The organism is Acidobacteriota bacterium (assembly GCA_039030395.1).
Taxonomy (GTDB): Bacteria; Acidobacteriota; Thermoanaerobaculia; order Multivoradales; family JBCCEF01; genus JBCCEF01.
This window is the reverse complement of the sequence record JBCCEF010000001.1, coordinates 115343-173013: the sequence shown is the minus strand read 5'-3', so window position 1 is coordinate 173013 and position 57671 is coordinate 115343. Positions and strand designations below refer to the sequence as shown.

At 67.7% G+C, this 57671-nt stretch carries 35 protein-coding genes (2 of these 35 running past the window's edge); 18 read left to right on the top strand and 17 right to left on the bottom strand.

The window, feature by feature from the left end; translation table 11 throughout:
• From AAF481_00615 to AAF481_00595, 5 genes are all read right to left on the bottom strand, one after another.
• Window positions 1-1343, bottom strand: partial view of a carboxypeptidase-like regulatory domain-containing protein gene (locus AAF481_00615; GenBank protein MEM7479647.1) — the 5' portion only. The gene continues 838 nt to the left of window position 1, outside the view; the window shows 1343 of its 2181 coding nt (coding positions 1-1343); it begins with the start codon at window positions 1341-1343; the stop codon falls past the left edge of the window.
• Window positions 1344-1452: 109 nt separating this feature from the next.
• Complete coding sequence (locus tag AAF481_00610; protein MEM7479646.1) at window positions 1453-1758, bottom strand: hypothetical protein; 306 nt, start codon at window positions 1756-1758, stop codon at window positions 1453-1455.
• A gap of 91 nt (window positions 1759-1849) precedes the next feature.
• The gene (locus AAF481_00605; protein ID MEM7479645.1) at window positions 1850-5026 is read right to left on the bottom strand and encodes a multidrug efflux RND transporter permease subunit; all 3177 of its coding nucleotides are present in this window, start codon (window positions 5024-5026) and stop codon (window positions 1850-1852) included.
• Window positions 5027-6271 carry an efflux RND transporter periplasmic adaptor subunit gene (locus AAF481_00600; GenBank protein ID MEM7479644.1) on the bottom strand — a complete coding sequence of 415 codons (1245 nt, stop codon included), beginning with the start codon at window positions 6269-6271 and terminating at the stop codon, window positions 5027-5029. It abuts the gene before it with no gap.
• Window positions 6271-7800: an efflux transporter outer membrane subunit gene (locus tag AAF481_00595; GenBank protein ID MEM7479643.1), complete on the bottom strand. Its 1530-nt coding sequence runs from the start codon at window positions 7798-7800 to the stop codon at window positions 6271-6273. The genes AAF481_00600 and AAF481_00595 overlap by 1 nt, the downstream gene beginning before the upstream one ends.
• 239 nt (window positions 7801-8039) lie before the next feature.
• Between AAF481_00595 and pheS the strand changes: the two genes are divergently transcribed.
• From pheS to mscL, 7 genes are all read left to right on the top strand, one after another.
• A complete protein-coding gene (pheS, locus tag AAF481_00590; GenBank protein ID MEM7479642.1) occupies window positions 8040-9044 on the top strand; it encodes a phenylalanine--tRNA ligase subunit alpha in 1005 nt (334 codons plus the stop codon).
• A 34-nt stretch (window positions 9045-9078) separates the two neighbouring features.
• Window positions 9079-11463: a phenylalanine--tRNA ligase subunit beta gene (gene pheT, locus AAF481_00585; protein ID MEM7479641.1), complete on the top strand. Its 2385-nt coding sequence runs from the start codon at window positions 9079-9081 to the stop codon at window positions 11461-11463.
• Between the two features lie 242 nt (window positions 11464-11705).
• On the top strand, window positions 11706-13808 hold the full coding sequence (locus AAF481_00580; GenBank protein ID MEM7479640.1) for a M3 family metallopeptidase: 2103 nt from the start codon (window positions 11706-11708) through the stop codon (window positions 13806-13808).
• Window positions 13809-14030: 222 nt separating this feature from the next.
• Window positions 14031-15521, top strand: a complete 1491-nt coding sequence (locus AAF481_00575; GenBank protein ID MEM7479639.1) for a hypothetical protein — start codon at window positions 14031-14033, stop codon at window positions 15519-15521.
• Between the two features lie 264 nt (window positions 15522-15785).
• Window positions 15786-18413, top strand: coding sequence for a M14 family metallopeptidase (locus AAF481_00570; protein MEM7479638.1), 2628 nt, complete (start codon window positions 15786-15788; stop codon window positions 18411-18413).
• Window positions 18414-18546: 133 nt separating this feature from the next.
• On the top strand, window positions 18547-19518 hold the full coding sequence (locus AAF481_00565; protein MEM7479637.1) for a DUF4388 domain-containing protein: 972 nt from the start codon (window positions 18547-18549) through the stop codon (window positions 19516-19518).
• Between the two features lie 234 nt (window positions 19519-19752).
• Window positions 19753-20184: a large conductance mechanosensitive channel protein MscL gene (gene mscL / locus AAF481_00560; protein ID MEM7479636.1), complete on the top strand. Its 432-nt coding sequence runs from the start codon at window positions 19753-19755 to the stop codon at window positions 20182-20184.
• 209 nt (window positions 20185-20393) lie between these two features.
• Here mscL and AAF481_00555 read toward each other — a convergent pair whose 3' ends face one another.
• The 4 genes from AAF481_00555 to AAF481_00540 all read right to left on the bottom strand — a co-directional run bounded on the left by AAF481_00555 (window position 20394) and on the right by AAF481_00540 (window position 23633).
• Window positions 20394-21584, bottom strand: a complete 1191-nt coding sequence (locus AAF481_00555) for a S53 family peptidase (GenBank protein ID MEM7479635.1) — start codon at window positions 21582-21584, stop codon at window positions 20394-20396.
• The gene (locus AAF481_00550) at window positions 21574-22305 is read right to left on the bottom strand and encodes a DUF5715 family protein (GenBank protein ID MEM7479634.1); all 732 of its coding nucleotides are present in this window, start codon (window positions 22303-22305) and stop codon (window positions 21574-21576) included. The genes AAF481_00555 and AAF481_00550 overlap by 11 nt, the downstream gene beginning before the upstream one ends.
• A gap of 120 nt (window positions 22306-22425) precedes the next feature.
• On the bottom strand, window positions 22426-22773 hold the full coding sequence (locus AAF481_00545; protein MEM7479633.1) for a hypothetical protein: 348 nt from the start codon (window positions 22771-22773) through the stop codon (window positions 22426-22428).
• Window positions 22770-23633 (bottom strand): alpha/beta hydrolase, encoded by an 864-nt coding sequence (locus tag AAF481_00540; GenBank protein ID MEM7479632.1) that lies wholly within the window; start codon window positions 23631-23633, stop codon window positions 22770-22772. The genes AAF481_00545 and AAF481_00540 overlap by 4 nt, the downstream gene beginning before the upstream one ends.
• Before the next feature lie 169 nt (window positions 23634-23802).
• Here AAF481_00540 and AAF481_00535 point away from each other — a divergent pair, with 169 nt between their 5' ends.
• The 5 genes from AAF481_00535 (at window position 23803) to AAF481_00515 (ending at window position 28497) form a co-directional block, all read left to right on the top strand.
• Window positions 23803-24282: a hypothetical protein gene (locus AAF481_00535; protein MEM7479631.1), complete on the top strand. Its 480-nt coding sequence runs from the start codon at window positions 23803-23805 to the stop codon at window positions 24280-24282.
• Between the two features lie 17 nt (window positions 24283-24299).
• A complete protein-coding gene (locus tag AAF481_00530) occupies window positions 24300-25223 on the top strand; it encodes a DMT family transporter (protein MEM7479630.1) in 924 nt (307 codons plus the stop codon).
• Window positions 25224-25328: 105 nt separating this feature from the next.
• Window positions 25329-26363 (top strand): FtsH protease activity modulator HflK, encoded by a 1035-nt coding sequence (gene hflK / locus AAF481_00525; protein ID MEM7479629.1) that lies wholly within the window; start codon window positions 25329-25331, stop codon window positions 26361-26363.
• A complete protein-coding gene (gene hflC, locus AAF481_00520) occupies window positions 26363-27301 on the top strand; it encodes a protease modulator HflC (GenBank protein ID MEM7479628.1) in 939 nt (312 codons plus the stop codon). Before hflK ends, hflC begins: the two co-directional genes overlap by 1 nt.
• On the top strand, window positions 27298-28497 hold the full coding sequence (locus AAF481_00515; GenBank protein ID MEM7479627.1) for a NupC/NupG family nucleoside CNT transporter: 1200 nt from the start codon (window positions 27298-27300) through the stop codon (window positions 28495-28497). The genes hflC and AAF481_00515 overlap by 4 nt, the downstream gene beginning before the upstream one ends.
• Window positions 28498-28500: 3 nt before the next feature.
• Here AAF481_00515 and AAF481_00510 read toward each other — a convergent pair whose 3' ends face one another.
• Window positions 28501-29649: a Fic family protein gene (locus tag AAF481_00510; GenBank protein ID MEM7479626.1), complete on the bottom strand. Its 1149-nt coding sequence runs from the start codon at window positions 29647-29649 to the stop codon at window positions 28501-28503.
• Between the two features lie 124 nt (window positions 29650-29773).
• Here AAF481_00510 and AAF481_00505 point away from each other — a divergent pair, with 124 nt between their 5' ends.
• On the top strand, window positions 29774-30277 hold the full coding sequence (locus tag AAF481_00505) for a hypothetical protein (protein ID MEM7479625.1): 504 nt from the start codon (window positions 29774-29776) through the stop codon (window positions 30275-30277).
• 7 nt (window positions 30278-30284) lie between these two features.
• On the opposite strand, the gene AAF481_00500 is transcribed toward AAF481_00505, so the two are convergent.
• The gene (locus AAF481_00500) at window positions 30285-30782 is read right to left on the bottom strand and encodes a DinB family protein (protein ID MEM7479624.1); all 498 of its coding nucleotides are present in this window, start codon (window positions 30780-30782) and stop codon (window positions 30285-30287) included.
• A gap of 88 nt (window positions 30783-30870) precedes the next feature.
• On the opposite strand from AAF481_00500, the gene AAF481_00495 reads away from it, so the two are divergent.
• The 4 genes from AAF481_00495 to AAF481_00480 are packed head-to-tail and all read left to right on the top strand — an operon-like array spanning window position 30871 to window position 35878.
• On the top strand, window positions 30871-31917 hold the full coding sequence (locus tag AAF481_00495; protein ID MEM7479623.1) for a UbiA family prenyltransferase: 1047 nt from the start codon (window positions 30871-30873) through the stop codon (window positions 31915-31917).
• Window positions 31918-31944: 27 nt separating this feature from the next.
• Window positions 31945-33699: an asparagine synthase (glutamine-hydrolyzing) gene (asnB, locus tag AAF481_00490; protein MEM7479622.1), complete on the top strand. Its 1755-nt coding sequence runs from the start codon at window positions 31945-31947 to the stop codon at window positions 33697-33699.
• Window positions 33696-35039, top strand: coding sequence for a hypothetical protein (locus AAF481_00485; protein MEM7479621.1), 1344 nt, complete (start codon window positions 33696-33698; stop codon window positions 35037-35039). Before asnB ends, AAF481_00485 begins: the two co-directional genes overlap by 4 nt.
• Window positions 35036-35878, top strand: a complete 843-nt coding sequence (locus tag AAF481_00480; protein MEM7479620.1) for an ABC transporter permease — start codon at window positions 35036-35038, stop codon at window positions 35876-35878. The genes AAF481_00485 and AAF481_00480 overlap by 4 nt, the downstream gene beginning before the upstream one ends.
• On the opposite strand, the gene AAF481_00475 is transcribed toward AAF481_00480, so the two are convergent.
• From AAF481_00475 to AAF481_00450, 6 genes are read right to left on the bottom strand one after another with little or no spacing between them, the layout of a single operon-like run.
• Window positions 35875-37233, bottom strand: coding sequence for a glycosyltransferase (locus tag AAF481_00475; protein MEM7479619.1), 1359 nt, complete (start codon window positions 37231-37233; stop codon window positions 35875-35877). The genes AAF481_00480 and AAF481_00475 overlap by 4 nt on opposite strands.
• Window positions 37230-39719: an O-antigen ligase family protein gene (locus AAF481_00470; protein MEM7479618.1), complete on the bottom strand. Its 2490-nt coding sequence runs from the start codon at window positions 39717-39719 to the stop codon at window positions 37230-37232. The genes AAF481_00475 and AAF481_00470 overlap by 4 nt, the downstream gene beginning before the upstream one ends.
• Window positions 39659-40735, bottom strand: coding sequence for a glycosyltransferase family 2 protein (locus tag AAF481_00465; GenBank protein ID MEM7479617.1), 1077 nt, complete (start codon window positions 40733-40735; stop codon window positions 39659-39661). Before AAF481_00465 ends, AAF481_00470 begins: the two co-directional genes overlap by 61 nt.
• Window positions 40732-41886: a glycosyltransferase family 4 protein gene (locus AAF481_00460; GenBank protein ID MEM7479616.1), complete on the bottom strand. Its 1155-nt coding sequence runs from the start codon at window positions 41884-41886 to the stop codon at window positions 40732-40734. Before AAF481_00460 ends, AAF481_00465 begins: the two co-directional genes overlap by 4 nt.
• A gap of 2 nt (window positions 41887-41888) precedes the next feature.
• Window positions 41889-42983: a glycosyltransferase gene (locus AAF481_00455; GenBank protein MEM7479615.1), complete on the bottom strand. Its 1095-nt coding sequence runs from the start codon at window positions 42981-42983 to the stop codon at window positions 41889-41891.
• Window positions 42980-44125: a glycosyltransferase gene (locus tag AAF481_00450; protein ID MEM7479614.1), complete on the bottom strand. Its 1146-nt coding sequence runs from the start codon at window positions 44123-44125 to the stop codon at window positions 42980-42982. The genes AAF481_00455 and AAF481_00450 overlap by 4 nt, the downstream gene beginning before the upstream one ends.
• 196 nt (window positions 44126-44321) lie before the next feature.
• On the opposite strand from AAF481_00450, the gene AAF481_00445 reads away from it, so the two are divergent.
• Window positions 44322-57671, top strand: the 5' portion of a protein-coding gene (locus AAF481_00445; protein ID MEM7479613.1) for a beta-propeller fold lactonase family protein. Its footprint extends 1857 nt past the window's final position; the window shows 13350 of its 15207 coding nt (coding positions 1-13350); its start codon is at window positions 44322-44324; its stop codon lies beyond the right edge, outside the window.

Below are 57671 nucleotides of genomic sequence, written 5' to 3'. Positions count from 1 at the left end.
TGGAAGTCGAATTCGGTGTCCTCTTCGAAGGACGTGTAGCCAAGAATCTCCCAGTGCGGCTTGCGGAGAGGCTCGTCGTCAACGAGAACGACTTTCGCCTGCGAAGGCGGCCGATGGATGGTGATCTCGTATCGGCCCTGGGCGTCCGTGGTGACGGACTTTCTGTACTTGGGATCGCTTCCGTAGAGCTGAAAGTCGATCTTCGCCCGGGCGGGTTCTTCTCCTCGGTACACCACGCCGTGGATCCGAAATTCCCTGATGCGGATCTCGATCTCCCGGTCCCGCCAATCTTCCAGGTTCACCTGTTGGGTGACGCGCGAAGGCGGGATCTCCACGACGACCGCGAGGTTCCGGGCAGGCACGTGCTCGAAGGCTGAGGATAGCTCCTGCGCAAGGGGACGCGCGGTGACAAGATCGCGCTCCGGATGGGTGAGGAGCTGGATCGCGGCGCCCTCGGGGAGCGTGAACTCCGGAGGCATGAGCAGAGAGACTTTGAGTCCGGGCAGCGGGCGAAGGACACCGCGATAGGTTTCGACTTTGCCGGCGCGCAGGGCGAGATCCTGCACCGGCAGGCCGGCGGAGGACGACGTGACAGCGATGGACGCGAGACGTTCCGGGCGGTCGAAGAAGACCCCGTAGACACGTTCCGCGGTGGCGATCCATACGTCCGGGGATTGATCCTTGCCCTGCTCGTTCTTCAACCGCAGCTCGACATCGTCTTCCGTCCACTCCTGGATCGCCCGGGGACGATCCAGGATGACCAGCACCGAGGTGTCGCCCGAGGGCGTCGGCGGAGCGATCTCCACGACGCCTTGGGCGGGTACCGCGACCGGCCGCGCCAACCAGCGGTACTCGTCGCGCACGGTATCGAACACCCCTGCCAAGACCGGGCCTGCCGGCATCAGAACGCCCTCATGGGCATCCGAGGTGACCCGACGAGACATCTCCGGAAGCGGGAATCCGAGGCTCTGGTGGCTGTCGAGGTGGAGGAGCCGGAGTTCCTCCGTTGGCCCCAGCGTTTCTCCCTTCGCCAGGCGAACCGTTCCAGCGCGAACCACGCGGCGGTAAACCATGCTGCCTCGGCCCTTGAAGGGAGGCGCCGAGTAGCGCATCACCCCGTGGGCGGGGCTGATCCAACCGTTGCCCTCGATCCAAAACCGATAGGCTCCGGGAGTCGGAACGATCCAAGCGCCCGCCGGCATGGCCTCCTCGACGTGTGCCTCGGCGTCTTCCATGCGAACCAAATGAACCGTCAGACCGGCGGGATCTAGAACTTGCGGTTCTCCTTCGAATCCGGTGGCGGAAGCCAGTCCGAAGAAGGCGAGCGCCGCCTTGCCGTTCACTTCGCCTTGCTCCGGCAAAAGAGCTGGCTCTTGAGCAAGCGCTACGGGGCAAAAGGTGAGTGCCAACCAAAGAATGGACTGGAGGGACCTGGCCATTTCTAGGGCTAAATCAGAACAGTCCCGCCTGCAAGGTGTGGATACAGCACTGATCCCTTTGGTAGTTGTTGAAGCATTGATCTCCAGGCCAGTACATGATGCAGCCGATGGACCCCTCAACGCAGCGATCCCAGAAGAAATCACACCGGGCGAAGCAGTAGTAGTTCGAATCGTCCAGGCAGCCGATCCGGTGGGTTGACGTGTCTGCTTTCGACGAGTTCGGAACTTCGGGGAGGTCCGAACCATCCGCTGCCAAAGCGGCGGGGCCGACGAATACGATCATCAGTAGAGCGAAGACTAGGGCGATTCTGAGAGTCATCGGCGGCCTCCTTTGAGTTTCAAAGTTCGGAGATTCTACATTGAGCTCGGCGAGTCCTCAATACCAGGTTCCTCCGTCCGTCAGATTCGACTCAGGTCGCCGGCAGGGTGTCTTCGAGCGGCTCGTCGGGCGCTGCGGGTGCGTCCGGTCCGTCCGGCTCTTGCCGCCCGCCCTTGACTCGCTCGCGCATCCCTTGAATCAAGGCGTAGAAGGGCGGCACGAGGAGGGTGCCGACGACGGCGGCGGCGAGCATGCCGCCGAGGAGCGCCGTGCCCATGGACTGGCGGGCGGCGGCGCCGGCGCCGGTGGCCAGCACCAGCGGCAGGATGCCCAGCAGGAACGAAAAGGCGGTCATCAATACCGCCCGGAATCGCAGGTCGGCGGCCGTCTCGGCCGCTTCGAGAATGCCGTCGCCGGATTCTCGGCGCACCTTGGCGAACTCGACGATCAGGATGGCGTTCTTGGCCGCCAGGGCGATCAGCATCAGCAAGCCGACTTGAACGTAGATGTCGATCGGGTGACCGAGGATCCATTCGAGCACCAGGGCGCCGACGATCGCCACCGGCACCGCCAGCATCACCGCCACCGGCACCGTCCAGCTCTCGTACTGGGCGACCAGGAAGAGATAGACGAAGAGCAACCCGAGGAAGAACATGATCGGCCCCTGGGCGCCGGCTTCGATCTCCTGCAGCGAGGTGCCGGACCATTCGATGCGGAAGCCCTGCGGCAGCACCTCGTCGGCGACCTTCGCCATCTCCTCCATGGCGTCACCGGAGGAGATTCCCGGCGCGGCGCTGCCGCTGATCTGCACCGACTGGGAGAGGTTGAAGCGCGACAGGGTCTCCGGACCGACGGTGTCCGAGATCGCCACCAGGGTGCGCAGCGGCACCATCTGGCCGTCGCGGCTGCGCACGAAAAAGCGTTCGATATCCGACGGCTCGTCGCGGAAGGGGGCGTCGGCCTGGATCATCACCCGGTAGGTGCGGCCAAACTTGTTGAAGTCGTTGACGTAAAGGGAGCCGAGCTGGGCCTGGAGGGTGGTGAAGATCTCCGACAGCGGCACCCCTAGGGTCTGGGCTTCCTTGCGGTCTACGGTCAGGCCGACCTGCGGCATGCTGGCGCTGAAGTTGCCGAACACCTGGGTGAGTTTGGGGTTCTGATTGGCGGCACCCAGCAGGGCGCCGAGGGCTTGGGCGAGCTCAGCCGGGCTGGCGCCGGGGCGGGCGAGGAGCTGGAGCTCGAAGCCGCCGGTGTTGCCGAGGCCGATGATCGGCGGCGGCGAAAAGGCCAGGAGATTCGCACCCGGTACGCTTCCGAAGCTGCCCCAGGCGCGGCCCACCAGCGCTTCGACGGATTCCCCCGGCCCGGTGCGCTCTTCCCACGGGTAGAGGCCGGCGATGACCAGCGCCTTGTTGGCGCCGCTGCCGCCGATGAAAGAGAACCCGCCGATCGAGATCACCTCTTCGACCCCCGGAAACTCGGCGAGCATGTCCTCGACCTGTGTGGCCACCACGTCGGTGCGGCTGACGGTGGCGCCGTCCGGGAGCTGCACGTCGATGAAGAACACCCCCAGGTCCTCCTGCGGCAGGAAGGCGGTGGGCAGGGTGACAAAGAGCAGGCCGGCCACTCCGAGGAGCAACGCCACGGTCAGACCCACCACCGCCAGGCGGCGCACCACGAAGGCGACGGCCTTGCGGTAGCCGCCGGTGGCGCGGCCGAATGCGCGGTTGAACCAGCCGAGGGGCCCGCGCTGGGCGGGTTCGCGGTCTGGCCGCACCAGGAGGGCCGCCAGGGCCGGGCTCAGGGTGAGGGCATTGACGCTCGAGATCAGCACCGACACCGCCAGGGTAACGGCGAACTGCTGGTAGAGGCGGCCGGTGGTGCCCGGGAAGAAGGCCACCGGCACGAACACCGCCAACAGCACCAGGGTGGTGGCGATGATCGGGCCGGTCACCTCCGCCATGGCGACCCGCGTCGCCTCCTTCGGCGGCAGCCCGTCGTTGACGTGCCGCTGGACGTTCTCGATCACCACGATGGCGTCGTCCACCACCAGGCCGATGGCGAGCACCAGGCCGAGGAGCGTCAGGGTGTTGATCGAGTAGCCAAAGACGGCCAGGAAGGCGAAAGTACCCACCAGGGACACCGGGATCGCCACCGCCGGTACCAGCGTCGCCCGCCAGTCCTGCAGGAAGACGAAGGTGACGAAGACCACCAGCAGCAGCGCAATCCCCAAGGTCTTGACCAGCTCTTCGAGGGACGACTCGATGAAGCGGGTGGTGTCGAAAACGATCTTGTAGTCGAGATCCGCCGGGAAGGAGGCGGACAGGCGCTCGAGTTCCGCCTCCACGCCCTTGGCTACGTCCAGGGCGTTGGCGCCGGGGAGCTGAAAGATGGCAAAGTTGGTGGAAGGCGAGCCGTTCAGGCGGTTGAAGCCGCTATAGGACTGGGCTCCCAGCTCCACCCGAGCGACGTCTTCGAGCAGCACCAGCGAACCGTCGGTACGGCTCTTGACGACGATCTGCTCGAATTCCTTGGCTTCCACCAGCCGGCCCCGGGCGCGCACCGTGTACTGGAGCGGCTGGCCGTCTTCGCCGGGCGGTTCGCCCACCCGGCCGGTGGCCGCCTGCACATTTTGGTCGCGGATCGCCGTCGCCACGTCGCTGGCGGTCACCCCGAGGGTGGTCATGCGGTCCGGATTGAGCCATACCCGCATGCCGTAGTCGCGCGGCCCGAAGAGGGAGGCGTTGCCGACGCCGGGCACCCGGGAGAGGTTGTCGAGGACGTTGATCGAGACGTAGTTCGACAGGAACAGGCTGTCGTAGCGCCCGTTGGGAGAATAGAACGAGACCACCAGCAGCATGGCGCTCGACTGCTTCTGCACGGTGACGCCGCGGCGGGTCACATCCTCCGGCAGAAGCGGCGTGGCGAGGGCCACGCGGTTCTGCACGTTGACCGCCGCCAGGTCCGGGTCGGTGCCCACGGCGAAGGTGATGTTGAGGTTGTAGGCGCCATCGCCGGAGCTGGAGGACGACATGTACAGCATGTCCTCGACGCCGTTGACCTGCGCTTCGATGGGGGTGGCGACGGTGGCCTCGATGACCTCGGCGCTGGCCCCCGGATAGACCGCCGTCACCAGCACCTGCGGCGGCACCACCTCCGGGTACTGGGCGATCGGTAGGGCCTGGAGCGCAATCACTCCCGCCACCACGATAACGATGGAGACCACCAGGGCGAAACGCGGGCGGTCGATGAAAAAGCGACTGATCATCTACTCGCTCTCGGTGCTCTCGGGGGTGGAATCGTCCGCCGGGGCAACATCGCCAGCTGCCTCCGCCGGTCCGGGGCTGCCTCCGCCGGCCGGGGCCGAGTACGGCTGGGCGGTGACGGGCATCCCCGGCTGAACCTTCTGCGCTCCCTGCACGATCACCCGTTCACCGGCCGCGGCACCCGAGAGTAGCTCCCACTCATCACCCACCCGGTCGCCCAGGGTCACCGGCCGGGCGGCGACGGTGCTGTCGTCCTCGACCACCAGCAGCGAAGGGCCGTCCTGCGCCTGCTGCACGGCGGTTTGGGGAATGAACAGGGCCGGCCGGGAATCCTGCCGTTCGGCGATCACCGTCACGAACTGCCCCGGCACCAGCAGGCCGCTGGGATTCGGAAACACCGCCCGCACGATGAGGGTGCCGGTGGCGGGGTTCACCTGGTTGTCGACGAAGTCGATAGCGCCCGGCTGTTCGAACACCGTGCCGTTGGCCAGCTTCAGGCGCGGCACGTAGATCGGGTCACCGGTACCGGCGGCCAAGGCCTCCTGGCGCAGCGACAGTACCTCGCGCTCGGTGACCGCGAACAGCACGTGGATGGGATCGAGCTGAACGATGGTCGCCAGTGGACCGGAGTCTGGCCCCACCACGTTGCCTTCGGTGACCAGGGCGCGGCCGATGGTGCCGGAAATCGGGGCGGTGATGCGGGTGTAGCCAAGGTCGATGCCGGCCGTTTCGAGGTCCGCCCGGGCCGAGGCGAGGGTGGCTTCGGCGGCCAGCTCGTCGGCCTTCGCCTGATCGCGCTCGGCACCGGCCACGGCGTCCTCGGAGACGGTGTCCAGGCGCTCTCGGTATTGCTGCGCGTTGGCGAGAGCGGCCTCCGCGTCGGCCACCGCCGCCTGCGCTCGGGAAACGGCGGCGGCGTAGGGAGCGCGTTCGATGGTGAACAGCAGCTCGCCGCGCCGCACGGTGTCGCCCTCGACGAAGGAGCGCCGCTCGAGGGCGCCCTCCACCCGCGCTTCGATCTCCACCTGCTCGACGGCGGCGGTGCGGCCGACCACTTCCTCGACCTCCTGGATGGCGCCCTCGCGCACCGGCGTCACCAGCACCAACGGTGGCGGTGGTGCAACACCCGGCGGGCCTCCGCCGTCAGCCGATCCGCCGCCACAGGCGGCGAGGCCGGCCGCCGCCCAGGCGAGGAGCAGCAGGGCGGCGAAGGGTTCGAGTCGGGATCTTGGAATCGTCGGATTCATCAGCGGTTTCCTTCGTCCGAGGTAGCGTCCGGCAGGGCCTCCGGGTTGGAGGAACGCGGCAAGGGCGTCCAGCCGCCTCCCAAGGACTTGTAGAGGGCGACGAGGTTCTGGGTGACGCGGCCTTCTGATTCGGCGCGCTGGTCTTCGAGGGCCAGGAGCGAGCGTTGGGCGTCGAGCACCTGTTGGAAGTCGCGCAGGCCGGAACGGTACAGCTCTTCGGCCAGCGCCGTCGTTTTCTCGGTGGCCGCCACGGCGGCGCGCAGGGACTCGAGCCGCAGGCGCTCCTGGGCGAAGGACACCAGGGCGTTTTCGCTCTCTTCCAGGGCGAGCAGTACCGTTGACCGGTACAGGCTCAGGGCCTCTTCCTGGGTGGCCGTTTGGGCGGCGATGCCGGCGCGGACGGCACGGCGGTCAAAGAGCCGCCAAGAGAACGACGGCCCGAAGGTGCTGAACGGGCTGCCGCTGTCGAACAGGCCGTCGAGGTCGAGCGCCTCGACGCCGATCGAACCGGAGAGGGCGAAGCGCGGGTAGAGTTCCGCCGTGGCCACCCCGATGCGCGCCGTCTCGGCGGCCACCCGGCGCTCCGCCGCCAGCACGTCCGGCCGCCGCCGCAGCGCCTCCGCCGGAATACCGATGGCGATCTCCGCCGGCGGCAGCGGGATGGCTCCGGCGCGCTCTTCGGCCGCCGCCGCTTCGAAGCTCCCGGGAACCGCTCCGGTGAGCACCGCTAGACGGTTCTTCGCGCCCGCCAGGCCGGTGCGCAGCGGCGGAATCTGAGAGCGGGTGGTGGCGAGGTTCGAGCGCGCTTGCTCGACGTCGAGACGACCGGCCAGGCCGGCGTCGAAGCGCTCCGAGGCGAGATCGAAGGTCCCTTGCTGGGCGGCGAGGTTGTCTTCCGCCAAGGCCAGCCTGGCCTCGAAGGTGCGTAGATCGACATAGGTGGTGGCGACCTCTGCCACCAGCGATACGCGCACCGCTCCCAGATCCGCGGCGGCGCCTTCGAGATCGGCGACGGCGGCCTCGACGGACCGGCGCACGCGGCCGAACAGATCGAGTTCCCAGCTCGCGTCGAGGGCGGCGCGGTAGATCTCTACCCGGTTGCCGGTGCCGGCCTGGCCGGGAGCGGAGGTCTGAGCGCTCGACTCGGCGGAGATCACGCTGCCGCTGGCGTCGACCGTCGGCAGGCGATCCGTCTCGGTGCTCCGCAACAGCGCCCGGACGCGGTCGAGACGGGCGCGGGCGGCGGCCAGGTCGGGACTGTCGGCGAGGGCGCGTTCGATCAGGTCGCTGAGCACCGGGTCGTCGAGGGCCTGCCACCAGGTCACCAGCACCCCATCGGCCACCGGCCCGGCGGCCAGCGGCCCGTCCGCGGGAACGCTCCAGCGCGGCGCTTGCGGCGTCTCCGGTGGAGCATAGTCCGGGCCGACGGTGACACAACCGCTGGCGAGCGCCGCCACGAGCAGAGCGGCGGCAAGAGGTCCAAGGGCGCGGCCGGGCGCGAGCGGTAGGTGCTGGGCAGGTGACGACATCGAGACTTCCCCTCGAAATCCAGCTCGCCAATTCCATCGCGAGCGGAAGAACATGTAGCAGGCGCGAATATACCGTCCCCGGGAGACAGATGGGGTTTTTGCCAAGGCAATCCGCCGCCGAAGATCGCGACGAGGAGTCGAGGCTGTCAGCGGCGCTATACTGCGCCCTCGGCCGGCGCCCGTGTACTGTACGCACGGGCCGCCATTTCGTTCGAGGTCGCCCGAAAAAGGACCACCCCATGCAACTTTCCGAGATCGACTCGCACTTCGAAGCGGACCTTCAGGCGGTGGATTCGGCCGAAGCGCTGGAAGCTCTACGCATTCGGTATCTGGGCCGCGGCGGTGCGCTGGCGGCGGCGCGCGATCAGGTGGACTTCCGCAGCTTGGCGCCGGAGGAGCGAAAGGAGGTCGGGCAGACCTTCAACCGGGTCAAGACCCGCATCGAGGAAGCGATCGCCGGGTTGAAGGAGACCCTCGGCGCCGGCGCCGCCACGAAGGACTTGCCGGCTTTCGACGTCACCCTACCGCCGGTGGCGCGTCCGCCGGGCACCATCCATCCGCTGATCGCCACCCAGATCCAGGTGGAGGACATCTTCCACTCGATGGGCTTTCGAGTCTTCCAGGGCGACGAGGCGGTGTCCGAGTACGACAACTTCGACGCCGTCAACATCCCCGGCGACCATCCGGCGCGGGAGATGCAGGACACCTTCTGGCTCGAGAACGGCGACGTTCTGCGCACCCACACCTCGTCAATGCAGAACCGCGCCATGCGCGAGCTCGGGGTGCCCTTGAGGGCGATCTTTCCGGGCCGTTGCTACCGCGCCGAGGCAACGGACGCCACCCACGAAAACACCTTCTTCCAGCTCGAAGGCATGTACATCGATCGGGAGGTGTCCGTCGCCAACTTGATTGCGGTGATGAAACACCTGTTGATGGCGGTGTTTCAGTCGGAGATCGATGTGCGCCTGCGGCCGGGTTACTTCCCCTTTGTCGAACCGGGCTTCGAGCTGGACTTCAGGAGTTCGGTGGTGGGCGACAACCTGCGCTGGATCGAGTTGATGCCCTGCGGCATGATCCATCCGGCGGTGTTGCGCGAAGGCGGCGTGGATCCGGAGGAGTATTCCGGCTTCGCCTTTGGGTTGGGCCTTTCGCGCCTCGCCATGCTCAAGTTCGGCATTCCCGACGTCCGCCTGTTCAACAAGGGCGACCTGCGTTTCAACGAGCAGTTCGTCGCCACCTTCTGATTCCCCCGAACAACACCCTGTCGAGGATACTCCGTTGAAACTCTCATTGGATTGGTTGTCGGAATTCGTCGATCTCGCGGACCTGGAGCCGTCCACCGTCGCCGAGGAGCTCAGTCTGCGCACCGCCGAGGTGGAGGGCGTGGAAGCGGTGGAACGTGCCGTCGCGGGAGTGGTGGCGGCGGAGGTGTTGACCTGTGAGGCGGTGGTCGGGGAGCCGCATCTCGCGCGGGTGAAGGTGAACTTGGGTGAGCGTGAAGCGGAGACCGTGTGCGGCGCGCCGAACGTGCGGCCGGGGCTGCGGGTGGCCTTCGCCGGCCCGGGCTGCAGGTTGGCGGACGGCAGCGAGGTGGCGCCATCGACCCTGCACGGCATCGCCAGCGAGGGCGTGCTCTGCTCGGCCGGTGAGCTGGGCCTCGGCACCGCCCACGAAAAGCTCCTCGAGCTGTCCGCCGAGGTAGCCGTGGGGGAAGGTCTCGAAGCCCATTGCCCGGCGCGCGATCTGTTGGTCGAGATCGACAACAAAAGCCTCACCCATCGGCCGGACCTATGGGGTCACTACGGTTTCGCGCGCGAGCTCAGCGCCATCTTCGAGCGTCCGCTGCAGACCTACCCGGTGGCGGATCTTGCCGACTATGCGGACCTGCCGGCGGTGCCCGTCGAAGTGGAGGATCACGCCGAGTGCGCGGTGTACACCGCCTTTGCCTTCGATGTGGCCTCCAATCCGCCGTCACCGCTCAAGGTGCAGCGCCGGCTGTCGGCCCTCGGCACGGCGAGCAAGAACCTGCTGGTCGACCTGTCGAACTACATCCAGTTCGAGCTCGGCCAGCCGACCCACGCCTTCGACGCCGCCCACGTCGCGGCGGGAATTCGGGTGGCGCGCTCCGCAAAGGTCTATCCCTTCCGCACTCTCGACGGCAAGGACTGGCCCCTCGCGCCGGAAGACCTGTTGATCTGGAGCGGCGACCGGCCGGTGGCGATCGCCGGCATCATGGGCGGTGCCGGCAGCGAGATCCAGGACGACACCTCGCGGGTGCTCCTGGAGAGTGCCAACTTCGACGCCACCCGGGTACGGCGCACCGCCTCCCGGCTAGGCCTCAGGACCGACGCTAGCCTGCGCTTCGAGAAGAAACTGCCGCCGTTGACTGCCCGCATCGCTGCCGAGCGCTTCTTCCGGCTGGCCCAGGAAGGCGGCGCGGAGCCGGTGGCGAAGTCCCGCCACGTCATCGCCGGGGATTTGCGGGATCAGCCGCGGCCGCTGTCCATTGCCGGCGGCTACCTCACCCGCCGCGCCGGCACCGAGATCACCGACCGGCGCGCCGCGGCGATTCTCCAGGGCATCGGCTTCGGCTGTGAGATCCGGCCCGAAGGCGGCCTCGACATCGAGATTCCGGCCTTCCGGGGGGAGACGGACATCGCCCTTCCCGAAGACATCTCCGAGGAAGTGATGCGCCTCTACGGCTACGACCACATTCCACCGCAGCTCCCCATCGCGCCCCTCGAGCCGGTGGACTTGAACGAGAGGGTGCGCGGGCACCACCGCCAGCGGCGGGTGCTGACCCAGGTGCACGGATTCTTCGAGTGCCACAGCTACGCCTGGTTCGATGACGCCTGGATCGAGCGCCTCGGCTATCGGCCGGAGCGCCCGCTGGTGCTGCGCAACCCACCGAGCGAGGGCAAGGCGCGGATGCGCGATGCCCTGCTCCCCAACCTGTTCGAGTTCGTCTCCAGGAATCGCCGTATGCGCGAGGACTTCCGGATCTTTGAGCTGGGCAGGGTGTTCCGTCTCGACGAAGCGGGCCGAAGCGCCGAGAAGAACCGCCTCGCCGGGGTGAGCGTGGTGCAAAGCGGTGCGGTGAAGGTCGACGAACACCTGCGCTCGCTGCGCGCGGCGGTGGACGATCTCGCTCGGTTGGCCGGGTTGCCGGCGTTCACCTACCGGGTAGAAGACCAAGACCTCGATTCCTGGGCCGTCGCCGGCTACTGCCTGAGCGTCCATCTGGGAGAAGAGGAAGTCGGCCGCCTCGGGGTCCTCGCACCGGCGATCCGCAAGGTGGTCCTCGACGGTGGCCACGCAGTCTGGTTCCAGCTCGATCCGGACCGCCTGGCCGGGCGAGTGTTCCCGCCACGCAGCTACCGTGAGTCGCCGGTACATCCAGGCTCCTGGCAGGACTTCACGGTGATCTGGCCGCGCCGCCGGGGCTACGGCGCGCTGGCCGCCGAACTCGACCGCTTCGCGCACCCGCTGATCGAAGGCCGAGACTTCCGCGGCGTCTACGAACCGCCGGGAGGCGACACCGCCAACTACACCTTCCGCTACTCCCTGCGCGCCGAGGACCGCACCCTGACGGCCGAGGACCTGGCGGACTTTCGAGAAGCCATCGTGCCGTTCCTGGAGTCGATCGGCGGGTTGGTCCAGTAACGGCCCGTGCAGTGGCTCCGGCGACTCGCTGCGGCCTGTGGTAGAAGAACTTTTGCCGACGGACTGCGTTTCACTACCTGGCGATGGCAGAGGCGGAGGTGGCGCCCAGCCGATCCGCCCTGGCCTGAACGAATCACGCTACGGGGATGACGATCATGCGACTGAACAAATCAATGGCCGCCCTTGCTCTCCTGCTCTTGTGGACCGCCGGTTGCTCGGGGCTACGGCAGGCGGACCTGGGGATGGAGGACGGTGTGGACGGAAATGCGAACGAGACGGTGGCGGCGAAGAATCCGCTGCTCCAGGAGTGGAGCGGACCCTACGGCGGCGTGCCGGCCTTCGATCGGGTGGAGATCGCGGACTTCGAGCCGGCCATCGAGGTGGCGATGGCCGAAAACCTGGCGGAGATCGACGCCATTGCGTCGAGTCCTGAGCCTCCGACCTTCGAGAACACCATCGTCGCCCTCGAACAAACCGGCGACAGCCTCGGTCGGGTGGGCACCTACTTCGGAGTCTGGCGTTCGAACCTGTCGTCGCCGGAGTTCCGCCAGGTCGCTAGCCGGCTGGCGCCGAAGTTCTCCGAGCACCGCACCAAGATCATCCAAAACGAAGCCCTCTTCCAGCGCGTCGAGGCGGTGTACGAGGGCGAGGCGATGGCCGAACTGCGGCCGGATCAGCAGCGCGTGGTGGAGTTGACCTACAACCGCTTCGCGCGCAACGGCGCGACCCTCGAAGGTGCCGCCAAGGAGCGCTTCGCGGAAATCCAACTGGAGCTGTCGAAACTGCACACGGCCTTCGCCGACCACGTCCTGGGAGATGAAGAGAAATACGTCCTCTACCTCGATGAAAGCCAGCTTGGCGGATTGTCAGAGTCCTTCGTAGCGGCGGCCGCGGCGGCGGCGAGGGAGCGCGGCGAGGAAGGGCGCTACGCCATTCTGAACACTCGTTCGTCGATGGATCCGTTCCTCACCTATTCCACCGAGAGGGATCTGCGGGAGAAGGTCTGGCGCACCTACTACAGCCGCGGCGACAACGGTGACGAGAACGACAACAACCGGCTGATCGCCGACATCCTGCGCCTGCGGGACGAGCGGGTGGAACTCCTGGGCTACGACAACTACGCCCAGTGGCGCCTCGAAGACCGCATGGCGAAAACGCCGGAGCGGGCGATGGAGCTTCTTGAAGCGGTGTGGCCGGCGGCCTTGGCGCGGGTCGAAGAAGAGGTCGCCGCGATGCAGCAGATCGCCGACCGCGAGGGCGCCGGCATCACCATCGAGCCGTGGGACTACCGCTTCTACGCCGAAAAGGTGCGCCAGGAGCGCTACGACCTGGATTCCGACGAGGTCAAGCAGTACTTGCAGCTCGACAAGCTGCGCGACGCCATGTTCTTCGTCGCCGGTGAACTCTTCGGCTTCGACTTTACGCCCGTACCGGAGAACGCTGGCCCCGAAGGGCAAGTGCCGGTGTTCCATCCGGACGTCAAGGTGTGGGTGGTCAGCGACCGCGATTCCGGCGAACTGATCGGCCTCTGGTACCTCGATCCCTTTGCCCGCCAGGGCAAGCGCTCCGGCGCCTGGGCCTCGAGCTACCGCGGCCACGAGACCTTCAACGGCGAGAAGACGGTGCTCTCCTCCAACAACTCGAACTTCATCCAGGGCGCTCCGGGGGAGCCGGTGCTGCTGTCCTGGTCCGACGCCGAGACCTACTTCCACGAGTTCGGACACGCTCTCCACTCATTGTCCTCGACGGTGGCCTATCCCACCTTGAACAGCGGCGTGCGGGACTACACGGAATTCCAGTCCCAGCTCTTGGAACGCTGGCTGTTGACGGACCCGGTGATCGAGAACTACCTGGTCCACTACCAGACCGGAGAGCCGATCCCCGACCAGTTGGTGGCCAAGGTCAAGAAGGCGGCGACCTTCAACCAGGGCTTCCAGACCACCGAGTACCTGGCCTCGGCGCTGGTCGATTTGGCGTACCACACGACGGATCCCGCGGGGATCGACGCGGACGCCTTCGAGCGCGCCACCCTGGAGCGCTTGAACATGCCGGCGGAGATCGTCATGCGGCACCGCTCGCCGCACTTCGGGCACATCTTCTCCGGCGAGGGCTACTCCGCCGGCTACTACGGCTACATGTGGGCTGACGTCCTCACCTCCGACGCGGCGGAGGCCTTCAAGGAGGCGCCCGGCGGCTTCTACGATGCCGGAGTGGCGGAGAAGCTCGTCGAATACCTGTTCGCCGTCCGCAATGCCATCGATCCGGCGGACGCCTACCGCCAATTCCGCGGCCGGGATGCCCGCATCGAGGCGCTGATGCGCGATCGGGGTTTTCCGGTGCGTTAGTTCGAAGGGGGCTGGGCGCCCGCGCGGGACCGCCCTCTAGCCTCCAAGAAGTGTCTCTTTGTCCTTTGTTGCTCTGGGTGGAAGTTCGCCTCGTTTTGGCGCTTCGCGGTGCTCACCCGTGCGCCGACGAGCCATCCGAATCGCTCGCTCCTGCGAAAGAACTGCTGTAAGGTGCGCCTTGCGCCCGCCGCAGTTCTTGCTGGCATGCAAAGATTCCGAATGATGGCTACCCACTGTCTCGCTCTCTGGACATCACCGAGTCGCCTCGTGCGGTCGAGCGTCTTGGTGTTGGCTGTCGTCTGGGTAGCGGGCTGTTCCCCGTGGGCGGCTCCGGAGCCGGATCTTTCGGCCATCTACGGCCGGGCGGCGCGCCATGCCTCGCCGCTGCGCAATCCGGTGGTGGTCATCCCCGGCCTCACCGGATCGCGCCTCGAAGACCGGGTGACGGGCCGGCCGGTGTGGGGCACCATCGGCGGCGATTGGGCGAGCGGTGACGACCCTGAGGGGATGCGCCTCTCCGCCCTGCCAATGGCCGAGGGGGTGCCCTTCGCGGAACTGCGCGACGAGGTGGAGGCGGTAGGCGTGCTCGACCGGGTAGAGATCAAGTTCCTCGGCCTACCGCTCGAATTCAAGGCTTACCACCACATTCTCGAAGCACTTGGGGTCGGAGGGTACCGGGACATCGACGGCGCCCTGGACGTGCTGGACTACGGCGAAGGACACTTCACCTGCTTCCAGTTCCCCTACGACTGGCGCCGCAGCAACGTCGAGACGGCGCGCCGGTTCGAGGAGTTCCTGGCTGAGACCCGGCTCCAGGTGCAGGCGGAGATCGAGGCGCGCTACGGCATTGCCGATGCGGAGGTCAAGTTCGACCTGGTGGCTCACTCGATGGGCGCCGTCATGGCCCGCTACTTTCTGCGCTACGGCGGCGCGCCGCTGCCGGAGGACGGCAGCCTTCCGCCGCTGACCTGGGCCGGTGCCGAGTGGGTGGAGCGGGCGGTGATGGTGGCGCCGCCCAACGCCGGTGCCGTGGGAGCCCTGGAACAGCTATTGAACGGGCGCAAGTTCGCGCCTCTCATCCCGCGCTACCGAGCGGCCGTGCTGGGCACCTACCCTTCCGGCTACGAACTCTTGCCGCGCAGCCGCTTCGGATCGGTGAGGGTGGACGGTGAGGCGGTGGCGGATCTGTTCGACGTCGAGCTTTGGCAACGCGAGGGTTGGGGCCTGGCGGACCCGCGCGAGGCGGACGTGCTCGAGGCCATCCTGCCGCAGGTGCCGGAGCCGGAGGTTCGCCGGCGCATCGCCCTCGATCACCTGCGCCGCTCTCTGGACTCGGCCCGGGCGTTCACCGAAGCCCTCGATCGCCCGGCGCGGCCGCCGGCGGGGGTGGAGTTGCTGCTGATCGCCGGCGACGCCGAAGCCACCGCCCGTACCGTCGAAGTGACGCGACCCAGCGAACTCAAAACCGTCGCCTACGGCCCGGGCGACGGCAAGGTGCTGCGGTCGAGTGCCCTGATGGACGAGCGCGAGGCCGGCCCCTGGAGTCCGCGCTTGATTTCCCCGATCCACTGGGAAGACACCCTTTTCCTGTTCGAGAGCCACCTGCGGATCACCAAAGACGCGGCCTTCACGGACAATCTTCTCTACTGGCTGCTCGAAGAACCGCGGCCCGGCGACCCCATGCGCCTGCCGCGGGACGATTCCCGGCACTGATCCGGAGTGCGATCAGGCCCAGGCAGGAGGCCGCTGAACGCGCCCTTACTGTGATGCGCCCCCTGCGACCGAGCCCAAAGGGCGAGGCGGCGCCGTAGGTGCCGAGGATGAGGTGAGGCCGAAAACATTGGTGTTTTCGGGTGAGGGGGTGCCCAGCCCCCTGAGGAATGAGCTAGCAGGGCTGCTGAAAGAATAGGCCTGCGGCCTATTTTCAGCTGCCCTGCTAGCATCGCCGCCGACGATTTTCACTTCAGGGGATTCACCATGTCTCGATTCGCCAGGCCGGTCGCGGCCTTTTGCCTCACCGGCTTTGCCGCCTTCTGCGGCCACCTGCCGTCCTTTGCCACGCCCGCGAAGGCCGTGGCGCCGCAGGTTGTCTCCCTGGCCCACTACCTGCCGGCCGGAGTGGAGTACGACCCGGAGATTCCGCCGCCGGCCGAGATTCTCGGCTGGGAGGTCGGCACCTGGCACGTGACGCCCGAGGCCCTGGTTCGATATATGGAGGTGCTCGCGTCGCGTTCGGACCGGGTGCGCATCGACCTCCAGGGGCGCACTCACGAGGGGCGGCCGCAGGTGCTGGTCACCCTCACCTCGGCGGCGAACCAGGACCGGCTGGAAGAGATCCGCACCGCCCGGTTGGCCGCCGACGGACCGCCTGAAGGGGCGCCGGCGGTGGTGTGGTTGGGCTACAGCATCCACGGCAACGAGGCCAGCGGCTCCAACGCTTCGCTCCTGACCGCCTACCACCTGGCGGCGGCCCGCGGGCCGGAGATTGAAGCCCTGCTCGACGAGGTGGTGGTGTTGATCGATCCCTGCCTCAACCCCGACGGCCTCGGCCGCTTCGCCACCTGGGCCAACATGCACCGCGGCCGGCAACCGGTGGGGCGGGGCATCCACCGCGAGCACAACGAGGTTTGGCCCGGCGGCCGCACCAACCACTATTGGTTCGATTTGAACCGCGACTGGCTGCTCCTCCAGCACCCGGAGTCGGTCCACCGGGTGAAGACCCTGTGGCGCTGGCGACCGGACCTGTCCGGCGATTACCACGAGATGGGTTCGGACCAGACCTACTTCTTCCAGCCCGGTGTGCCCAGTCGCCAGAACCCGTTGACCCCGGATCGCAACCTGCAGTTGACCCGCGAGATCGCGGCCTTTCACGCCGAGGCTCTAGATGCGGAGGGCCGGCTGTATTTCTCCGAGGAGACGTTTGACGATTTCTATCCCGGCAAGGGCTCGACCTATCCGGATCTGGTAGGCGGCCTCGGCGTGTTGTTCGAACAGGCGAGCGTGCGCGGCCATCGCCGGGACACTGAGAACGGCACGCTGACCTTTCCCTTCGCCGTCCACAATCAGTTTTTGACTTCCCTGTCGATGATCGATGCGGGGCGGGCCAAGCGCGAGGCGCTGCACGAGTACCGGCGGGAGTTTGATCGCGGCAGCCGGGCGGCGGCCAGCCGCGACGCCCTCGGCGGCTATGTCTTCGGCGATGGCGGCGATCCGGCCCGGGCGTGGCACCTGGTGGAGATCCTGGAGGGGCACGGCATCGAGGTCTATCGGCTGGCGCGAGGGATCGAGGTGGGGGGCGACCGCTTCGCACCCGAAAGCGCTTTCCTGGTGCCGGTGGAGCAGGACCGCTACCGGCTGATCAAGGCGCTGTTTGAGAAACGCACCGCCTTCGAGGACTCCACCTTCTACGACATCTCCGCCTGGACCTTGCCGCTCGCTTTCGGGCTGCCGGAGGCGGGCCTCGGGCGTCGGGTGTGGGCGAAGAACTTGCTCGGGGAGGCGGTGACTTCGAGCGCCCTGAAAGCGGCGTCGAAAGCACCGGTGGCGGCGTCCAGCCCCTATGCCTACCTGATCGATTGGTCCGGCTACTACGCGCCGGCGGCGGTCTACGCCCTGCAGCGCGGCGGCTACCGGCCACGGGTGGCGAAGCGCCCGTTCGAGGCGGAGACCCCCGATGGCCGCCGCGCCTTCGCCGCCGGCACGGTGGTGGTGCCGACGGCCGGCGCCAGTCCGGCCCTCACCGAACACATGCGCCGATTCGCCCGGGAGGGCGGAGTCGCCATCCACCCGGTGGCGTCCGGGTTGACCCCGAACGGCATCGATCTCGGCAGTCCGCAGTCGCGCCCCTTGAAAACCCCGAAGCCGCTGCTGCTGGTGGGTCCCGGCGTTTCGGGCTATGCCGCGGGGGAGATTTGGCACCTCCTGGACCACCGGATGGGGATCGAACTTCCGCTGGTGGAGGTGGAGCGGCTGCGCAACCTGGATCTCGACCGCTTCACCCATCTGCTGATGGTTGACGGCGAATACGGAAGGATCGACGAGGACACCCTGGCGGCGATCCTGCGCTGGGTGCGCCGCGGCGGGGTGGTGGTGGCGTCCGGCCGCGCCGCCGCCTGGGCCGGCGACTCCCTCCTCACCCTGGAGACCGAAGGACTGAGCGGTGAGACCGGCGGCGGGGACGAGGACTCCCGCTGGCGGGCCTACGCCGAGTTTGACCAGGAGCGCCAGGCGGAGCGCATCTCCGGAGCGATCTTCGAGACGGAGCTGGATCTCACCCACCCGTTGGTCTTCGGCTACCGCGCCAGCCGCCTGCCGGTGTTTCGCAGCGGCACGGCGGTGCTCGAAGCGGGAAGCGACCCCTACGCCGCGCCGGTGCGCTACACCTCGGATCCGCTACTTGCCGGCTATGCCTCCGAGGAGCGCCAGCGCCAGCTCGCCGGGACCCCGGCGCTGGTCGCTCAGCGGGTGGGGCGCGGCACCGTCGTCCGCCTGGCCGGCCGAGCGAACTTCCGGGGCTTCTGGTTCGGTACCAACAAGCTGTACCTGAACGCCCTGTTCTTCGCTCCGCTGTTGGACGCCACCGAGCCGCCGGAGCGCTGGCGGTAGGGTCGCCGGCGCCGGTTCGATATCCCTTGAGCACTTTCTTTTTGGCCGCTATCATCTGCCGTAAAAATCTTCAATTATGTTGAATTTTTGATTCTTAATCTTGCTGAAAAGCACTCTTCCCGGGACGGATGACATGAGCCTCTCAGGTCGACTCGAAGACATCACTCTGCCTCATTTTCTCCAGGTCATCGCTTCTCACCGCCTGTCCGGAAAGCTCTCCGTCCGCCTAGCGGAGGGCTTCGGACTGCTGGTGCTGCGCCACGGGCAGGTGATCTACGGAGCGACTCACTCGGCGCGGGAGGCCTTCGGGTCCATCCTGCTGATGCGCCGATTGATCGATCGCTCCACCCTGGAGGAAGCGTTGGTCCGTCAGAGTCAGTCACCGGAAGAGATCCGCTTGGGCACCGTTTTGGTCGAGATGGCAGCGATTGACGAAGAGACCGTCCGATCGGTGCTGCGGGAACAGATCGAGAAGGTGCTGGAGGAGATGTTCGGGTGGCGGCGCGGGGTGTTCAAGTTCGAGTCGATGGACATTCCGGCGCGCGGTGAGGTGGCGGTGGATGTGGTCGACTTTCTGGTGCGCGAGGGGTTGCCCACGGACGAACTGGTCGACCAGGCCTTGGCGCGAATCGATGAGATGAAGGATCAGGCGCATCGCGCGACCTTGGGCAAGATCTTGGAGGATACCCCTCCGCCGGAGGTGACCGGCGAGCTGGTTTCGCGGCTGTTGGTGGCGGGTCGCGAACTGTGCGACAGCGTTCTTTTGCTCGAGCGGGCCGGTCGGGAGCTGCGAGGCGTCGGGCATTCTGGCCTGCCCAACGGCGATCTTTGGGTGCGCGATTTGCGGATCTCCCTCGATGAACTTTCGGTCTTCGCCCGGGTGGTGGCGGACGGCCGCCCGGAACGGGGTGAAGTGGGCCTTCCGCGGGACCTCGCCGGGCCGCTCGGCGAAGAGCGGCTGGACGCTCTGGTCGTGCCGCTCATGCTGCGCAGCCGTCCGGCGCTGGTCTTTTTGGGCTATGGACTCGCTACCACCGACGATGCCGAGACGTTGTCCGAGGCCCTCTCCGCCGCCTTGGATTCGACGGCCCACGCCGGTTCCTGATGCGCCTTCCTGCTCCGTCGGGATCGTCGCCGGAGGCTGGTAGTCTGCAGGCGCTCTACGACCACTAGCCGGCGGTGATGGAGGTGCCGCTTTCAACGCCGGAGACCCACACCGTCGACGGGGCGGTGCGGGTCGAAGTGGACGATCTGGATACCGTCCTCGCGCTGGCTCTGGTCTTGAACTTCTAGCAGGGTTTGCCGTCAACAACCCCCGCGCAGCGGGAAGGAGATTGGAATGTCATTGATGAGTGAGTTCAAGGAGTTTGCGGTGAAGGGAAACGCCATCGACATGGCCGTCGGCATCATCATCGGCGGTGCCTTTGGCAAGATCGTCAGCTCGCTGGTGAACGACGTCATCATGCCGCCCATCGGCAAGATGCTCGGCGGCGTGGATTTCAGCAGTCTGTTCATCAACCTGGGGGACGAGAACTACGAATCTCTGGCGGCCGCCACCGAAGCCGGCGCGCCGACCATCAATTACGGCATGTTTCTGCAAACGATCTTCGATTTCGCGATCATCGCCTTCGTGATTTTCATGATGGTGCGGGCGATGAACAAGGCTCGCCGCCAGGAAGAAGAGGCACCGGAAGAGCCGCCGAAGCCGTCCGAAGAGGTAGTGCTGCTGCGGGAGATCCGCGACAACCTGGCTGGAGATTCTGCCGAGTAGCCGCTTCGCGGATTCTCTCGGCAGTCTTCCGGCTTTCTTTCTCAGGGGGGCTGGGCGCCCCCCTCGCGCCGCGAAATTCTTCTCGGCGTTCACCCCCGTCCCCGGCAGGCGAAGGTTCATTCCGCCCGCCGCCTCGTCCTGCAGGCTCCGGCGCGATTTGGTACAAGGGTTCGATGCTCGGTCAGTGCACTGGCGGGTACAACTGACTTTCAGGGGTGTTGCTGGAGATCTTCGCGCAGGGCCTCGAGCAGGCGTTCGCCATGCGGACTGCCCCAGCCGGTGACCGGATCCCAGCCATCGCTGGCTTGAAACTCGCCGTTGGTGCCGGCGATGACGTCCCGGAAAAGGGTGGGGTCCGCCGCCGCCAGGCGATAGATGCGCGGGTTCAAGTGCCCGAGGCGGGTGCCGAGGGCCTGATTGAGGCGGGTGATCAGGGCTGCCCAAAGCGGAGTGGCGGCGCTGGTACCGGCGGAGCCTAGGGTCTCGCCGCCGGCGAAGAAGGTCGAACCGAAACGCTGGTCGGCGAGGCCGGCGACATCCGGTACGCCGCGCCCCCGCGGGCCGAGGGCGTCGCCGATCACGCCCTGCTGCCAGGTCGGCCGGTCGAAGGCGCGCGATGCGCCGCCGCCGCTGGCATAGGAGTGGCCCGCCAGGCGAATGTTCCAGCTCGATTCGCTGGAACCGTCGAGGGTCGTTCCGCCGCAGGCCAAGGCGTAGGGGCTACTGGCGGGAAACTGGACCCAGTCGGCGCCGGGGAAGCGGCCTTCGCCGGCCTTCGGCGTGTCGCCCTCGGCCGGATCTCCGGACCCCGTGTCACCGGAAGAAGCGCACAGGGTGATGCCGCGACTGCGGGCCAGATCGAACAGTTCGCGGGCACCCACCATGATCTCTTGGAGCTCGGCGGAGTCCGCCAGCTTCCGCGGCTCCGGCCAACCCCAGGAGATGGACAGCACCGACGGTCGGTTCACGCTGTCGTGGACTGCCGTCAGCAGGGTGTAATAGAGGCCCGCCGGCTGGCGCGCCGGCGCGAAGTACACCACTACCCGGGCGCCCGGTGCGAAGGCCGCGGCGAGCTGCACGTCCATGGTCGTTTCGAGGGTGGCAAGGGCGTCGAGCTGGGTTGGCACCTGCTCGGCGCGTAAGGCTTTCGCGAGGGCCGCGAGGTCGGCCATCGAGGACGGGCGGTTTGCGCCCCGGCCGTCCGGGCTGGGGACACCGACGTCGATCAGCTCGGGCATCGGCCGGTCGATCGAGCGAAACATCGCTTCGATGTCCGACCGGTGATAGCCGCCGGCCATGGCGATGATGCCGAGGGTTTCGCCGCTGCCGTCGAAGTCCTTCGGGAAGGCGTACCTCCGGCTCAGTTCGGCGACGGAAAGGTGCTGGGATTCAGTCTTCAACGGGCAGGGCTAGGGTTTGGCCCGGATAGATCCGGTTGGAGGACAGGCCGTTGACCTGCCGCAAGGCGTCGATCTCTACCCGGTGGCGGCGGGCGATGCTCCACAGGGTGTCGCCGGACGCCACCCGGATCTCGCCGCCCCGGCCGGATTTCAGCCGCTCGACGTATCGCCTGTAGGGCTTGGGAAAGACGGCCAGGTGATAGTGCGGCGGGAACCGCTCACGGCTGGCCTCCAGAACTCGCGAGCCCTCCAGCGAGAGCAGGGTCTTTTCGAGCCAGTTGCGGCAGGAACTGCGGCGGCTGCGGCGCAGATCGAGGGCCATTCCCGTCGGGTGGACGCTGTGGATCGACGAGTTCCAGGGGGTGTGGCTGCGCGGTCGGGTGAGGCTGGTGACCACCAGCTTCTCGCCGCAGGCGGAACGGTATTGGCGCGACAGGCGCTCGATGAAGAGCCGTACCTCCGGTCGCGCGAAGGGGAAGGACACGCCGTCTAGCGAGTAATGGGCGTTGCCCGGTACCGGCACCAACCAGCCACGGTCGACGAAGCGGGCGACGTGGGCCGGATTCTTCAGAAAGGTGAAGTCGTGCTGGCGCGCCTGGAGGTTCTGTCGGTTGAGGGAATTGCGCGACGGCTTGAGGCTTTGGGCCTGGGTGAGAAGCGGCAGCAGGCTCGCCGCAAGCAGCAGCAGGAGGGTGAGGATCGAGCGTCGGGAGCGTTGCATCGGAGTCGTACCTTCTCAGGCTCGGTCAGGGGGATGAGCAAGCCGGCCGCGGAAGGACGACTCTCAAGGTTCGGAGCTGTGGGCAAAGAGTATAGCCGACGCGGCTTTTCGTGCCCAAGGTCATCGCTGGCAGCAGATGGTGGTCATCGGCAGGGTGGCCGGATCGTAGCCCTCCCGATGATCCGCCGCCGTCGCTTCGAGGGTTTCCAACTCCCACAAGCGATCGAGGCGAAAGGTGCGCCAGCCGAGAGGCTGGCCGGAGGAGCTGTGGCCTTCCGTCTGGTAGATCAGCGCCAGCTCGGCTCCGGCGTGACTGACGCCGTGGGCCCACGGTTCGCCCACTCGATAGCCGCCCTTGTAGTGAAATCGTAGGGTCTTGCGCTGCCGAATCGCCGCGCACAGGGTGGCGTTGAGGGCGTTGCTGCCATTCTCCGTGCCGCTGCCGGCGCTGTCGAACCTGCCGGTCACGAAGGCTCGAGGGCCGGCAGTTGCTGGTCCCGGAAGCGCTGGAGCTGGCGCAGGTAGTCACGGCCGCCGCGCACGGCGACGTCCCGGTGCCCGGCCTTCGGCACTAGGTAGAGCTGTTTCGGCGCCCGGGCTCGCTCGTAGAGTTCCAGACCCACCTGCGAGGGGATCACCCGGTCCCGCAAACCGTGGATGAACAGCTTGGGCAGATCGAGGGAGGCCACTTTGTCGGCGCTCCGGAACTGGTTGCGGGCCACCCAGGCGGGCAGTTTCGGAAAGCGCAGGCGGGCCATCGAGCGAATGTCCGTGAAGGTGGACTGCACCACCAGGCCGGCCGCCGGCCGCGCCTGGGCGCAGTCGATGGCGACGGCGCCGCCGAGGGAGTTCCCGAACAGCAGAATGCGCTCCGCCGGCTGGCCGAGGTCGCTGGTCAGGTAGTCCCAGGCGGCCCGAACGTCCAGGAACAGGCCCTTCTCGCTCGGCGTGCCGGCGCTCAGGCCGTAGCCGCGATAGTCGAAGAGAAAGATGTTCAGGCGCAGCGGTCGCAGCCGCTCCAGGAGCGGGATCTGGTCGCCGATGGTGCTGCTGTTGCCGTGGCAGAAGAGCACCGTGCCGCGGGCCTTGGGGTGTGCGACCCACCAGCCGTGTAGACGTCTCTGGTCGGCCGTCTCGAACCAGTGATCTTCGGCCCGCCGGCCGAATGGGGCTGGCCGGGACAGGTCTTCCGGGAAAGGCCGGGGCGCGAATACCTGGCTCGCTTGAAACCGGTGGCGCAGCACGCCGAGCAAGCCGATGCCGGCGCCGAGGGCGAGGGACGGAACGACGAGCCGTTCCGAGGTCTTGCGAGGAGGAGTTTGATTCATATCGCTTTTGTTTTGATGCACGGTGCGTTCCGACGAGCGCCGTCGGCCGCACCGAGAACCCACCTTCTACGGGTTATACGGAAGGAGGAGGCAAAATGACTTATCGCATCTTTCAAATCCTTTCATGTTTCGCCGGATGGGCTCACCGCCACTGCTACCATCGCGCCCCATGACACCCTCCCGCTCACGCTATCTCCTCGCCGGCGCCGCCTACGCGATCATCGGCTCCTCGGTCATGGCCTTGACCGCTTTTTCTCCCGGCCTGGCGGCACCAGAGCGCCGCGCCGATCTGATGCACTTGCTCGTCGCTCTGCCGTTCTTTCTGCTCTTTGCCGCCGCTATCGTCTGGGGGCACCGGGCGGTCGCGGCGCTGGTTCGGCTGTTCGGCGCCGCGGCGGAGCGTGCGGAACGCATTGGATTCCACGTGCGGGAGAAGCTCGTCATGGTGCTCGCCGTGACTTCCCTCGGGCGGATTTTCGTGTTCATCTCGAACGGCCTGGGCTACCGGCCCCGCTGGCTCGACGGCTCCCTTCGCTTGGCCGAAACGGAGCCCGCCGGCCGCATGCTGCTGGCAGCGGCCCTGATGGCCCTGCTGGTCGCCGCCCTGGTTTGGGCGGCTTGGGTGCCCTTCCTGGCCCGGCGCCGCTAATCCGAACCGCTTTTGCCATGAGCACTGCCCGCGGCGCTCCATTCGGGACTTCTGGGAGGACGTTTTTCTCGTCCGGTGCTGGGCTCATGGTGGCCAGCGCCTTTTGGTTCAGCGTGATGAGCGCCCTGGTGAAGCTGGCCGGTGAGCGCTTGCCGAGCCAGGAGATCGTGCTGGCCCGGGCCGTCGTGTCGCTGGTGCTTTCCTGGGGCCTGCTGCGTCGGGCGGGAGTGTCGCCGTGGGGCCGAGAGCCGCGCTGGCTGCTGCTGCGGGGCTTTTTCGGCTTCGTGGGTCTCACCTGCGTCTATTTCGCGGTCACCCGCTTGCCGCTGGCCGAAGCCACCGTTATCCAGTACCTCCACCCGGTGCTCACGGCGCTGCTGGCAGCGCTTTTCCTGAGCGAGATGGTGGCCGCCTCGCTGGTCCTTTCCCTCGCCCTGAGTCTGGTCGGTGTTCTGCTGGTGGCGCGGCCGGCGGCGATCTTCGGCGGCGCGGCGGCGGAACTCGATCCGCTGGGCCTGGCCGCGGCCTTCGGCGGTGCCCTGTTCAGCGCCATTGCCTACGTGCTGGTGCGTCGCTTGAGTTCCAGCGAGCACACCCTCGTTATCATCTTCTACTTCCCGCTGGTGACGGTGCCTCTGGCCCTGCCGTGGGTGCTGACGCACGGGCTTTGGCCGCGCGGTTGGGAATGGCTGGTGCTGTTGGGCGTGGGCATCGCCACGCAGCTCGCCCAGGTCTACCTCACCCGCGGCATCCAGTTGCTGCCGGCCGGCCGGGCCACCTCGCTGTCGTACCTGCAGGTGGCCTTCGCCGGCATCTGGGGCCTGGCGCTGTTTGGCGAAGTGCCGGACCTGTGGTTCGCCGCCGGCGCACTGCTGGTGCTCGCCGGCGCCCTGGTGTCGGCTCGGGCGGAAGCGAAGGAGCGGCGCGCCGCCGCCGGTTGAGGGACGGTTTTCGGGTCCCTTGGCCGGTCGGCTCACCGCTCGCCGGGTCGACCGCTCGTCAGCATCTTGCCTCAATCCGAGGTCTCCGGTACGCTGCGGGCGCTCATGACTCAATTCAATGGTGGTTCCGGCAGCGGCCCCGGGGATTCGGTTCTCGATTTCCCGGCTCTCGAACAGCGCCTGAAACGGATGCGCAACAACCTTCCCGGGCGCGCGATTCTCCTCGCCATCTTGATTTTGGCGATCCTGTTGACTTCGGTGTACACCGTCGACCCGGAAGAGGTCGGCGTTGTGATGCGCTTCGGCCAGTATGTGCGCACCGCGGAGCCGGGCCTCAACTTCAAGGCGCCGCTGCCGCTGGAGCGGGTGATCAAAGTGCCGATCGAGCGGCAGCTCAAGGCCGAGTTCGGCTACCGCACGGAGCGTGCCGGCGTTCGTAGCCAGTACTCCGCCAGCACCTCTCTGAAGGCCGAATCCTTGATGCTCACCGGTGACCTCAACATCGCCGACGTCGAGTGGGTGGTGCAGTACCGCATTGTCGACCCGGCGAAGTACCTCTTCCGGGTGCGCAATGTCGAGGCTACCTTCCGAGCGATGAGCGAGGCGGTGATGCGCGAGGTGGTGGGGGACCGCACCGTCAACGAGGTGATCACCTTCGGTCGCGAGGAACTCGCCGGCCTGGTGGAGGCGAAGCTCCAGGAACTCTGTGAACAGTACGAGACCGGCCTCAAGGTGGAGCAGGTGGTGCTGCAGAACGTCAAGCCGCCGGAGCCGGTGCAGCCCTCCTTCAACGAGGTCAACCAGGCCGAACAAGAGAAAGAAGAAAAGATCAATACCGCCGAGAGCGAGTACAACCGCGAAGTGCCGCGGGCGCGCGGCGAAGCGCAGCAGACCATCGAGCAGGCGGAGGGTTACGCCATCAATCGGGTCAACCGCGCGGAGGGCGACGCCAATCGCTTCGAGGCGCTCTACGGCGAGTACCGCAAGGCGCCGGATGTGACCCGTACCCGCCTCTACCTGGAGACCCTCGGGGAGGTGCTGCCGAAGGCCGGCCGCACGGTGGTGGTGGACGAGGAGATCGAGGGGTTGCTGCCGCTCTTGAGTCTCAACCAAACCACCGTGCCGGGAGGGCAGGGCTGATGGGTCGTCCGATTCTGATTGTCGTCGCCATCGTGCTGCTCGTCGGCATCGCCAACAGCGTCTTCATCATCAACGAAGCGGAACAGGCGATCATCACCCAGCTCGGCAAGCCGGTGGGGGACCCCATCGTCACCCCGGGCCTCAAGATCAAGCTCCCCTTCTTCCAAAAGGTCAACCGCTTCGACAAGCGGTTTCTCGAATGGGACGGCGAGGTCAACCAGCTTCCCACCCGCGACAAGCGCTTGATCCTGGTGGACACCTATGCCCGCTGGCGGATCACCGACCCGCTGCTCTATTTTCAGCGGCTGGGCAGTGAGCGCCGGGCGCAAACCCGTCTGGACGACATCTTGGACGGCGAAACCCGCAACGCCATCGCCAACCACAATCTGGTGGAGGTGGTGCGTACCAGCAACCGGGAGGCGGTGCAGGATGAGTCGGCGCCGGTGCTGGACGCCGTGCTCGACCGCATCGAGGCCGGTCGGGATCAGATTCGCCAGGAGATCCTGGCCGCCGCCCAGGGCCGCACCGGCGACCTTGGCATCGAGATCCTGGACGTGCGCTTGAAGCGCATCAACTACATCGAAGACGTGCGCCTCAAGGTCTACGACCGGATGATCTCCGAACGCAAGCGGATCGCCGCTCTCTATCTCTCCGAGGGCGACGGCGAGGCTTCGCGCATCCGCGGCGAAAAAGAGCGCGAACTGAAAACCATCCAGTCCGAGGCCTACCGCCAGGCCCAGGAAATCCGCGGCCGGGCCGACGCCTCGGCGACGGAGATCTACGCCCGGGCCTACAACCAGTCGCGCGAGGCGCGGGAGTTTTACGAGTTCCTGCAGTCGATGGAGACCTTCGTCGGCACCGTCGATGACGACACCTCGCTGCTGCTGTCAACGGACGGCGATTTTTACCGCTACCTCAAGGGAGCGGGCTCCCCGTGATCGCCATCCTCGGCATTCTGGTGATGCTCGGCATCGCCTGGTCGATTTCCGTCAACCGACGGGCGGTGCGCTGGCGGATCGTACTGGTCGGTACGGCGGTGCAGTTCGTCTTCGCGGTGCTGATTCTGAAAACCTGGGCCGGCAAGCGGCTGTTCGAGCTGGCGACGGAATATGTCACCGCCTTCCTCGATTTTTCGGACGCTGGCTCACGGTTCATCTTTGGCGATGGCTTCCAGGAGCACTTCTTCGCCTTCAAAGTGCTGCCCACGATCATCTTTTTTTCGAGCGTCATCACGGTGCTCTACCACCTGGGCATCATCCAGAAGGTGGTGCAACTCTTTGCCCGGGTGATGATGAAGCTGCTGGGCACCTCCGGCGCCGAGACGTTGTCGGTCTCCGCCAACATCTTCGTCGGCCAAACGGAAGCGCCGCTCCTCATTCGCCCCTACGTCGGGTCGATGACCAAGTCCGAGCTGATGGCGGTCATGACCGGTGGATTCGCCACCATCGCCGGTGGCGTTCTCGCCGCCTATGTCGGCATGGGAGTCTCCGCCGGGCACCTGATCGCCGCCAGCGTGATGTCCGCCCCGGCGGCCCTGGTGATGGCGAAGATCATCTTCCCGGAGACTGAAGAGAGCCTTACCGCCGGCGACGTCAAGGTCGAAGTGGAACGCCCCTGGGCCAACGTCATCGACGCCGCCGCCGAAGGCGCCGGCTCGGGCCTCAAGCTGGCCCTCAACATCGGCGCCATGCTGTTGGCCTTCCTGGCCTTGATCGCCATGGTCAACGCCATCATCGGCCGCGTCGGCGCCCTTTTCGGCTATCCGGACCTCAGCCTGGAGTTGATCCTCGGCGTGGTGCTCCGGCCCCTCGCCTTCGTCATGGGCGTGCCCTGGGAAGAGACCGTTGAGGTGGGCTCCCTGATCGGCGTCAAGACCGTCGCCAACGAATTCATCGCCTTCGTCCAACTCCAGGACATGATGGGCGAGAACGCCCTCTCCGAACGCTCGCAGATCATCGCCACCTACGCGCTGTGTGGCTTTTCCAACTTCTCTTCCATCGCCATCCAGATCGGCGGCATCGGCGGCATCGCTCCGGAGCGCAAGCAGGACCTCGCCCGCATCGGTCTACGGGCGATGGTGGCCGGCTCCCTCGCCTGCTTCCAGACGGCGACCATTGCGGGATTGCTGCTGTAGGGCCTAGCCCTCCGGGTAGTGCTGGAAGTCGTTCCGATCCTGCGTCAGCAATCGCAGCAACTTGCCGTGGAGAAAGAGCTTCTCTCGGCCCGCCTTCTGCTCCCTGAGCACCCCTATCTCCGCTAGTTCCTTCAGGTACCTCGAGGCGGCTTGACGCTCGACGATGCCGGCCTCGACGATATTCGTGATCCGGCAGTAGGGCTGCTCGAAGAGAACGTCGATCAACTCGCGGCTGTAGATCTTGGGCTGGTTTAGGCGGACATAGTGCGCCGTTTCGTCGGCGAGGTCGCGGATGGCGGCGATTTTGGTGTTCGTCCAGGAGGCCGTCTCTTCCACCCCTCGCAAGATGAAAAGGATCCACTCTTGCCATGCGCGGTCGCGGGTCACGGCGAGCAGTAAACGGTTGTAATCCTCTCGATGAGCGATGATGTAGCGGCTCAGATAGAGCACCGGCATCGGTAGCAGGCCTGCTTCCACCAGGAAGAGGCTGTTGAGAATCCGGCCGGTGCGGCCGTTGCCATCGGTAAAGGGATGAATGGCTTCGAATTGGTAATGTGCGGCGGCCATTCGAACGAGGGGATCGAGGTGAGTCGCCTCATGAAGAAAGCGTTCCCAATCCGCTAGCATCCGGCGGAGGCGAGCTTCGCCTGTCGGTGGGGTGTAGATGACCTCGCCCGTTGCTGAATTGGCGAGAGCAGTTCCCGGCACCTTTCGAACGGTCATTTCGACGTCCTTGATGCGGCTGCAGACGGCTTCGGCCGTCCTGGTCGTCAAGGGTCGGTCTTTTAGCGTCTCGAACCCTTCCAAGAGGGCATGCCGATAGCGCAATGCTTCCTTCGTTGCGGGATCTGCGGTGCCCTCGGACCGCAGATGTTCAAACAGGCGGTCTGCCGTGGTGACGATGTGTTCGATCTTGGAACTCGCCTGAGCTTCCAACAGTGGCAGCGTGTTAGCGAGCATCGACGGATTGGGAATAAGCTCCGCCACTTGTTTGAGCTGAGCGAGCGCCGCACGCGCCGGAATACAGGCCTTGAGCACTGCCTGATTCTCAAGCCCCATTCGCGGTCGAAGGGGCGGAAGGTCGTCGAACGGCTGGTCAGGATGCCAGACCGTTGGCGACAACGTGTCGTCGTTTTCAGTCTTCCGAGACATGTTTGCAGAATATGTCGCAATGGACGACACGTCAAGAAAATGTGTCGCAGAAATAAAATTTCGGCGACATGTCCTGGGCGCTCGATGGCAGCAGCACTAGGCCTGACCTGCCAGAATGGACTCCATGGGCGAGGTCCTGCGCAGCATCTTGATCGGCACGTTCGGCCTCAGCGTGGCCTTCGTGGCGGCCTGTGTGTTGACCGCGACTCGGCGGTTCGGGGTGATCCCGGAGCAGTCCCGGCGGCGCCGGGTGCAACGCGGGTTCCGGTTCGCCGTTCTGGTGCAGGGGGTGCATTTCTTGGAGGAACTGGCGACCGGTTTTCACCTTCGCTTCCCCGAGTTCCTCGGCCTGGCGCCGTGGCCCACCGGATTCTTCGTGGTTTTCAACCTGGCGTGGATCGGGATCTGGCTGGTGGCGTCCGTGGCGTTGCCGTCCGGCGCCCGCTGGGTGTTCGTTCCCCTCTGGTTCTTCATCCTCGGGATGGTGATCAACCTGATCGCCCATCCGCTCCTTGCGGTGCGCGCCGGAGGCTATTTCCCCGGCCTCTTCACGGCGCTGCCGGTGGGGATCGTCGGCGTGACGCTGCTGGCGCTGGTGGTCCGCAGTACGCGGGTCGGCACGCCGTAGTGGCGGCTCACTCTTCCGCCAGCAAACGCTCGATCTGGCGCCGGTGCCGCAGGATGTGGACGATGGCGTGTTCGAGCATCTGCTCCGGATGGTAGGTCGGTCCCCAGCGTGAGGAAAACTCGAGCGCTTCGATCTCTTCGTCGGTCATTTGCCAGCGGCCTTCGAGGGTCTTTGTCAGGTAGGAGTGGACCGTCTGCATCTGCTCAGTGATGGCGGTTCTCGGGAAGAGGGGAACGTCGACTCGTCCTCCCTCGACTCCGAAGGCCAATCGCAGGTGGTTCGAATGGCCGTAGCCGGCCTGTACGACGTGCTGTGCCACCCGCTGGATCGATGCGAACTGGTTGTCGCTAGCGACTCGCGGCGCCACGTATTCCTCGTCCGTCAACGCCAGGATCCGTTGAGCGAAGTCGTTTGAGGCGCGCTCGAATTCGTCGCACAGGGCACCGAAGGTGCCGGTGCGAAATTCTCCTCTGCGTTGAGAGGTGTAGCCGGAGGGTTGGTTCATGGCGTCCGTCCTGTAACTTTCAGTGAGTTGTCCTTCCGAGTATTTCAGGCAGGGCATCGAATCGTCCACGGGATAGGATCCGGGCATCTTGATCCATGTCGAGAAGACCAATCCGTTGCCGGCTGTCGGAGGAGAGAGGAGAGCGCTGGGGGCATCCTCCTGGTCGGCCGCGCTGCGGCTGGGCGACTGGTGGCCGCATTTGGTGCCGGTGGTGGTGGCCTGCCTCTACGGCAGCCTGGTACTGGGGGCCGAGCCCGCGGCGATGGCGCGAAAGCTGCCCGGATTTCTCGTCGCCTTGGTCGCTCTGGCGACCTTCGGCTACACCCTGAACGACCTGTGCGATGCGGCTCAGGATCGGCGGGCGGGGAAGCCCGATGCCCTGGCGGGGGCCGGCGGTGCGAAGATCCGGTTGGGCCTGGTGGTCGTTTCTCTGGCGGTGGGCCTGGTCGCCTGGGCGACCGTAGAGGCGCCGGCCCTCGCGACGGGTTTCCTCGCGCTCCATCTGCTGTTGTTGATGGTCTACAGCGTTCCTCCCCTGCGCTGGAAGGAGCGCGGTCTTCTCGGGGTGTTGGCCGACGCCCTGTACGGTCATCTTCTGCCGGTGGCGATCACGCTGCTGGTCTTCGCGCCGGCACCGGACGATCGATGGCTGGGGGGTGCGGTGATCGTGTGGGCGTTGGCGAAGGGCCTGCGCAATATCCTGTTGCACCAGATCGAGGATCGAAAAGGCGACCGCCGAGCCGGCATTGCGACCTTCGGTTCGTCCCAGCCGCCGCTGCGCGTGCTGTCCCTGGTCAATCGGCTTTTTCTGCCCGTCGAGATCGTCACGCTGGTCCTGCTGCTGGTCGCCCTCGCGCCGGCCTGGTGGGGGCTGGTGGCCTTCACCGCCTTCACCCTCTTGAAGTTCTCCGCCTGGAAACTGTGGTTCCTGCCGCGCCGCTACCGCCGCCTCAAGTTCGTCTGGTGCTTGAACGACTTCTACGAGGAGTGGCTGGGTCCGGTGTTGATCCTGGTTCTGGCCGCGCGGGATCCGCTCTGGGTGCTGTTGCTGCCGCTGCATCTTCTGCTGTTCCCTCGCCTCTTCGGCCAGATGTCCCGCGACCTGCCGGCGATCTGGCGCAATCTGCGAGATTGATGGTTTCGCTGCGGGAGGGATGACTTCGTGTGCGGCATTGTCGGGGAGGTCTCCGCGCGGGGACCGATCGACCGCCAGGCCTTCGACCGGCGGCGCGATCTGTTGCACCATCGCGGTCCGGACGATGCCGACACCTGGATGTCGCCGGACGCCGCCGTCGCCCTCGGCAACCGCCGGCTGTCGCTGTGCGATCCGTCGGACGCCGGCCGGCAGCCGATGGCCAACGAGGACGGCTCCGTCCAGGTCACCTTCAACGGTGAGATCTACAACTTTCGTGCTCTCCGGCGGCAGCTCGAGGGCAGGGGACACCGGTTCCGTTCGCGGTGCGACACGGAGATTCTGGCCCACGGTTGGGAGGAGTGGGGAGAGGGGCTTCTGGAACGCCTCGAAGGGATGTACGCCTTCGCGCTGTGGGATCGCCGGCGCAATGGCTTGCTGCTGGCGCGGGACCGCTTTGGGATCAAGCCGCTCTACTACTTTCGAGGCGAAGGGCGGTTCGCCTTCGCCTCGGAGCCGCGCGCGCTGGTGGCGCACCCGGAGATCCCGCGGCAGGTCGATCTATCCGCCCTGTGCGATTTCCTCGTCTACCGCTTCGTGCCGAGCCCGAAGTGCATCTTCCGGGGCTTGGCAAAGCTGCCGCCGGCGCACGCCTTGTTCTGCGAGCTGGAGAGTGGAGAAGTGCGCACCTGGCGGCACTGGCGGCCGAGCCGTGAGGAAAACGGTGTCGAGGATGTCGGCGCCCGCTTCGAGGAGCTGTTTGCCGATGCGGTGGTCTCCCACACTGCCGCCGACGCGCCGCTCGGGTCCCTACTGAGCGGCGGCATGGACTCGAGCGCCCTCGCGGCGATGACGGCCCGGCGGAACGGCGAATATCCGACCTTTTCCATCGGTTTTTCCCACTGGCAGGACAGCGAGCACTCCGATGCGGCGGCGGTGGCCGCGGCCTTCGGGTTGCCGAATCATCGCTGGCTTCTCGGGTTGGAGAGCCTGGCCCTGGTCGAGCGCCTGGCGGAGGTCTTCGACGAGCCGGTGGCGGACATTTCGACCCTCCCCACCTTGGCGGTGGCCGCCCTCGCCGCCAACCGGGTCAAGGGCGTGCTCTCCGGGGAGGGGGCCGATGAGCTGTTCGGCGGCTATGCCTGGCACCATCGCCTGGCCGCGGCGGCCGCTCCCGTGGCGGATCTGGTGTCCTTCTATGGCGAGGCGATGGCGATGGGTTCCTTTGCGGAGGGCGAACTGGAGCGGTTGATCCACCCGGATCGTCGCGATGCCCTTCCGGCGGACCCGCTCTGGTTTTATCGCTCTTGCCTGGAGGAGGTGGATGAGGCCACGACTCTCGATCGGTCGCTCGCAGGGCTGCAATGGTTGGATTTGCGCTCCTTCATGGGAGAGCTGGTGCTGACCAAGGTCGACCGGGCGACGATGGCCGCTTCCCTCGAAGCCCGGGTGCCGTTCCTAGACCATCGGTTGTTTGACTTCGTCTACGCCTTGCCGCGGCAGACGGTGTACCGCGCCGGGAGACAAAAACCTTTGCTGGCGGAGTTTCTCGCCGGCAAGATTCCGCGGCGGATCTTGGAGCGGCCGAAGCAGGGCTTCGTCGGCCCGGATCACTACTACCGCCTCGACCGGCGGCGGCTCGCCGCCCTCGGCGACGCGCGTCTGGTGCGCGACGGCGTGTTTTCCGCCGCCGGCCTGCGGACGATGGTGGAGACCGGTGGCCCGTGGCGCCGCTGGAAGCTGCTGGTCCTCGAACTCTGGTACCGCCGGTGGATGGCCTCATGAGAGCCCGTGAGCGCTTTGTCTTCGCGGTGTGCGGCGAGGCCACGTACCTCGAACAAATGGAGCGGGCCGTCGCTCACTTGCAGCGCTTCGCCGACCGCGAGGTGGTGGTGGTGACCGATGCCGGCCGCAATCAGCGGCCGGTCGTGGCCGGCGAGGGAGTGGCCGAGGTGATCGACGTCGCCACTCCCGAAGCGCTCGACCACCGTCAGGCCAGCATCTGGCTCAAGACGTCGCTGCCGCGACACCTTGATGCGTCCTATCGCTACTGCTACCTGGATGCGGATGTGCTGGCCGTCAAGAAGGGGGTGGAGCAGGTCTTCCTCTATGACTTCGGGCCGGCGGTGTTCGCCTCGGACCACTGCCGGCTGGACGACTTCAGTCCCTGCGCCGTCGACTGCGGCTGCTGGAATGCCGACAAGGAGCGCCGGGCGCGCCAGCTCGACGGGCTGATCCAGTCCTTCGAAAGGGTCGATCCAGAGGTTTGGCCGCTGCGCCGGCGGGTCGAAGAGGCGCTGGAGCGGCACGACGACCGCTACCGGCAGCCGCCGCCGGAGATCGGCTGGCGGCGCGATCAACTGCGCGCCTACCTCGATCGTCTGGGGGACCGTCCCGTCGCCCTGGCCTGGGGCATGCTCACCCGGGTGCTGCGCCGCATCGGGGCGCGCCAAACCTGGGAGCTGTGGCGCCACCGCGATCCGGATCGGGTGATCGATGCCCATCTGGGACCGGTGACCGAGCGCATTCGCCGCGACCTCGATGTCCATTGGCACGAGGAGGAACGCCACTGGCTGGACCGGCAGGGCCGGGTGGTGCTGCGGGATGTGCCCTGGCACGTCGAGCGAACGAGTCCCTTTCGCTACGATGCCGAACGTGATCTGTGGCTCGACGCCGCCGGCGAGGCGGTGTTTCACCGCCGCTGCGACCATCTCCGCCAGGCGATCGGCGAGCGCTTCCGGGTGGACATCCCGGACGGAGATTGGCGCCACTGGAACGGCGGCGTGATTCTCTTCGGACCCGAGGCGGCACCCTTTTTCGAACGTTGGCACCGCATGACCCTCGACATCTTCGACGACCCCCACTGGCTCGACCGCGATCAGGGCACCCTGGTGGCGGCGGTTTGGTCTCTGGGACTCGAGGAGCAGAGCACCCTGCCCATGGAGTTCAATTTCCTGGCCGACTACCAGCGGCCGGATCTGGAGTTCTCGCCGCGGGAAGGATTCTCCCTGGGCGGCGAGGAGCGGTGGATCGAGCCCTTCCTGGTGCACGTTTACCACCACTGGGGGGACGATGATTGGCTCGTCTGGCGCTGGCTCGATGAACGGCTGGAGGGTCCGCCGTGAAGGGGGTCGAAATCGTCTACGACGGGGAATCGAGCCACCGTCAGCGCTGGCGCCGCATGTGGCGTGATCTCAAGAGCGCGCCGCCCCTTGCCCGGCAGTGGGTGCGGCGCGGTTTCGCCGCCGACCATCGCCCGTCCCTCCTCGGCTGGCTGCTGCTCTTCCTGCCGCCCCTCGGCTTGGTGCTGTGGGCCACCCTGGCGCAGCGTGGCGAGCTGATCCGGCCGGGCGAGCTGGGCATGTCCTTCCCGGTGTTCGTGTTGGTGGGGGTGGTGCTGTGGCAGACCTTCGTCGAGGCGATGAATCTGCAGATCGAAACCCTAGCGACGGAGCTGCCGACCCTGGCGAAGCTCGACCTGCCGCCGGAGGCCTTCATCCTGGCGGCCCTCGGGCGGGTGGGAATCCACCTGGCGGCGAAGCTGGCGCTGGTGGCCCTGGCGATGGCGATCCTGGGTGCGCGGCCGGGCTGGGGGGTACTGTTGGCGCCGCTGGCGATCCTCGCTCTGGTTGCCCTGGGCACCGCCTTCGGCTTGCTGCTGGCGCCCTTTGCGGCGCTCTACCGCGACGTGTCCCGTGCGCTCCAGGCCTCGATCACCGCGTGGTTCTTCTTGACGCCGATCTTCTATTCGGTGCCCGAAGCGGGTTTGCTGCGCGCTCTGGTACGCGCCAACCCGGTGAGTCCGCTGCTGGTGACGGCGCGGGAGTTGATCGTTCAGGGCACTTCAGCGGCGGAGGGCTGGTGGTTGATCCTGGCCCTCCTTCTGGTGGTGGTGTTGCTGCCGCTGGCGTGGTTTGTCTATCGCCTCGCCCTGCCGATCGTCATCGAGCGTACCGGCGCCTAGCCCTCCCTCCGTAGCAGGTGGCGAATCCGTTGATGTAGGGCGGGTTCGCAAACCTTCACATCGAAGCGTTGGCGGACGGTGGCGGCGGCTTCAGTGGCGAGGCGTTCGCGTTCTTCGGGCGAGGCGGCGAGGCGGGTGACGGCGTCGGCGAGGGCCGACGGGTCGCCGGCCGGCACCAGCAGGCCGTCGCGGCCATCGGTGACCAGCTCGGCGATCGACCCGCTGTCGGCGGCCACCACCGGCAGACCGCTCGACATCGCCTCCATCAGGCTGGTGGGAACGCCGTCCTTGTCGCCGCCGGCGGTCGCCTCGTAGGGGGCGACGAACACCTGCGCCCGGTGGAGTTCGGAGACGACTTCCCGGGTGGGGAGTGGGCCGAGGAAGCGGAGCGCCCCGCCCAGGGCGAGATCCTCTCCGAGGCGCTCCAGCTCCCGGAGGTGGCCCGGGTGGTTTCGGTCGCTGCCGCCGGCCTGGCGCAGCTCGACGGCCACTCCACGCCGCCGCAACTCGGCGACGGCGGTGAGCAAGGTGGTGAGGCCCTTCTTGGGCTCCAGACGACAGACCGAGAGCAGGCGCAGAGGGCCGTCTGCCTTGTCGTCTCGATCCACTACCGGGAAGCGTCCGGTGTCGATGGCGTTGGGCTTGATCAGCAGGTGATCTTCGTCGAGGTTCGGAGCCAGGGTGTGGACTTCCCGCGCGATGCGGTGCGAGGTCGCCACCACCAGCGCCGCTTCGGTGAGCTGCAGGCGCTGGATTTTCAGCGGGTAGTCCCGTAGCTGGTGATCGGCATAGCAGCTCACGCCGCGGGGCAAGCGCAGCAGCCGCGAGGCCACGAAGCAGGCGAGGCTGCCTTCGTAGAAGAAGTAGCTGTGTAGGTAGTTCGCGCCCAGGGCCTCGGCGAGGCGGGCGAAGATGAAACCTCGTCCGACGTCGCGGTGAGCCTCCAGCTCTCCCTCGGACAGGCCCGTTTCGCGGTGGAGGTCGCGCAGCACCGCGGTCACCCCCTGAGGCTGCCGACGCCGGAAGTAGGCGATTTCCCGGCGGGCCGTGGCGGCGGCCGAGGCGAGCCAGATCTTGTGCACGTCGAGGGCGGTGAAGGCCGGGTCGAGTTCCCACTTCTCGCCGCCGCCGGAGTAGGCCATCCGCAGATCGAAGCCGGCGCGGCTCAGTTGGGTCAGCTCTTGATAGACGAAGGTCTGGGAGTACACCGGGAAGTTCCAGCCGGCGATGGCGAGGATCCTGGGCTGCCGGCCGGACGCTTCCCGCCGCAGCTTGCGAAGAGTTGCGCGATGGCGCAGCTCGTGGAGGGCGGACCTGGCGTAGCCCTTCAGGCGATGGGTGCCGGGGAGGGTCATTCCCGCGCCAGCAGGGTTTTTTCCAGCTCGATCAATCGGTCTCGTTCCGAGGGTGGGGCGAGACGCCGGGCGCGCTCGAGTACCTCCCGCCCTTCGGCCCCGCGACCGAGGACGGCCGCCACCAGGGCCCAATCGCGTAGCGCGCGCCAGCGCGGCGGCCGGGCGTTGGCGACGGCACTGACCGTTTCTTTGACCCGTTCGGGGTGGAGGTCGAGGGCGCGCCGCACCGCCGTCCAGGCGTCCTCCGTTTGGCCGAGATCGAGCTGGGCGCGGGCGAGCAGGAGGTGGCCGTCGGGACTGTCGGGGCTCAGTGCGACGGCCTTTTCGAGCCGATTCCGGGCCTGCCCGGGCCGCCCTTCTTCGAGTTCGAGATTGGCCCATAGGCGGAGCAGTCGAGCGTCCGTCGGCGCGAGCTCGGCGGCCTGGGCGAAATGTCTCTCGGCAGCGGCCACGTGCCGCTGGTGGGACGCTCGATCGCCGGCCCGAGACGCCGACCGCGCCTGGAGGTAGGCCCGCTCGCGGGGATAGTTTGCTTCGTAGGGGTTCTTCCGGGCGGCCGCCGCGAGTTCGGCATCGATTCCTCGCCGGATCAGGGCATCGCCGCCGGAGTCTTGGATGCGCGCTCGGAAGGCGGCCAGGCGGCAGGAATCGCAGCTCTCGAAGCGCTCCACCGCCGCGCCGTACTCCGCCGCGGCGATGCCGAGTTGCCGGTCGGTGAAGGCCGCATCGCCGCGACGCATGTGGGCGAAGGCATCGAGTTTGGGAAGGGCAGCGGCGAGGCTTGCGGCGAAGAGCACCAGGCCGGCCAGCAGACCGATCGTCGAGCCGCTGGCGGCCCTCGACTGGGAGGTCGTCAGCCCGGGCCGCGAGCCGGTCCACACCACGCCGACGAGAAACGCCGGGCCAGCGACCGTCAACAGGGCGATCCACGGGCCGATGCGGAGTCCACCGGCCACCTGCGGGGGCGTCCAAAGACCGAACATCATGATCGCCAGGGCTCCGGCGACCCAAATGAGGGAGAGCCCCTTCTCCGGATCGTCTTGCGCGGGCGACGGAACGGTTCGCGGTACGAACAGTGCGAGCAGCAGCCAGAGCAGGATTTCGGCCCCGGTGCTGCGCGGAGCGACCAGGCCGTGGGCAAAGGCCGCCAGCAGAGAGCCGATCATGGCGGCAGTTGACGGCGGAAGCGATGCGGCCCGGACGAGCAGCAAGACGAGGGCCGCCGTCAGCCCACCGAGGCCGATCCCCAAGGCGACCCGTTCCGCAGCGGCTATCCATCCGAGGATTCCGCCGGCGACAACGCCACCGGCAAGGGATCCGACCGCTGTGAGCAGGGGCCGCCGGATGAGACGGGCGAAGGCAATCCCCAGCAGGGAGAGCCAGGCCAGCACCCCGAGGATACCGGTCTCGACCGCGAGTTGCAGAAGGGTCTGGTGGGCGCGGTCGTAGGTGGCGTCCGGCCGGCCCGCCGTCGCCGGCAGTTCCGCCGGTAGCTCGGGACTGACGACCCAGGGGAAGGTGTCCGGTCCATGGCCGAAGAGCTGTCGCCGCGCCGGCGCCTGCTGGTAGATCTCCAACGTCGTGGCCCAGATGAGCTGACGCTCGGTGACGGTCTTCCAACCGCGTTCTTGCAAACCGAACAGCGCACCGAGCCCTAGAGCCGCCAGGGCGACGGCCGCGGCGATCCACCAGCGGCGCTGCACCTTCGTCCGATAGAGCGCCAGGGCGGTGGTCACCATTCCGAGGCCGGCGGCGAGTTGTGGGCCGCGGCTGCCGGTCCACCACAGGGCGAGGAGCTGGAGCGCGAGCAGTGCACCGAGGGCCACGGCGCGGGCCCCTCGGTGCCGCAGGAGCTCCGCCAGGGTCCAGGGCGCGCCGAGGGCGAGAACAGCACCGAAGAAGATCGGATTGCCCTGGGTGCCGGTCACCCGATCGGGCCAGCCTTCGGCCAGGCGGATGGGATCGAAACCGAAATGCTGGCAGACCCCGTAGGCGGCCGCCACGGAAACGGCGAACACCAGGCCGCGGGCCAGGCGACGGCGGGCCCGGGGTCGATCGGCGAGCGGCCGGCAGGCGAGCAGGATCACCACCAGAGCGGTCACCGTCAGGCCGCCGTGCAGCCGCGGCGGCACGCCCCAGAAACTCCGCGCTGGGAGAATCGAGGTGGCCATCGCCAGCGCCGTCGTGGCCAGAAAGGCGAGGGCGGCGAGGGTGAGAGGGTCTTGGTACAGGTCCCGCCTGCGTTGGCGCGCCGTGGCGGTCAGGGGGATCATCAACAAACCCGCCAGCAGCCAGGAGAAGACGAACCGATTGCCCTCGAAGGCCTCGGAGCTGTAGGGATTGGAGAGCAGAACGGCGATCAAGATCACCAGCGAGGCGATCGCCTCCAGCCATCGGGACGGGTTCAGCGAGCGGAGGTTCGAGATCAGAGCCTCCCGGTTCCTGGTGGCGCCGCGCCGGCGGGCCGCACCGGCGGTCGCCTCCAACCTTTCCAGAAACCCAGTCCCCAGGCCAGATGGATGATGGCGAAGACCGCCGGCAGCCGCAGGCTGGGGCCGAGGCCGTGGCGTAGAGCGGCGAGGGCGGTGGTGGCGAGGGCGGCGAGAAGCCAAAGGCCGACGGGCAGGGCCGCGGCGAGGACCAGGCCGGTGCGGCCGGTCGCCAGGCCGATGCCCGAGAATACGGCCGATCCGGCGAGGGCCGAGACGAAGGCCGGCGGAGCGAGTTGGCGAAGCTTGATGGACCGCGGGTGCTTACGGAGCATCTGGGTCTTCCAGTAGCCGTAGCTGAAGTACTGGCGCCAGAGGGAGGGAGCGTCCGGGCGGGTGAGGTAGCGGCAGACCACCGCCGGATCGACCACGATTCGCCCGCCGGCTCGCCGGATGCGGTGGTTCATCTCGTAGTCCTGATTGCGCAGCAGCGTTTCGTCGAAGCCGCCCACCCGCTCGAACAGCCGGCGCGGGAAGGCTCCGAGGTACACCGTATCCACCTCACGGCGGCGTTCGGCGAATCGAAAGGGCGCCGTACCCACCCCGAAGCGGCTGCCCATGGCGAGGGCCACGGAGCGGCCGAAGGGCGTGGTGCCCACCGGCCGCAGTGGGCCGCCGACGTTCTCGGCGCCGGTTTCCCGCAGCACCGCAAGGCAGGTGCGAAGGTAGCCCGGATCGAGCAGGGTGTGGGCGTCGACCCGCACGACGGTTTCGCCGCGGGCCGCCGCGATGGCGAGGTTCAAGGCGCTGGAGACCAGCCCTTTGGGATTGTCGAGCACCCGAAAGCGCGCATCCGCCTCGGCCCGCGCCTGGAGGAAGGCTCGGCTGCCGTCCGTCGAGCCGCCGTCGACCAGCAGGACCTCCATCGATCCCGCGAAATCTTGGCCGGCGATGTGATCGAGGCACTTCGCGATGGAGGCGCCCTCGTTCAGTACCGGCACGACGACGCTCACGGCGGGATGGTTGACGTCGGGGACGCCGGCCGGCGGGGCGCTCGCCTTCGCGGTCCTCACAGCAGGGACCGGTAGACGTCGAGGGTGGCGGCGGCGATGCCGTCCCAGGCCCACCGGCGGTCGGCGAACCGCCGGCCGGCGCGGCCGAGGTCGCGGCAACGATCCCGGTCGGCCAGCAGGGCGGCGAGGCAGTCGCCGAAAGCCGCGCCGTCGCCGGGCGGCACCAGCTCGCCGGTTTCTCCCGCCAGAACCTGTTCCGGGAAGGCTCCCGCGGCGGTGGCGAGCACCGGCCGGGCGAAGGTGTAGGCCATGGCCGGGATCATACTTTGGGAAGCCTGGCGATACGGCAGCACCACCAGGTCCGCCGCTTCGAACCAGAGCTGCGCCTCGGCCAGGTCGAGGAAGGTGAAGCGTCGGTGCACGGCCTCCTCCAGACCGTGCCGGGCGAGGCGAGCTTCGATCTCGTCCGTCGGGTGGCGCGGTGCCCCGCAGATGGCGAGGCGGGCGGTGGGCAAGGCGACGCGGCAGGCGGCGAAGGCGTCGATGAGGAGGTCGAGTCCCTTGTAGGGCTTCTGCAGCCCGAAGAAGAGGGCCAACGGGACGTCGGTGGGGACTTCGAGTTCTCGTCGGGCTTCTTCCTGTCCCTTCGCCGCCTCGGCCCAGGGTCCGTGGTGGCCGAGGGGGATGACCTCGACGGCCGTCGGGAGGTCCGGGTCGGCCCGAAGCAGCGCTTCGGCGGTGAACCGGCTGGGGGCGATCAGGCGATCGGCCGAGCGCCACAGAGCGCCCCAGCCCCGGCGGCCGGCCGCTTCGCCGAGATGCGGAGCGGCGTTGTGGGCGGTGATCACCACCGGCAGGCCGGAAGCCTGCAGGGACTTCACCATGCGACGATCGAACCGCGGGTCGAGAGACCATTGGAGGTGGGCCACCTGGGGCGGATCGGAGCGCAGTTGGCGCCGCAGGCGTGTCCAATCGAAGGGATAGGCGGCAGCGCGGGCGAGGCGGCGGACTCCGTCGCGAGAGGCCAGCGGCCCATTCGCGGCGAGGAAGCGGGCGAAGACCTCGCGGCGCTGGAAGGATCCTCCTTCGGGCAGCGAATGGTAGCGAAAGGGAGCGGTGTAGAGGGTGGCCTCGGCGCCTTCGTCGGCCAGTGCCGCGCACAGGGAGTGGTCGTAGAACGGGGTCATCGCCCCCGGGTCGATCATCGCCACCTTCAAGGTGCTTCTCCTAACACCCGCCGGTAGGTGGCCGCCACCCCCTCCGCCATGGCGCGGGCGGAGAAGTGGCGGCGTACCCGCTCCAGAGCGGTGGCGGCGAGTCGCCGCCGCTCGGCGGGGGAAGCGAGCAGGCGGTCGAGGGCCAGAGCGAGGACGGCCGGATCGTCCGGCGGTACCAGCGCGCCGCAGCGGCCGCCATCGAGCAGCGCTGCGAGGCCTCCCACCCGGGCGGCGACCAGCGGCGTGCCGAGGGCCATCGCTTCGAGGGCCGCGTAGGGCAGGCCCTCGTCGCGCGACGGCAGGACCACGAGGTCCGCCGTGTCGAGCAGAGGGACCACATCCTCCCGGTGGCCGAGGAAGCGACAGTTCACGCCCAGGCCGAGGGCGCTGGCGAGGGCTTCGAGGGAAGCGCGCCGGGGGCCGTCTCCGGCGATCAGCAGAACGCCGGGTCCGCCGATCCGGGCCACCGCCCGCAGAAGGTTCGAAAATCCCTTCTGGCGGCTGAGGCGGCCGAGGCCGAGGATCACCGGGCCGGCGGCGGCGAGGCCGAGTTCTCGCCGGGGATCGGCTGCGGCCTCGCGCTCCGCGCGCAGGCGCTCGACATCGAGGCCGTTGGCGACCTCGAAAACCCTGTCCCGCGCGACTCGATCGAGCGGCGGATACGCGGCGGAGCCGGGGGTCACGCCGATAACGGCGTCGAAACGGCGCAGCCGTCGGCGGTCCACGGCGGCGTGGACCTTGAGACGCAGGGTGGTTCCGGTGTGCAGGTGGTAGGTGGCAATGGCCGGCAGGCCGAGCCGGCGGCCCAGCCGCAAGGCGAAATGGTTGGCCTTGTAGCCGTGGGAATGGACGAGTGCCGGCCGCAGGGTAGAGCAGGCGCTCTCGAGTTGCCGCGCGATGGCCGCGGGCCGGCCGGCGGCCATCCCCGGATCGAGCCTGGCGAGGGGACCGAAGGCCGCGGGCTCGCGCCGGCTCAAGAGCACCGGCCGCAGAGCGAACCCCTCGGCGGCGAGGCCCGGGGCGAGTTCCCACAGGTGGCGCTCGGGTCCGGCCCAGCGGTCGCTCGCCCGCAGGTGCAGAACCGTCCTCACGCCGCGCCGTGCTCCGTTCCTTCGGCGAGCCAGCGCAGGTAGCAGTCTTCGAGGGCGCGGGTGGTATCCGCCGCTTGAAAGCGTTGCTCTACCGTCCGCCGGCCGGCGGCCCCCATCGCCCGGCGGGTCTCCTCGTGGCGGAGCAGGTGGACGAGGGCGCGGCCGAGGGCCGCCGGATCCTTCGGCGGTACGAGGTGTCCTTCGGCGCCGTCGGTCAGGGCTTCGGGCACTCCGCCCACGTCCGTGGCGACGACCGGTTTGCCCGCCGCGAAGGCTTCGAGCAGGGCGGCCGGTAGTCCTTCCCGGTGGGAGGGTAGACAGACGATATCGGCTGCCGCCAGCAGCGCCGGCATGTCTTCCCGATGGCCGAGCAGGAAGACTTCGCCGGTGAGGCCTCTTTCCTCGACCTCCTGCCGGAGGGCTTCTTCCGCCGGCCCCTCGCCGGCCAGGACGAGGGTGGCGCCGGGCACCGCATGACGGAGTAACGCGTAGGCCGCCAGCAGGTCGCGGTGACCCTTCATCGGATGCAAGCGAGCGGGAACGAGAATCAACGGACGATGGCCGATGCTGAGCTGCCGCCGGAGGCCCGAAGTCGGCGCGGCGTCGTAGGGCTCGAGGTCGATTCCGCTGTACACCACGTCCACGACGCCGGCAGGCACCCCTCGGGCGAGCAGCTCGTGGCGGTGGAACTCCGAAGTGGCGAGGAATCGGGTACCGCTGGCGAGCCAGGCGTCGGCCCACCGCCGTTTCCAGGGCGTGCCTTCCGGCCGACCGAACTCGTGGGCCACGATCAGCGGCACCCGAGCGCGGCGCGCCGCCAGTCGCAGGTAGGGACTGGCTCGGCTGTAGAGCGGAGTGTGGAGAATCCCGGTTCCCCGCGCCGCCAGGTGCCGCTGGGCGCGGCCGACGGCGGGGAAGTCCCAGGGTCTTTCCAGGCGATGCAGTTCGCTGACCGCCAAGCCCTGCTGCTGTGCCCGGGCCGTCCAGCGGCCGCCACCCCGCAGGCACAGGAGGTGCGGCTCGAAGCGCGTTCGATCGAGATGGCGGCAGGCCGTGAGGATGAGTTGTTGCGCGCCTCCGGCGGCGAAATCCAGAAATCCAAAGGTCAACGGCAAGGGTGAACTCGGGAAAGGGCTTCTCATGGGGACGACCAAGATCCTACCGGAGGGATAGTTTCCGCTCCGGCGTGAAGAAGGTGTTGTCTTATTGCTATACAATGCTTTGACTGAGAAAGGCCATCACCGTATAACGGTGAAGATCTCTGTATGAAGTTTTGAAGGACGGCGCTCCGCTTCACTTCGATGTGATTCGTCTGTCTGCAGGGTGGGAGGGCTTGCTGTGACGAGGTTTTCCTGGAGAAGGCTTCTCCATCCCCGGCCGGGTTTCTTCCTGGCAGCGCTCGTTCTGAGCACGCTTCCGCTCCGCGCAGACATCGAGAATCTTTCGACTGACCTCTCGGTCGAGAAGATCAACTGCTCCACTGCCGCGAGTTGTGCGGCCAGCGCCTTGGCCGGCGTCGTTCCCGGTGACCCGGCGGGCTTGACCTACCAGATCACGGTCTCGAACGACGGAACTCATCCGGTCTTCGGGGCGGCGGTGACCGACCCGCTTCCTGGCATTTTCTCGCCATCGACCTCCTGGTCCTGCTCCGCGTCGCCGGCCGTAGGCTCCGGTGAGATCGCGATCGTCGACTCCCACTCCGGTGCGTCCTCCCCTCGGGAGGTCGTGATCAGTCCGGACGGCGCCTTCGCCTACGTCGCCGAAGCCGTCGATGACCGCATTACGGTGTGGTCTCGGGATCCCCTGTCCGGCTCACTGACCCTTTCTTCCACCCTGGCACAGGGCGACCTGGCGGCCGGGCAGGACGGACTCGACGGCCCGGTGGCCTTGGCCCTCAGCTCCGATGCCTCGTATCTGTTCGTGGCGGCGAGTGGCGGCCATACGGTGGCGGTGTTCGACCGCAATTCCATAACCGGAGCTCTCACCTACAGCGATCACGTTGCAGAATCCGCCGGGACCCCCGGCCTGGATGGCGCGCGGGACGTGGTCGTGACCTCCGACGACGCTTTTGTTTTGGTCGCCTCGGGAATTTCCGGCGGCGTCGCCTCCCTGAGCTTCTCGGCGGGGTCGCTGACTTGGCAGAGCGAGGTGACGGACGGCGACCTGCAGGGCATCAACACCGTGGACGGCCTTGCCGGCGCCTTGAGGATTGCGCTGTCGGGCGATGATGCCTTCGCCTACGTCACCGCCATCGGCGACAGCTCCGTCAGCGCCTTTTCGGTGTCCGGCGTCGATGGTTCCCTGACCTGGCTGCAGACTTTGAAGGATGTCGGCCAGGTCGGCGGTACGGTGGCGGCTCTCGATACTCCGCAAGATCTACTCGTCGGGACCGAGGTCTACGTGGCGGCTCTGGTGAGCGACTCCATTTCTTGGTTCGCGCGCGATGCGGCTACCGGCCTGCTGACCTTCACGGACGACATCGAGGACTCGGATCCCGGCGTCGACGGGCTGGATGGCGCGATCGGCCTGGCCTTGGACGATAGCGGCGATCACCTCTTCGTCACCTCTTCCGAGGACAACGCCGTGTCGGTCTTCGTCCGTGGAGTCGCTGGCAGCCTTTCCTTCCTACAGGAGGTCGCGGTGAGCGGGCTGGGCGGCGCCCACTCGGTGGCGTTCTACGGCGGTAGCGGCGTCGGCAGCGACCTGGGCGATCACCTGGTGACCACCAGTACCGCCGACGGAGCGGTTTCCACCTTCCTGCGCAACATCGCCAGCAGTTGTTCCGGCGGTCTCGGCAACGCCGATCTCTCGACCACTGCTGACATCGCTGCTGGCGGTTCGGTGGTGTACCAGATTTCCGGCACCGTCGCCGGCACCGAGCGCGGCACGATTTCGAATACCGCCTCGGCGAGTGCCCCGGCGGGCTACACGGACGCTGCCGGTGCCGCCAACGCCGGCTGCGACGGCGACGCCGACAACAACTCCTGTACCGATACCGATCCCCTGACTCCGATGGTCGATCTCGAGGTGCTGTCCTTCGACTCGACGCCCACCTCGGTGACCCCCGGCGAGCGGTTGTCCTACACCCTGACGATCCGCAACAACGGACCGAGCACCAGCTTCGGCTTCCTGCTGCCGGATCCGGCGCCGGCGGAGCTCTTGAGCCCGCTGTTCGACGCCAGCGCGGGGACCATCCTGCCCTTCCATAGCTGGGTGGATCTGGTGCTGGCGCCCACCGGGCAGGTCACCCTGACGGTTGAGGGCTTGGTCTCCCCGGGGATCGACTACCGCGCCGTCACCGCTCTGGACCACACCGTCACCGTCGGCGCCCTGGCGCCGGAGGCGGATCCCACGCCGGGCAATGACTCCGGCAGTGAAAGCGACGCCCTGGCGCCAGTGGGCGACGTTTCGATCGTCAAGGACGACGGTCTGGATTCGGTGGAGCCCCTACAGGTGGTGCCCTACGTGATCGAAGTTTCAAACTCCGGGCCGAGCGATCTCTATGGCGTGGAGGTGGTCGACGACTTCGACGACACCCTGCTGTCGGCGGTTTCCTACTCCTGCAGCACCGGATCGGCGCTGCAGGCGACGGCCGAGGTGTCGGACGGCATCGACGGCGTCGACGGCCTGGGCTCGGTGACCTCCTTGGCCCTGTCGCCGGCCGGTGATTTCCTCTACGCCACCGGCCAGGGCGACCACGCCGTCGCCGTTTTCGAAGTCGACTCGGCCGGCGCCCTGACCTTCGTCGAAGTCCGCACCGATGGCGTGGGGACCGCGCCGGATCAGCCGAACGGCCTGCAGGGAGCGACCGACATTGCCCTGTCGCCGGACGGCGGCTTCGTCTACGTCACGGCCAATATCGATCACGCCCTGACGGTGTTCGCGCGCGACGGTTCCGATGGCACCCTGACCTTGGTCGAGGAACACTTCGACGATCTTGCGGGAGTGGACGGATTGGAGGGCGCTGCCGGGGTGGTGGTGACGCCGGACGGTGGATTCGTCTATGCGGCGGCGCAGGACGAGGACCTCATTTCCCGTTTCAGCCGCGATGCGGGGAGCGGGGCGTTGACCTTCCTGGGAACCACTTCCACCGGCTCCCTCGGCGGAGTGGTGGATCTCGCGCTCCACCCCAGCGGTCGCTTCCTCTACGCTTCGGCCACCACCGACTCGGCGATCAACGTGTATGCCATCGCTTCGGCGAGCGGGGACCTGACTCTGGTGGAGACGGAGGCCGATACAGCGTCGATCCTCCTCGGCGGAGTCACCGTGCTGGCGGTCAGCCCGGACGGCGACAATCTTTTTGCCAGCGGCACGACCGAGGGCGGCTTGCTGTCCTTCGACATCGCCGACGCTTCCGGCGAGCTGACCTTTCGCAGCGAGCGCTTCGCCGGTGACGGCGGCCTGGGCGGATCGCCGACGGGACTGACCGGGCCGGTGGGTATGGCGGTGATTCCGGACGGCTCCCAGGTGGTGGTGACCAATCCCGGCGGCGGCTCGTTGGTGCTCTTCAGCCGGGCGGGCCATGAGTTGACCTTCGTCTCGTCCACGGTCGTCGGCAATGCGATCTCGGCGACCTTCAGCCCGGGCGGCGAGTTCCTCTTCCTGGCGGACCGCGCCGGGAGTTCCGTCGCCGGTTTCCGGGACACCCTGGGCGCCACCTGTCCGGCGGCCGGCAGCGGCGACATCGATGTCACCGTCGACCTGCCGGCGGGCGCCACGGTCATCCTTGCGGCCGACGCGACGGTGGCCGCCGGCGCCACCGGGACGCTGGTCAACACCGCCACCGTCACGGTGCCCGACGGCATCGTGACGGATGCGGCGGCGGCCCATCCTGCCGGCGTGTGCACCGACGATCCGAACAACAACCAGTGCACCGACACGAACGAGGTCGGGATCATCCTCGACCTCCAGGTGACTAAGACGGCGCTCACCGACCCGGCGATCCCCGGTGAGAGCTTCCTGTGGCAGATCGAGGTGTTCAACGCCGGCCCGTCGGCGGTGAGCGGCGCTGACCTGCTGGACGACTTCGACGACACCCAGCTCACCGCCGTGACCTGGAACTGCACCGGCAGCGGCGACGCCAACGCGGTGTGCGGCACCGCCTCAGGAAGCGGAGACATCGACATCTCGATCGATCTCGAGCCGGGGTTCGGCCTGACGGTCATCGCCGAGGGCTCGCTGCGCTCGAGCGCCGGCGTCGCCTGTACCTTCGACGCTTCGGCCCTCTGCATGACCAACACCGCCGAGGTCGTCTTGCCTGCGACCCACCTCGACTCGGACGGCTCCATTGTCACCACCGAGGTCGAACTGTCGCCGCAGGGCGACCTGCAAATCACCAAGACCGCCGGCGTGCTGGACGAGGACACCGGCGCCCTCGAGTTCCAGATCGAGATCAAGAACTGTGGCCCCAGCGACGTGACCGGCGCCACCGTGCGGGATGATTTTCCGGGGACCTACAGCTCGCCCACCTGGACCTGCGCCGTCACCGGCGGCAGCGGTCCAGCCACCGCCTGTCCCGCCTCCGGCAGCGGCAACATCAACGCCTTGGTGGACCTCGAAGCCGGCGATCCCACCGGCTGCAGCGGGGCCGGCGCGGTGACCTTCACCATCGACGGTACCGTCACCGCCTTGAACGGCGTGTTGACCAACACGGCGACGGTCACCTCACCGGGCGGCTTCTTCGACACCAATCCGAACAACAGCTCCTTCGTCAACGTCTTCCTGTCGGCGATTTCCGATCTGTCGATCATCAAGGACGACGGCGCGACCACGGCGGTGCCCGGCGAAGAGATCGAGTACTCCATCGTGGTGTCAAACGAGGGACCGGACGATGCCTTCCTGGCGACGGTGGAAGATCTGTTCCAGCCGGAGCTGACGGAGGTTCGATGGACCTGTTCTTCAGAGGCGCCGCCACGCGGCACGCTGACCTTGCTCGATACGGAGATCCCGGTCGAAACGGCGCGGGCGGTAGCTCTCAGCCCGGACGGAGCGTTTGTCTATGTGGCGCGGTCGCCGGGCGCCGTCGAAGTGTACGCGCGGGACACCGGCAGCGGTGAGCTGACCTTCGTCGAATCCCGCGAGGACGGAGTTTTGGGGGCCGGCGGCGCCACTGACGTGGCGAATCATCTGGTGGGCGCCGCGGCGATCCTGGTGACCCACGACGGCAGCCACGTCATCGTCGCCGCCGAGACGGACGGTGCGGTGACGGTATTCAACCGCAATGTGTCGACCGGCGAGCTGACCTTCGCCAGCGAGCGGGTCGAGGGTGTGGCCGGCACCGGTGGAACGCCTTCGCTGTTGCTGGGGGCCAACGGCTTGGCCCTCGACTCCGCCGGCGATTTCCTCTACGTCAGCGCCTTGGGCGATGAAGGGGCGGGCTTCTCCGGCTCCGGAGTGACGGTGTTCAGCCGTAGCTCGGGCAACGGCAGCCTCACTCTGGTGCAGGAAATCCCAGATTCGGCACCCAGCGATCAACTCCTGGCACTGCGCGCCCTGGCCCTTTCACCGGACGACGGCAATCTATACGTCGCCGCGGAGGAAGATGACGCCCTCACCGTCTTCGATGTCGACGGCGTCACCGGCGAGTTGACCTTCCGCGAGGCCTTGGATACCGGTACCGATTTGCTCGACGGCGCCTTCGATGTGCTGGTGAGCCCGGAGGCGGAAGGCAAGCACGTCTACGTGTCGGGCCGTCTGGACCAGTCCGTGGTGGTCTTCCAGCGGGCCGCTGACGGCTCCTTGACCTCCACCTCCCTCACTCGGTTCAAGGGCGATACCGGCGAAGGCGGCTCCGCCCAGGGGTTGGAGCAGCCCACCGGCATCACCATGAGTTCCGACGGCGTGCACCTCTACGTCGCCAGCACCGGGGACGACACCTTGAGTCCTCCGGAACCGAGTTCCATCGCCGTTTTCCAGCGCAACCCGACCTCCGGCAGCCTCAAGTTCATCGAGGTGATCAGCGACGGCGGTGCCTCACCGTTCTTGAGCGGGGTGGTCGATCTGGCCCTGGATTCCGGCGCGAGCCACCTCTACGCGACGTCGGTGTTCGACGATTCGGTGACCGTCTGGGAGCGGGCGGCAGCGCCTCCGACCTTCGCCTTCGCCGGCGCGGTCTTCGATACGGACGCCGGCGCCGACGGCCTCGACGGCGCCGCCAGCGTGCTGGTGGCCGGCGACCTGGGCGAGCACGTCTACGTGGCGAGCGCCGCCGAGAGTGCCCTGTCGGCCTGGGAGCGGGACCGCGACACGGGCGATCTGTCGCTCATCGAGGTGGAGCGCGACGATGCCGGCGCCGACGGTTTGGAGTTTCCGGTGGAGCTCGCCCTTTCCCCCAGCGGTGCCACCCTCTATGTCGCCAGCCAGGGCAGCGCCTCCGGCGACAACGGTCTGGCGGTGTTCGATCGCAACGGCACGACCGGTGACGTGGACTTCGTCGAGGTGTTGCGGGACGGCGATCTCGAGGGCGACGGGGACACCGTGGAGGGTCTCTTCGGCATCGCCGGCCTGGTGGTTTCTCCGGATGGCGTGTTCGTCTACGCGGCCAGCCGCTTCGCCGGCTTCGGCGGTGCCGTCAGCGTGTTCGAGGTGGTCGGCGGCAGCGGCGAACTGGACTGGCTCGCCACCTACACCAGCGGCGTCGGTGGGGTTTCGGGGCTGCAGGGCGCGCATGATGTGGTGGTGAGCGGTGATGGCGCTCAGGTGTATGTCGCCGCCTCGGAATCCGATGCGGTGGTGGTCTTCGGGCGCGACGGAGTGACCGGCGAACTGACCTTTCAGCAGGTGGTGCAGAGCGACGCGGCCGCCAACCCGGTGGCCGGCGCGACCACCGTCTCCGGGCTGGATCGGCCCCTCGGCCTGGCCCTCGACCCGACCGGGGCGAATCTCTATGTCGCGTCGGCGATCTCCGACAGCCTGCTGGTCCTGCGGCGCGAGGGCGACTCGACCAGCGACGACTACGGCGATCTCAGCGAGGTGCAGACGATCTCCGATGGCGATGCGAGCGGTTCCACCACCGTCGATGGCCTCAACGGCGCGCGCAGCGTAGCGGTGGCCGACGACGGCAAGTTCGTCTACGTGGCCGGTCAGGACGATCAGGCTCTGGCGGTGTTCGCGCGTGAGGCGACGGCCGGCGCCCTCACCTTCCTCGAAGCCCGCATCGACGGTGCCGACGGCGTTTCCGGGCTGGTCCAGCCGTACTCCGTCGCCGTCACCCGCGACACCCGCCACGTCTACGCGGGGGCCTTCCAGAGCGACAGCCTGGCGATCTTCTCGCGCTCCTCCGGTTCGCGCTGCACCGGCAGTGGCGTCGGCGACATCGTCGACCTGGTGGATATCGCCGCCGGCGGCTCGGTGGTCTACTCAGTCACCGCCACCGTCGATCCGGCGGCCACCGGGACCGTCACCAACACCGCCACCGTCACCGTCGGCGGCAGCGGAACCGTGAACGACCCGGCGGATCCCCACCCGACGGGCATCTGCGTCGGTGCGGCGGACAACAACTCCTGCACCGACACGGACACCCTGACCCCCGAGGCGGATCTCGAAGTCGAGAAGACCAACCGGGTCGACGGCGTGGTGCCGGGCCTCGAGACCACCTACGAGGTGGAGGTGTTCAACCGCGGACCGAGCAATGTGGTCGGCGGCACCGTAACCGATGACCTGTGCCGCGAGGAGTCCGGAGTGTGCACTCTGTTCGAGGGTTCCGCCCAGTGGACCTGTATCGCCGAGCCTTCCGGTTCCCTCGACTTCCGCCAGGCGTTGACCAATGGCGCGTCCTCGGTGGTGGGCCTCGACGGGGCGGCGGCCACGGCGGTCGATGCCGCCGGCCAGAATCTCTACGTCACCGGCTTGCTCGACGATGCGGTGACGGTCTTCGACATCGAGTCGGACGGCGATCTGGTGATCCGCGAGTCCCTGAATCCGGTGGGCCTGGACGGCGCCAGCGACGTGATCGTCAGCCCGGACGGGGCGCACGTCTACGTCACCGCCCGCACCGACGATGCCCTGATGGTGTTCGAACGGGACGGCGACGGCGGCCTGACCTTCTTGGAGTTGTTCCAGGACGATTCGGTAGCGGTGCCGGAGGCCGGTGCCACGGTGGTGGACGGCCTGGATTCGGCCTTCGGACTGGCCTTCGATCCCACCGGTTCTCACCTCTACGTGGCGGCTTCGAACGACAATTCGCTGCGCGCCTTCGGGCGCGACGCGGGGACCGGCCTGCTCACCGCCCTCGACCTGGTGCGGGACGGCGTCGGGGGCGTGGACGGTCTGGCCGGGGTGCGCGCCGTGGTGGCGAGCGCCGGCCAGGTGTATGCCGTCGGCGAGGCGGAAGACGCTCTGGTGCGTTTCGAACGCGATGGCTCGACCGGTGCGCTTTCCTTCCAGGGCCTGGAACAGAACGGTGTGGGGGGCGTCAGCGACATGGTGGAGCCCCGCAGCCTCGCCCTGGCCACCGACGGCCTCAACGTCTACGTCGCCGCCGCCGGCTCGAACGCCCTGGTGGTCTTCACCCGCGACCCGGGGACCGGCGCTCTGGCCTACCGGCAGAGCCTGGTCAGCGGTGTCGATGCCGAAGGCCTGCTCGGGGTCACCTCGGTGGCGGTGAGCGCCGACGGCTTCAACGTCTACACGGCGGCAGCCGGCGACGGCGCGGTGGCGGTGTTCCGGCGCGAGTCCACGGCGTTCGGCGACCTGAGTTTCGTCGAGCGCCAGCGCGACGGCGTCGAAGGCGAGGGGTTGGGTGGCGCCTCGTCCGTCGCCCTCACCCCGAATGGCCGCACGGTGCTGGTGGCGAGCCGTTTTGACGACAGCGTGGCGGTGTTCGGCCGGCCGGCGGATTCGAGCTGCAACAGCGGTACCTGCGATCCGGGGGTTTCGGGCCTCGACTGCGCTCTGGTCGACACCGTCGACGTGGCCGCCGGCACCCGCCTGCGCTATGAAATCACCGGTACCGTTGCGGCGGACGCCTGCTCGCCGCCGTATCCTTGTACCGACGAACTGGTCAACGAGGTCACCGTGGAGGTGCCCACCGGTACCACCGAAACGGACGCCTCGAACAACACCGATAGCGACACGGATCCGCTCTCGCCGCGGGTCGACCTGTCGATCACCAAGGCCGACGAGTTCGTCGAAGTGGTCGGCCTGGACGGTGCCGCCGATGTGGCGATCGCCAGCGGCGGCGCCCACCTCTACGCGGTGGGCCAGGTGGACGATGCTCTGGTGGCTTTCGCGCGCGACGACCTGAGCGGCGAGCTCACCTTCCTGGAGGCGCATCTCGACGACGACGGCATCGATGGCCTGAACGGTGCGCGGGCGGTGGCCCTGTCGCCGGACGGGCAGCACGTCTACATCGCCGGATCCGCCGACAACGCCGTGGCGGTGTTCAGCCGCGACGAGACCACCGGTTCGGTGACCTTCCTGGAGCAGGCGCGCAACGGCCTCGACGGCGTGACCGGGCTGCTCGCGCCGTCCGACCTGGTGGTCACCGCCGACGGCAGCCACCTGCTGGTGGCCTGTGAGGGAAGCAGCTCGATCCTCGTTTTCGCCCGCGACGACGACGCGGCCTCGGAGACCTTCGGTCGATTGACTCCGGTGGAAGTGCACGAAGACGGTATGGACGGAGTGGACGGCCTGGCGGGAGTGCGCGCGCTGGTGCTTGAGGGGGCGGATCTCTACGCGGCGGGCACCGGCGAGCAGGCCTTGGCGCGCTTCGCCGTGACCACCGTCGGTTCGCCGGTGCTGACCTTCGACCGCGCCTGGTTCAACGGCTCCGACGGCATCTCCTCGTTGCTCACTCCGCGCGGCCTGGCCTTCTCGCCGGACGGCTTGCACCTCTACGTCAGCGCCGCCGGTTCGAACGCGGTGGTCTTTTTCGAGCGCGCCGCGGCGGACGGGGCGTTGACCTTCCTCGGCGCCCGCACCCAGGGCGATGCGGGGGCCGGCGGCAGTCCCGATGCGCTGCTCGCCCCGGTGGCGGTACGGGTGGCGCCGGATCCGGCGGGAGCCGACGACGGCGGGCAGCATGTGTATGTCGCTGCCGCCGGCAGCGCGGCGGTGGCGGTGTTCGAGCGCGATGCGGGCAGCGGCGCCCTGACCTGGGTGGGCGCCCTCGCCAATGGCGAAATCTCCGGCGGCGAGGTCGTGGCCAGTTTGGCCGGCGCGACCGCCCTGGCCTTCGCGGACGACGGGCAGTTCCTCTACAGCGCCGCCTCCGGCGATGCGGCGGTGACGGCTCTGGCGCGAGATTGGGATTCGGTGGGCCTGAGCGGCAGCGGCGACCTCAGCCTGGTGGCGGCCCAATTCAACGGTGGCGGCGGCGTCGCTCCAGGCACCGAAGTGACCTACCTCATCCGGGTCACCAACGACGGGCCGAGCGCCGTGGTCGGAGCGCGGGTGACCGACATCTTCCCGAGCCAGTTGATCGATGTGACCTTCACCTGCTCGATCCTCACCCCCGGTGGGAGCTGTTTCGGCGGCAGCGGTGACATCGTCCAGGACATCAATCTGCCGGCCGGCGGCAGCGTCGAGTACCGGGCCACCGCCACGGTGCGGCCGGACGCCACCGGCTCGGTGGTCAACACCGCCACCGTGGCGGCGCCCGCCGGAGTGATCGAACTCGACGCGAGCAACGACAGCGCCACCGACACGGACACCGTCCTGACCGCCTCGGCGGATCTCGCAGTGCAAAAGTTCAACTGCTCCCTGCCGCTGCCGGCGGACCTTTCCACCTGCACCGCGGACGAAGAGACGACCGCCGTGCCGGGGCGCGACCTGGCGTACAAGATCACCGTCGACAACCACGGCCCGAGCGATGCGAACGGGATTCGGGTGACGGACCTCTTCGACGAGGTCCTCGATCAGGCGGAGTGGACCTGCTCGGCCACGCCGATCCCCGGCCTGCTGAGCGTGCCGACCTTCAGCCCGGTGCTCTTCGAGCAGGGCGACCCGATCTCCCTCCTCACCTGCGGCGGACCGGTGACCTCTCGCGCAGGACTAGACGGCGCCGCTGCCGTGGCGGTCAGTGCCGATGGCCGCAGCCTGTACGTGGCCAGCCGCGATGACCATGCGGTGGCGATCTTCGTACGTTCCGCCAGCACCGGTGCCTTGAGCTTCGAAGGAGCGATCCAGGATGGCGAACCGGCCTACGATGCGAGTTGCGCGGTGCTCGGCACGGTGGACGGCCTGGCCGGCGCTGCGGATGTGGTGGTGGATGCCGCCGGTAGCTATGTCTATGTCGCCGGGTCGACGGACGACGCCATCGCGGTGTTCGCCCGCGACTCCATCACCGGCCTGCTGACCTTCCAGAGCTTCATTCAGGACGGCGACCCGGCCGGCGGCGGCTTCGTCGATGGTCTGGGTGGGGTCGAGGCTCTCGCCCTGTCGCCGGACGGTGCGCATCTCTATGCCGCCGGCCGGGCGGACAACGCCGTGGCGGTGTTCGCGCGGGCCGGCAACGGCGACCTGACCTTCGTCGAAGCCCTGGTCGACGGCGTCGGTTCCGTGGACGGCCTGGCCGGTGCCGCGGACGTTCTGGTGGCGGCCGACGGTGAGCGGGTCTACGCGGTGGGTTCCCTCGACGACTCCCTGGCGGTGTTCGAGCGGAGCGTCGGCAGCGGTGCTCTGACCTTTGTCGAATGGATACAGGACGGCGACCTGCTGGGCTCCTCGACGGTGACCGGACTGGTTGGGCCGGCAGCGCTCGCCGGCAGCGACACGGGATCCTTCGTCTACGTTGCCGGCGCCGGCTCCGACGCCGTTGCGGTGTTCCAGGATTCGGCCTCGGGTCTGGCCTTCCTGCAAACGCTGGTCGACGGCGTCGATGGTGCCGACGGCCTGGCGGGAGTGGCGGCCCTGGCCGTTTCCGGCGACGGCGAGCATCTCTACGCCGGGTCCCCGGGGGAGGACGGCCTGGCGGTCCTGATGCGCGATTCCGCCTCCGGCTTGCTGAGTTTCGAGGAGGCCCTTCTTGGCCCCGGCGATGTGGGCCTCGACGGGATCAGCGGCCTGGTGGTGAGTTCCGATGGAGATCAGGTCTATGCCAGCGCGGCGGTGGGCGATTCGCTGGTCGCCTACGAGCGTCAACCGGGCTCCCGCTGCGGCGGCGAAGGCGCGGGCCGACGCCTGGTCGAGCGGGTGGATCTGGTGGCCGGCGGGCAGGCGGTGTTCGCAGTCCAGGGCCGGATCGTGCCGTCAGCCTCCGGCGACCTGACCAACCGGGTGACGGTGACCTCGCCGGACTTCGTGTCCGACCCCGATCCGGACAACAACGAAGCCGTCGACGTCAACGAACTGACTCCGGAAGTGGATCTGGTGCTGACCAAGGACGACGGCGCCACGGAGTCGGTACCGGGCACCGTCACCTCCTACGGCATCACCCTCGAAAATCTCGGCCCGAGCGATCTGGTCGGCGCGACCCTCGAGGATCTGCTGGTGCCGGAGGTGCTGTCGGCGACCTGGACCTGCGCCACGGACTCAGGCCTGGCCTTCGTCGCCAGCGAACTCCAGGGTGGCCTGTCGGGCGATCTGCTGGGCGCCTCCGCCGCGGTGGTGAGCGCCGACGGCCATCATCTCTACGTCGCGGCATCGGGTAGCGGTGCGATCAACGTCTTCGAGCGCGATCCGGTGACCGGCGTCCTGATCGCTCTGCTTCAGGTGCTGCGCGACGGCGAGGACGGCAACGACGACCTGGCGGGAGTGAGCGCCCTGACCTTGAGTCCGGCGAACGACCTCTTGCTGGCCGTCGCCGGCGACGACGATGCGCTGGTGGTGTTCGACCGGGAGAGCGATCCGGCCGCCGTAGACTACGGTGAGCTGACCTTGCGCACCGCGGCGCGCCAGACGGACGCCGCCGTCGACGGTCTCGAAGGGGCGTCGAACGCCACCTTCCACCCCTCTGGCGGATTTATCTACGTCACCAGCGTGGAGGACGAGGCGGTGGCGGCCTTCCGGTGGAGCGCCGGCGTCCTGACCTTCGTCGAGCGCGAGAAGGACGGTTTCGGAGACGTGGCCCTGGGCGTGCTGGCCGGCGCCTGGCGGTCGGTGGTCAGCTCCGACGGTGCCTTCCTATACGTGGTGGCGCGTACTTCCCACGCCTTGTCGGTGTTCGAGATCGACCCGCTGACCGGCGCTTTGACCTTCGTCGAGGTGCACCGCGACGGCGACACCGGGATTGACGGCCTCAACCTGGTCTCGGACCTGGCCTTGAGCCCGGGCGGAGCGCACCTCTACACGGCGGCCCTCGGCGACGACGCGGTGATGGTCTTCCTGCGCGACCAGGCGAGCGGCACCCTGACGCCCATCACGACCTACCGCGACGGCGATGCCGGCTTCGACCATCTGGACGGTGCCAACGGCCTCGCCCTCAGCGCCGACGGCCAGGATCTGGCCCTGACGGCGCTCAACGACGACGCCCTGACGGTCCTACGTCGGGATGCGGCGAGCGGCGAGCTGGCGGTGGTCTCCAGCGGTATCGATAGCACTGCTTCGAGCCTCGACGCCCCCGTCGCCGTCGCCTTCGATCCCTCCGGTGGGTATCTGTACGCGGCGGCCGGCGGCTCGCAGGGCGTTTCGATCTGGCAGCGCCGGGCGGCGGGGGTGTGCAGTGCCGCCGGCAGCGACGCCTTGACCGACCTGGTGGAGGTGGAGGTGGGCGGCCAGCTCGCCTACACCTTCGATGCGCTGGTCGATCCG

What these genes read in the sequence shown, in the direction of transcription:
- AAF481_00610 (MEM7479646.1), bottom strand. Translation starts at nt 1,758, where the DNA reads ATGACTCTCAGAATCGCCCTAGTCTTCGCTCTACTGATGATCGTATTC.
- AAF481_00605 (MEM7479645.1), bottom strand. Translation starts at nt 5,026, where the DNA reads ATGATCAGTCGCTTTTTCATCGACCGCCCGCGTTTCGCCCTGGTGGTC.
- AAF481_00600 (MEM7479644.1), bottom strand. Translation starts at nt 6,271, where the DNA reads ATGAATCCGACGATTCCAAGATCCCGACTCGAACCCTTCGCCGCCCTG.
- AAF481_00595 (MEM7479643.1), bottom strand. Translation starts at nt 7,800, where the DNA reads ATGTCGTCACCTGCCCAGCACCTACCGCTCGCGCCCGGCCGCGCCCTT.
- pheS (MEM7479642.1), top strand. Translation starts at nt 8,040, where the DNA reads ATGCAACTTTCCGAGATCGACTCGCACTTCGAAGCGGACCTTCAGGCG.
- AAF481_00580 (MEM7479640.1), top strand. Translation starts at nt 11,706, where the DNA reads ATGGAGGACGGTGTGGACGGAAATGCGAACGAGACGGTGGCGGCGAAG.
- AAF481_00575 (MEM7479639.1), top strand. Translation starts at nt 14,031, where the DNA reads ATGGCTACCCACTGTCTCGCTCTCTGGACATCACCGAGTCGCCTCGTG.
- AAF481_00570 (MEM7479638.1), top strand. Translation starts at nt 15,786, where the DNA reads ATGTCTCGATTCGCCAGGCCGGTCGCGGCCTTTTGCCTCACCGGCTTT.
- AAF481_00565 (MEM7479637.1), top strand. Translation starts at nt 18,547, where the DNA reads ATGAGCCTCTCAGGTCGACTCGAAGACATCACTCTGCCTCATTTTCTC.
- mscL (MEM7479636.1), top strand. Translation starts at nt 19,753, where the DNA reads ATGTCATTGATGAGTGAGTTCAAGGAGTTTGCGGTGAAGGGAAACGCC.
- AAF481_00550 (MEM7479634.1), bottom strand. Translation starts at nt 22,305, where the DNA reads ATGCAACGCTCCCGACGCTCGATCCTCACCCTCCTGCTGCTGCTTGCG.
- AAF481_00540 (MEM7479632.1), bottom strand. Translation starts at nt 23,633, where the DNA reads ATGAATCAAACTCCTCCTCGCAAGACCTCGGAACGGCTCGTCGTTCCG.
- AAF481_00535 (MEM7479631.1), top strand. Translation starts at nt 23,803, where the DNA reads ATGACACCCTCCCGCTCACGCTATCTCCTCGCCGGCGCCGCCTACGCG.
- AAF481_00530 (MEM7479630.1), top strand. Translation starts at nt 24,300, where the DNA reads ATGAGCACTGCCCGCGGCGCTCCATTCGGGACTTCTGGGAGGACGTTT.
- hflK (MEM7479629.1), top strand. Translation starts at nt 25,329, where the DNA reads ATGACTCAATTCAATGGTGGTTCCGGCAGCGGCCCCGGGGATTCGGTT.
- hflC (MEM7479628.1), top strand. Translation starts at nt 26,363, where the DNA reads ATGGGTCGTCCGATTCTGATTGTCGTCGCCATCGTGCTGCTCGTCGGC.
- AAF481_00510 (MEM7479626.1), bottom strand. Translation starts at nt 29,649, where the DNA reads ATGTCTCGGAAGACTGAAAACGACGACACGTTGTCGCCAACGGTCTGG.
- AAF481_00505 (MEM7479625.1), top strand. Translation starts at nt 29,774, where the DNA reads ATGGGCGAGGTCCTGCGCAGCATCTTGATCGGCACGTTCGGCCTCAGC.
- AAF481_00500 (MEM7479624.1), bottom strand. Translation starts at nt 30,782, where the DNA reads ATGAACCAACCCTCCGGCTACACCTCTCAACGCAGAGGAGAATTTCGC.
- AAF481_00485 (MEM7479621.1), top strand. Translation starts at nt 33,696, where the DNA reads ATGAGAGCCCGTGAGCGCTTTGTCTTCGCGGTGTGCGGCGAGGCCACG.
- AAF481_00475 (MEM7479619.1), bottom strand. Translation starts at nt 37,233, where the DNA reads ATGACCCTCCCCGGCACCCATCGCCTGAAGGGCTACGCCAGGTCCGCC.
- AAF481_00450 (MEM7479614.1), bottom strand. Translation starts at nt 44,125, where the DNA reads ATGAGAAGCCCTTTCCCGAGTTCACCCTTGCCGTTGACCTTTGGATTT.